Origin of the sequence: Pontibacillus chungwhensis BH030062 (genome assembly GCF_000770675.1) — a bacterium.
GTDB classification, from domain to species: domain Bacteria; phylum Bacillota; class Bacilli; order Bacillales; family BH030062; genus Pontibacillus; species Pontibacillus chungwhensis.
In genome coordinates this window covers 173,015-230,685 of record NZ_AVBG01000001.1, presented here as the reverse complement: position 1 = coordinate 230,685, position 57,671 = coordinate 173,015, and the positions used below count along the sequence as shown (strand labels likewise).

The window sequence follows — 57,671 nt, the reverse complement described above, 5'->3', positions numbered from 1 at the left end:
TTTGAAGATGAGTCTGAACGTTCATTAATTCTTGAAGCTCAGCCACAACAGAATCGTTTTCAGCTAATGCCTTAGCTCTAGAGATAAACTCTTCTGCTATCTGGTCCCGATTGCTATCGTTGCGATTTAATCGATAATATGCAATCAGACTATATAATCGGCTAACAAGTAAAGCATCTATGTGAGTAGTTCCTTGCTCATAATCATTTATGTGTCGTAACGCTTCCGTTTCATTTAGCGGAGGATGAGCGCTTAATGTAGTCCAGGTTTGTATGTTTTCAAGTTGTTCCATATTCATTGTCATGTCATCATCCTTACTATACTTAATCCATTAACATATTGTATCATAAGTAAGGCTTTCACGTTGATGATGATGTTTTGTGTTACTTATAATTGCGTTTTTAACTTGGCACGATGTCCTAAGTAATATATAGATCCACAATACTAAAGACAAAAGAGTGCTCACTAAAGTGAACACCCTTTCCCTTGGTTTACTTTTCTTTATTGTGTTTTGCTTCATCTTTTATTTCGTTTCGGAACGACGCTATTGATTCTTCTCGGCGTTTGTTTTTATCCATAATTTTTTGCTTTTCTTCTTCTGAAGAAAACTGCATCGTTTCATGAGCAGCCTCTAGGTTGTGGATCGTATTCTGCACCATTTCCTGCAACTTTTCCACATTATCACTACGGTCATCAGGATTCGCATATCGTTGGTTATCTTTACCCATATTGCTTCCCCCTCTATTTTTTTCCTTTAGTTTGAATAACTTTAGGTTTATGTGCATTTTGCATTTGCATTTGTTTACCTTTATTGCTTCCTGCTTCTCGAGGTTGAGTCCCTGGATGGCTAGGAACAAAGTGTTTAGAATCCTTTTTTGGATTTCCCATAATGTAGCCACTTCCTTTCTCTTGGTTACATCGTTTAGTGTACGCTCTCTAATAAAATCTATACAAAAACAGATAGCCATAAAGACTATCTGTTTAGAGTATCATTCATTCGCTTTTCGATTCTCTCTTCAATCTGATTCATTAAGTTCTCATCTTCGATAATTTTCCGTCTGTTTTCCTGTATTAGCTCTTCAAAAGTCGGTTTTTTCTTACGTGGCACGATCCCTTCACTCCTTTAGCTTGTTAACTTCAGGATCGGCTGAATAGTCAGAAAATATACCTGTATCACTCTAATTTATTTTTCATTTTCTTCATGAAATCGTAATCCATCGCTCCAATATATGCTTTACTCTGAATTTTTCCATTCGTTCCTATAAAGTAGGTGGTTGGAAAGCCAGGAATACGGTATTGATCTGCAGCATTTCGTTCTCGGTCTAAATAAATGGGAAACGTAAACTCTTCATTGTGAACATAAGAGGTAACATCTTTAACACTTTTCTCGGTTGAAGTGACATTAACAGCCATAATTTCTACCTCTTCACCATATTCTTCATAAAACCTTTGCATCTCAGGCATTTCTACACGACAAGGTGGACACCATGTTGCCCAGAAATTTAAGAATACTTTTTTATCTTTTAAGTCAGAAAGTTTTACTTCTTTTCCCTCGAAAGTGGTTACTGTAAAATTCGGGGCATACTCTCCTATTTTTAATCCTTCAGGACCATTTGGAGGTTGCATGGCTGTCCCGTTCTTGTTATCCAACGTGACAGCTTCTCCTCCTGTCTCATCCTCTTGCAATACATTTACAATAGCGAATCCAAACAACATAAGTATTACAACTGCGCCAAATATTCGTTTTATCATATGGCTTCACGTCCTTTTTTTATCGCATAATCTACATAATATAATCCTATAATCATCACAAACGAAAACCAAACAGCTAAATCTCCTAAATGTATAGTCGTAAAGAATACTCTGTAAACTACCCAACCCAAAAGCGTTAATTGGGTATAGTAAACGATGGTTCTATAATGATACAAATTCTTCACAAAAAAGTAAGATAATGAAAGAGCTACGAAATATCCATACAACCACAAAGGGGTATTATAAACTGTGAATCCTAACGTAAAAGCTATTTGCGTAATTCCTAGCCATAGTAATTGAGCTGACATCCATAAATTGATGGAATAGATGAATGAAAAGCCTGCTTTATGTATAGATTTTGTATAAAAGATAAATGAAATAACGATCCCTAAAACAAGTCCAAGACTTCCACCATTTAAGTAAAGCATTCTCTCTGGTGATTGAACAGCCTTAATGGGATGATTAAGCACATAGCTGAACTTCCAAATAATCGCTATTAGTAATAGTGATTGAATCCACTCCAAAGCAAAGAAACGTCCATGAGAATTCTTATGATATATGTTTATTATTATAATCCAAAGAAATGCAACAAGAGCCCCTAAACCCCATATTAAGTATGTACTTTGAATAAAGATTGGACCGATTGTTAGTGAAGGAAAACCCATACTTCAACTCCTATTAAAACATATTAATTTATATACTATATTGGATTCAAATTTGTGTAAAGCTTATACCCCTGACCCTAATAAAATGTAAAATCATTCCTTAAGGTGCATGGATAATATGCAGATGGACAAACTAAATAATACCAATCTTCACGTGTCCCTTTATAAAAATCATTAATAAAAAGCAGCTGCTAGTACAGCAGCTGCTTTTGAAAAAGTTTTATTTAGATGCCATTTTGTCTCGCAGAACTTTTTGAAGAATACCACCGTTACGATAGTAATCAATTTCTACAGGACTATCAAAACGAGCTATAACATTAAACTCAGTTTTATTGCCTTTCTCATCTGTTGCAACAACCTTCACTTCATCATGTGGTTGAACAGACTCGTCAATTTCTACATTAAACGTTTCCTGACCTGTTAAACCTAGTGAATCAGCACTGTCACCTGCTTTAAACTGTAGCGGAAGCACGCCCATCATAACAAGGTTTGAACGGTGAATACGCTCAAAGCTTTCAGCAATAACAGTTTTAATTCCTAATAAGTTTGTACCTTTAGCAGCCCAGTCACGAGAACTTCCCATACCATAATCTTTACCGGCTACCACGATTAGTGGTGTACCATCTTGTTGGTACTTCATAGCAGCATCGTAAATTGGCATTACATCACCAGTAGGCCAGTATGTTGTATAGCCGCCTTCAGTTCCTGGAGCTAATTGGTTACGGATGCGAATATTAGCGAACGTACCACGCATCATAACTTCATGATTCCCTCGACGAGAACCATAAGAGTTAAAGTTTCGTGGAGAGACGCCTTTGTCCTGAAGATATTGACCTGCTGGCATATCTTTAGCAATCGCACCTGCTGGAGAAATGTGGTCGGTTGTAACTGAATCGCCGAACTTACCAACCATTCGTAAATTATTAAGGCTCTTCACAGATTCAAGATCTTTTGAAAGCCCTTCGAAGAATGGAGGGTTTTGAATATAGGTAGAATTCTCGTCCCAATCATACAAAGGCTCATCTGTTGTATCAATTTGATTCCATTTTTCGTTTGAATCAAAGACATTTTCGTATTCTTTACGGAAGATTTCAGGATTAACATTTTTATCAATCTCTGCTTTGATCTCATCAATAGATGGCCAGATATCATCAAAGTAAACTGGCTTTCCATCCTTATCTGTACCTACCGGATCATTCTTAAGGTCAACATCAACTGTACCCGCTAGTGCATAGGCTACAACAAGTGGAGGTGAAGCTAAATAGTTTGCTTTTACCAGTGGATGAATACGCCCTTCAAAGTTACGGTTACCAGAAAGAACAGAAGATACAGTTAAATCATTTTGAGCAATAGCTTCCTCAATTTCTTCTGCAAGTGGTCCTGAGTTACCGATACACGTTGTACAGCCATAACCCACAAGGTTAAATCCAAGATGCTGCAGGTACTCCATTAGACCAGAGTCTTCTAAATATCTTGTTACAACTTTAGACCCTGGAGCAAGAGAGGTCTTAACGTATTCAGGTACTTCTAAACCTTTCTCAACAGCTTTCTTAGCTACAAGTCCAGCACCTAACATAACGTGTGGGTTTGAAGTATTTGTACAAGACGTAATAGCTGCAATTGCTACAGAGCCGGTTTTCATAGTAGAAGATTTACCATTTGGATGTTCGATGGTCACTTCTTTTTCTTTTTCCTTTTCTGTTAGACCGAAGCCTTGATTGCCTTCAGGCGCTGTTAATGCATGATTAAATGATTTCTTCATTTCAGATAAAGGAATTAAATCTTGTGGACGCTTAGGCCCAGATAAGTTTGGCTCAAGTTCAGATAAATCAATCTCAACAAGTTCCGTAAATTCTGGATCAGCGAATTCTGGAGAGTAGAACAAGTCATTTTCTTTGCAATATTGTTCTACAATCTTGATCTGTTCTTCACTTCGTCCAGTTAAGCGTAAGTATTCAAGAGATTCTTCATCTACTGGGAAGAAGCCACAAGTTGCACCATATTCAGGTGCCATATTAGAGATCGTTGCACGATCAGCGAGTGGCATATCTTTTAAGCCAGGGCCGAAGAATTCAACAAATTTTCCTACCACATTTTTCTCACGAAGTTTTTGGGTAACTTTTAGTGCTAAGTCAGTTGCGGTGGTCCCTTGAGGGAAACCGCCTTTTAATTTCACTCCAATTACTTCTGGAGCAGGGAAATAGGATGGCTGACCAAGCATTCCTGCTTCAGCTTCAATACCACCAACACCCCAACCTAATACACCTAAACCATTAATCATCGTAGTATGTGAGTCAGTACCCACTAATGTGTCAGGATATGTTTCAAATTCACCATTTTCATTTTCTAAAGCATGTACCACATTCGCGATGTACTCAAGGTTCACCTGGTGAACAATTCCTGTTGCTGGTGGAACTGCTTCATAGTTATCAAAGGCCTTTTTAGCCCAATTTAAAAATTCATAGCGCTCTTTGTTACGCTCAAATTCTAGTTCCATATTAACTTGAAGAGCATCCTGAGTACCATATTTATCAACTTGTACCGAGTGGTCAATAACTAGGTCTACAGGTACCTCGGGGTTAATTTTATCCGGACTACCTCCCATATCAACCATTGCCTTACGTAATGAAGCAAGGTCTACTACAGCAGGTACACCAGTAAAGTCCTGAAGGATAACACGAGACGGTTTAAAAGGAACGTCTACGCTTTCAGAATCTTTTTCTCCCCACTTTGCTAATTTTTCTACATGTTCTTTTTGAATCACTTCTCCATCATATTGGCGTAGTACAGATTCAAGTAAAACGCGAATGGAATATGGAAGACGAGAAATCTTTCCGTATCCAGCTTCCTCTAGCGCTTTTAGTTGGTAATAGTTGTACGTTTTTCCATTAAGTTCAAATTGCTTGCGCGAATTGTAAGCATCATTTACTGCCATATTCTTTTTACCCCCTCAATGATAATGAAACCTATGAAACGAATAGTACGTCTCATTGATCCCCCATTGTTTGACTTCCAATTAAGAATTGAAAGAAAAATTCTGCAACTTTCATTTTAAATGAAAACGATTTATAAGTAAAATATTTCGTCGAATTTTTCCTCATAATAAGAATGGAGGTGAACGAGATGAGCCAAAAACGTAAAGCTAACCACGTAAGACCAGGCATGAATGACGCTTCTGCACAAGGACAAGGAGCTGGATACAACGAAGAAACACCACAGCATCCACTAAGCGCTGAAGAACGTCAAAATAACAAAAAACGTAAAAAAAATCAGTAAGGAACTAAAGCATAAGTGCCCGCTTAGCAACGTATAGACTAGACTGAGCCGCAGTGAGATCAAGGAATCACAATGAGCCATAGGCGAATTGATGATGACTGATCGACCGGAGGTGAGGGAAGTCTACTAGTTGCTGGGCACTGGAGCTGGATGGAACTAAAGCATAAGTGCCCGTTTAGCAACGTATAGACTGGACTGAGCCGTAGTAAGATCAAGGAATCACAATGAGCCATAGGCGAATTGATGATGACTGATCGACCGGAGGTGAGGGAAGTCCATACAATGCTTTGGCCTTTCCAATCATTGCTTATACCATTAAAAAAGTGTCCTCACCCGTAAGGGAAGGACACTTTCTTATTGTTCTAATTCGGACATAATTTGAGTCAATTGATTTTGATATTGTTTAAGCTGCTCATACTGGTGTTCACTGGCTACTTCGAGTGCTTTGTCAATTTGTTGATACGCTTCATTCACTTCTTGAGTTAAGTGAGCTAATTCTTTACCATAATCAGCTTGGTCTACAGATTGAAGACGTGTTTCGTTTGCATCAATTGCTTGTTCATAACCTTGTTGAGCTGCTTGAAAAGCTTGTTGTTTATTTTTGTGATAAGGCATATTTCCACTCCTTTTGGTGATTTCCTAGTTAGTGTATGTACATTTACTCTTTCCATACCTTCACTTGTATAAAAGTGAATGAAACGTCGAAATCTAATCTTGAAAGGAGAGATGATTATGTCTGGTAAGCCAAAAGGTCCCAAGCAACAAGATCGTGTTTCATTACCTAAAGGTCCTAAACAACCATACGGGGAACCAACAAGTGGTTCTCATAAAGTGAAAAATCGAAATCACACGCGTCAAAAGAACCACTCATCTCATGATATGTAGTATAAATAAAGGACCAAACCTATATGGTTTTGGTCCTTCTTTATTTACTCTTTTCACTTTGTAATTGATTACAGGCTTGATCTAACAAAGAAACATAATAAGCGATTTCTTCTGATAATTGATAAGTTGACAAACTTTCTTTCATCCATAAAAAGCAATCTTGTAATAGCCTTGTTTCTACGCCTCTGCTAGATAAAACAGAATCCACCCAATCAACATAATCTAAAAAGATAATATCCATCTTTATTGGCCATGTAGCCTCTAAGTGTTCTAAATGATAGTAAGTGTCTTGTTTAATATGTGCTAATTTTGTTTCATCATAATATACAAATAGTTCAGGGTAATGAATTAAATACTTTTCATAAACACTCTCAACTACTTCATCTTTGATATCTTTTTCAATCACAAATGTTCCTCCTTTATTCTTTGGCATAGTAAACAAGCATCAGCGAAGAAGCGCTTATAAATAGTGTTTAACAGTGTTGCTATTGAAGAGGTAAAGATATCCGGAATATGCTACCCCTTGGTTCATTGTCTAAAATATTTAGGCTCCCCTTGTGTTTTTCTAAGATTTGATTCGTAATCATTAAGCCAAGCCCTGTACCATTTTTCTTAGTAGTAAAGAACGGTTCTTTAATCTTGTCAATTAAATGAACAGGAATTCCGGGACCTTCATCAATTATGTCCGTACAAGCTGTATCATTCCTCTTATAAACATTAATAGTAACTGTTCCACCGCTCTCACTCATTACTTCAATGGCATTTTTAATAATGTTAATGAATACTTGTTTAATTTGGGATCGGTCACAGTATACCCTAATTGGCTCTTCTTGCTTTATAATGAGGTTGACATTATGTAAATGAGCCTGTGTTTCCATCAACTTACAAACATCTTTCATTAAAGAAAGAACAGACTCTTCTTTAGGGTCGTTTGTCATCGGCTTAGAAATAAATAATAATTCTGATGTAATATTTTCAATTTTGTCGATTTCTTCTCCCATGATTGAATAGTATTCATCTTTCCCCTCAATACCTGCTTGCAACAATTGCAGAAACCCTTTCAACGAGGTTAGAGGGTTTCGGATTTCATGTGCAATTCCAGCTGCTAATTGGCCTGCTACTGACATCTTCTCTGAACGAATCATCATTTCCTCAGCTTCTTTACGATCTGAAATATCTCTTAATACAGCGATAAAAACATGAGAATACGTATTAGGATCGTAAACGATTGAAGAGACAACCTCGACCCACACATAGGTTCCTGAACGATGTTTAACCTGCACTTCAGAGGTCACCAATTCACCAATTTCAATGCTTTTATGTAATTTGAGTATCCGATGTTTATCTTGAGGTGAAACATAATCCAAGCTGTTTGTGCCTAACAGTGCATCTTTTGAATAGCCAATTAACCTCTTTGAGGAAGCGGTAACATATTGAATAATCCCTTGCTGGTCACATACACTTATGAGGTCAAACCCATAAGAATCAATCCACCTTTGGAATACAGGTGGAAGATCAGCTAATGATGTATATGAGACCAACATAGAATCGGTATATTGATGTTCTATGGACGTTTGTTTTGATTTATCCTTCATCCGACCTGCCCTCCTCTTCCTTACAACACATAATAACATTTTATCCCACCAAATTAACAACGTTCAAGAAAACTACTTAAAAAACTTCAAAAAATTAGAAGTTGTTTGTCTAAAAACAACATTTTAACTCCTTGCCATTCTATTCTCTTAAACCATAAACTATTCCTTTCGAATGTATTAAATGATGGTATAAAGTGGTTATGTATATTGAATCCTATCATCACCTGGTCTATACTAGAGGTAAGTTTATTACAACGGAAAAGGTGATTGGATGAACTCTACCTTCGCTTTATTAATCCTCGGCTGGACCGTCATAATGGTAATTTTATTAGCCATCGGTGGGTTCTTTATGTTTCGTAAGTTCTTAAAGCGCTTACCAAAAGAGGACGGGAAATCCATTATTGATTGGGAAGAACATTATATTGACCAAACCCTACATATGTGGGGAGATGAACAAAAACAATTTTTAGAAGAGCTTGTAATGCCTGTTCCTGAGTTATTTCGAGATGTAGCTAAACAGAAGATTGCAGCTCGCATTGCTGAAGTTGCCCTTCAAAAAAAAGCTAATGCAATTACACAAGAGATTATTATTGAAGGGTATATATTGGCGACGCCTAAAAGAGATCATAAATTCTTGAAGAAAACGTTACATGAAAAGAATATCGATGTTCAACCTTATCAACCACTCTTTGACCAATAAGATAAGACCCTATAAAAAAACCTGCAACATCTTGTTGCAGGTTTTTTTAATTCGTAGCATTCCATTTTCCACTGACCTGAGCATCTAGCTTCTTTTGTAATCGAATATATTTTACTAACATCGCGATCCGCCAAGTTAAAATCATACCAAATGCTAATAAGAAAAACATCCCACTTGTCTCTCCTAAAGAGACGCTTTGTCCAATTATTAACTTCAAAATGATTCGCAGAACAAGCAATCCAAATAAAATAAAAACGAAGGCTTTTGAAGGCTTTAAATAAATATCATTATCTCTGACTTCAAATGTTGATGTTTTAATTAGAAATAAAGAAAAGACTACACCTACTGAGAACGCCTCTAACACTTGTATCCATTCAACCCTAAATGGTTCAAAAACAAACATTAAAGCACCTGTGCTCATGAAAAATGGTGGTAATATTATTTTCTTTACAGATGCAGGCTTCTTGGAAGCTCGCATTCGAACGAATATCATCGTAGTTGCCATTATGGCTGCCCCCAAGGTACTAGCTATTGCCCAAAACATGAAATCAACCCTCTTCGACTGTCTTAATCATATGTATTTTGAATATCACGCTCTTTTATAAAACTCGCTTAATGGCGTCTAGAACTCTTGTTTCATCAAAGGGCTTCACGATGAAATCTTTTGCCCCTCTTTCAATTGCCTCGACAACCATTTTTTGCTGTCCCATAGCAGAGCACATAATAATTTTAGCAGATGGATGAGATGATAAGATTGATTCGACTGCCTCGAGTCCGTTTACCTCTGGCATTGTAATGTCCATAGTTACTAAATCAGGCTGGAGCTCGTGAAACATTTCAATGGCTTCATGCCCATCTTCAGCTTCACCTACAACCTTGTGATTCCCTTTTTCTAAAATTGTTCCTAGTGTCATTCTCATAAACTTAGCATCATCGACAACTAATATGTTAGCCAAAGATGTATCCCCCCTTGCACGATAAACCCCTTATTGATCGTTAGCAATAGATAGTATAATGGTAAGTGTTATACCTACGACCGTTAGATAAACTCCCAGATCAAATAACATTGCTGTAGCAAGCTCCATCTCACCGAATATTGGAACATGGTGTAAATGAGCAAATGTTTGACTTAAGAAAGGCTCACCGAATAAAAAGGATCCTGCACCCGTTAAAACTGCAATGAGTAGTCCTACCGGGATCATAAAACGAAAGTTGACAGGTATAATCTTTTTAACTTGGTCATAGCCATACGTCATATACATTAATACGAATGCCGCAGCTGTCATCAGGCCGCCAATGAAACCTCCACCAGGAGCATTATGCCCTGCTAAAAATAGGTAAATTGAAAATGCTAACAAAATAAAAGCAATCAGTATTGTTGTTGTTCGTAGTATTAGATCGTTTGTACGCATTTAGTTTTCTCCTTTTCCAAGCATAGTTCTATAATAATATAAATGTGCCCTGAATGCCATCATCGATTAGAAACCACTAAAACCAAATAAACCAGCTAGGTACGATGTTAGCTTAGTCATCAAATCAAAGAACAAAAAGATACCCATAAAAATCATGATATATCCCCCAACTTTGACAATTCGAGCACTGTGGCGTTTGATCCAGTTTATTCGACCAATAAAAAATGACAAAATTAAGAAAGGTACCGAAAATCCTAATGAATACGTAATTAAATAGATCATTCCGCTTTCAGGATTCTGCGCTGCAAGTGTTAAAACCGCTGCTAAAATTGGTCCAGTACAAGGAGTCCACCCCATAGAAAAAGCCATGCCTATTAGGAAAGAGCCAGCATACCCTCCTGGGCGGTTCTTAAATGTAATTTTACGGTCTTTCATCAAAAATTCAAAATTAAATACTCCGATAATAACAAAACCAAAAAAGATAATTAAGATTGCCCCTAATTGTCTAATCAGATCCTGATACTGATAAAAAAATTCGCCAATAAAAGAGGTGGAATACCCTAAAAGAATAAAGATACTTGAAAAACCAAGCAAAAACAAAACTGTATGTAGCACGCTGCGACGATTAAGCATAGCATTCTCTGATTTCAGTTCATTTACACTCATTCCCGTAATATAAGAGAGGAAAGCTGGATATAAGGGCAATACACAAGGAGATATAAATGACAAAAATCCCGCCCCAAAAGTTAAAAACAAATTAAGATCCATCGTAAAGCTCCTTTATTTTAAGATTAACGCTAAATAACTCCCACTACTACATTGTAAACAATAAACTTTTGAAACTCTATGATTCATCTGTTTTTTTAAATTGACAAAAATGTGATTAAAAATTGAACAAATTGTGAATATAATGTATATTAAAAATACTAAAAGGAACCCTTTTAAAAAGAGGAGGACTACTATATGGTGCGGATCACGGCTTCCCTGATTGCAAGTATCATTCTTCTAATTGTTCAGTCTACCATCATTGTAGCTGTAAAACCTTATGATTATATCGTATACCATGACCTGTCCTTGTTAGCGGGTGTCCTTACTATTAATTTCGTTTGGTCATTTGCTATACTGACTCAGTTAAAGAATTGGATCACTTCTCATTACAATGAAAGAGATTCAAAGTTACACAACCATTAATCCATAATTAAAATCCTTCTCTTACTTGTAAGAGAAGGATTTTTTGTGCGTTTTGAAGTTTATTTTTGTTGTTGGTTATTCATAGCACGCATCATTTGATTAATTTTCTTCTGCGATGGCTTCTGGCCCATCTGCATCATCAATGTACGTAACATTTGTTCATTAATCGGTGGGTTTTTCTTTAAATAGTTCATCATGTACTTTCTGGCAATAAAGAAACCAAGCGCTACGCCAGCAAGTAGCGTTACAACGGCAATTACAATTACCCAAACAATACCTAAGGACATCGTACAAATTTCCTCCTTCATGTTGTCTCTCAAATATTATAGTAAATTGAGGAGGATAATACAATAGTAGGCTAGAGAATCGCTTCCTTTTTAATAGGAGCAATCCATCCATATTGCCTCATATCTTCATCCATAATAAAAAACGAATGGTTAAAAGTGCGAAGTGTTTCAAAGATCATTGTTTCTGCTTGGTGCAGGCTCTCAGCTGTAATACGTACTTCTCGATTACCCATTTGGGTTAAACGAATATTTTGACCTTTACATTGAATCACAAACGACATTTTATTTTGATAATAAGTCATTTCTACAGGTTTACGATTTTTTTCTGTGACGTAATGGACTAACATATCTAGCGGAATTGGCTTTGTGACATACTGAAATTGTGTAGTAGACAATGTATGATCAGGGTTGTATTTCCATTCTTTCAAAAAGTCAAATAAGACATTGGTTTTATGAAAATAGTGGCTTGAAAATTCGTCCTTAATCCAAAATAAAGCATATTCACGCATAGCATGTCCCCCTTATTAGTGACATTCTACCCGATTTGGAAGAAATTATGTGTCTAATTTCGTCACAGATGTACCGAAAGTTTTGTCGAATTTAATAGGTGATAGATGAATCGCTCCCTTTAGTTACGATTCATAGTCAAAAACAATGCTGAATTCGAATCCCAACATAAACAGAGAGATAATAAAAAGCCTGTAAAAGATTACTTTTACAGGCTTTAAAGATGGCTTTATTTTAGAAGGTTTTCAACACGGTTTACTACATTTTCAACTGTAAAACCATACTCCTCCATTACTTGGTCACCAGGAGCTGAAGCACCGAATGTTTCAATACCCAACACATCTCCTTCAAGACCTACGTAACGCTCCCAACCGAGAGGAGAAGCCATTTCAATAGCCAGGCGTGCTTTCACACTGCTTGGTAACACTTCCTCTTTATAGGCTTTATCCTGAACGTTAAAGCGATCCCATGATGGCATGCTAACTACACTTGCTTCAATACCTTTTTCTCGAAGGCTTTCTTGAGCACGTACCGCTAGCTGAACTTCAGAGCCAGTTGCTAGAAGTAGGCAATCTGGTTCTTCTTTATTAGCTGGGCTCACTACATAAGCACCTTTCTTAACGCCTTCATAACTTGAGCCTTCAAGTGTCGGTAACCCTTGACGAGTTAAAACAAGAGCAGAAGGTGTTGATGTAGATTCAAGAGCAAGGCGCCATGCTGCTTCTGTTTCTACGCCATCAGCCGGTCGTACAACAGATAAACCAGGCATTGCACGTAATGATGGCAATTGTTCAATTGGTTCGTGTGTTGGACCATCTTCTCCAACCGCAATTGAGTCGTGTGTAAATACATAAGTGACAGGCACACCCATTAATGCAGAAAGGCGAACAGCCGGGCGTAAATAGTCACTAAAGACAAAGAATGTACCACCATACACTTTTAATCCACCGTGAAGAGCCATACCATTCATAGCTGAAGCCATAGCAAATTCACGTACACCAAACCAAATATTACGACCTGCATAATTGTTACGAGAGAAGTCCTCTTCTCCATTTACGCTTGTCTTATTAGACCCTGCAAGATCCGCACTGCCTCCGAAGAAGTTTGGAATCTGTTTAGATAAAGCATTAATCATTTCACCAGAAGCAGCTCTTGTTGCAAGTTTGTCTTCACCTGGAGTGTATTGAGGAAGCTCTTTATCCCAATCAGAAGGAAGTTCGCCGTTGATAGCACGAGTAAATTCTTCTGCTAGTTCCGGATATGCTTCTTTGTACTGTTTTACTAAGTCATTCCATTTCGCTTCTGCTTCTCTACCACGAGTTTGAACTTTCGTTTCAAAGTCCTGATACACATCTTGTGGAACGTCAAATGGTTCGTGGCCCCACTTGTAATGTTCCTTAGTCAGATTCGCTTCTTCTTCCCCTAGTGGAGCACCGTGGGAAGCAGATTTGCCCGATTTATTCGGAGAGCCATAACCAATTACAGTCTTCACTTCAATTAGAGTTGGTTGATCTGTATTAGCTTTAGCTTCTTCAATAGATTGGCGAAGAGTCGAAGTGTCATTACCGTCTTCAACGCGAATCACTTGCCAGCCATAAGCTTTGAAACGATCTTCTACAGACTCTGAGAATGAACGATGTAAGTCACCATCTAATGAGATATCGTTGGAGTCATAAAGTACAACAAGCTTTCCTAATCCTAAGTGACCTGCTAATGAAGCAGCTTCCTGAGAAACCCCTTCCATTAAATCCCCATCACCACAAATAGAATACGTATAGTGATCAACTACGTTGAAGTTATCTTTATTGTATTTTGCACTAAGGTGAGACTCAGCCATAGCCATTCCTACAGCCATTGCAACCCCTTGACCTAGTGGTCCTGTTGTTGCTTCAACACCGTCTGTATGGCCATACTCTGGGTGACCTGGTGTTTTTGATCCCCATTGACGGAAGTTTTTAAGGTCATCAATCGTTACGTTATATCCTGATAGATGAAGTAAGCTATATAGAAGCATAGAACCATGACCTGCTGATAATACAAAGCGGTCACGATTGAACCAGCTAGAGTTTTTTGGGTTATGCTGCATGAATTCAGTCCAAAGTGTATAAGCCATTGGAGCGGCGCCCATTGGCATACCTGGGTGACCTGAATTTGCTTTTTCTACCGCATCAATCGAAAGTGTGCGGATCGTATTAATAGATTGTTGTTCTGTTTGATGTGTCATGAATTTGCTCCTTTCAATTTCGCATTGCGCGAACTATGTACAGTCTAAATACTATAATGAAATCGTTTAAGTGACAAGCATTCCAAGGAAAAGAGTCGAAAATTCTTTTTCTTGACTAATTTAAATTGTGACTATAAAGCCTTTCTTATGCATAGAACGGTATTATGGGTTCAGAATTGTCCTCATCAGTTTCCTACTTCAAGTCTTCAAAATTACTGCCCCTCTTCTTAAATAAACCTATTACATAAAAACAATCGTTAAACTTTATAAAGGGAAATAAAAAAACACACGAAGAATATTCGTGTGTTTGGGTTAATGCTTTTTATTTCGTTCTTGTTCTTCTTTTAATTTCTCTGGTGTTACGTCGTTTCCTTCAGGGTCTACAACTTTCATACCCTTTAGCTGGCTCTTGAAAGAATTACGAAAGTTTTTTAGATATTCCTGGCGTAGTTTTTGTTGTTCTTTTTGTTCAGTCATAGATAGACCTTGTTGTTTTGATTTATGAGATAACTCGTTAATTCGATTTAATTTATCTTGAGAAATCATTTACATGCTCCTTTACTTGTTAAACTCCAAGTAAAAAAGGCAAGGGTCCAAATTAGGATGCTTGCCTTTCTACTCCCTATATCGTAACGCGTTTAGACGTTGTTTTCAAGTGAAACGAATTCTTTGTACCTTCTGTGAACGGTTGCTTTTGATACATCAAATCCCATTCCTCTCAGAGTCGCTGCTATTTCATCAAACGTCAAATTGTTTTGACGCAATCGAACAACCTCTTCAATTGGGAATTCCTTTCTTTCTCGTCCATGTGCTAAATGCTGGTTAGAGAGATTTTGAACTGGATTATAACCGTTTTCTACAGCTCGCTTCATACCACGCTTGATCTTGATATTATGTATTTTCCTTTGATACTCTTCTACAATTCCCACAATCTGCAACACCATTGAATCTGATTCTGATAAAGTAAGCTCTCCTTGATGAGAAACAGAATAAACAGGTACTCCAAGTTTTGTGAGTTGATGAAACAAGGCGATTTTCGTATTTCCCCGACCAAGCCTTGTTTCATCTTGAATGAGTAATAAATCCGCTTCGTTATTAGAAAGTAATTCTAATACTTCTAAGATCCCATCCCTTTCAATTTCATATCCACTTGCTTGTTCTTCTATAATTCTATGAACTTCAAATTGATGTTCAGTCGCTAGTTCTTCTAGTTCATTTCGTTGACGTTTTAATGATGAAACTTGTGCTTCTTTTTCTGTGCTGACGCGACAATAGATGATAGCTTTCATAGGATCTCCTTTTTTCTCTATCATATAAGGATATGCCTCATTAAGTAAAGATTAACTTGAAAGCAATCCAATATACATAAAGGCTAAACTGCCTGCAAATAGTAAGAAATACACCACATCTAGTTTTGATAGATTTTGAAACATATTGATCGCCTCCAGAAAAATAAGAACTTTCGTTCGTGTCTAACCTACATTATATACGAACATTCGTTCTTGTCAACACTTTTTGCGAACGAATGTTTGTATAACCTTTCCTACCATGGTATAATGACGGTAATAAATGATATGTACGAGGTGTAGAAAATATGACGAAACTATCAAAAAGGCAGGAAGCAATTTTAGATTTCATAAAAAACCGTGTACTCGAAAAAGGGTACCCACCTTCCGTAAGAGAAATCGGAGAGGCTGTAGGGCTTGCCTCTAGTTCAACGGTACACGGGCATTTATCAAGATTAGAGAAAAAAGGATACATTCGTAGAGACCCTACTAAACCTAGAGCAATTGAAGTGCTAGAATTAGAGGAGGAGTCAATTACAACCATACCTAAAGGAGAAGCAACTTACGCTCCTGTCATTGGTAAAGTAACAGCGGGTATGCCTATTACAGCTATTGAGAATATCGAAGAGTATGTACCTCTTCCAGATACACTTGCAGCTCAAGATGACGATATATTTGTTCTCGTTGTTCAAGGAGAAAGTATGATTGAGGCCGGGATTTTAGACGGTGATATGGTCATTGTTCGTCGCCAGCAAACCGCTCAAAACGGAGATATTGTAGTCGCTATGACTGAAGATGACGAGGCAACTGTTAAGCGTTTCTTCAAAGAATCAACTCATATTCGACTCCAGCCAGAAAATGCAACGATGGATCCGATCATTGTGCAAAACGTAAGTATACTTGGTAAAGTAGTAGGATTGTATCGCCATATCCATTAATTATTAAGTGAGACTGTTCTCTCCAACCTCATTTTAAAATCATAATTACAAAAAGCATCGAATGTATAATTCGATGCTTTTTTATGATAAAACATTTTTGTTTGCAAAAATTTAACATACGACTTCTAGTAAACATACCTTCCTGAGTACGATCACGCATTCATATAATATACACAAAAACCCTCAACACCAATGGTATCGAGGGTCTTCAATCTTAGTAAGTTGATAAATACTGTTCGCGCTCCCATGGGTGAACCTGTGTACGGAACATATCCCATTCGATTTCTTTCGCTTCAACGAAGTGTTCAAATAGATGTTCTCCCAGGGCTTTAACCATTGTTTCGTCTTTTTTAAGTAGCTCTAGTGCATCAGAAAGTGTTGCCGGCAAATCTTGAACACCGTGTTTGATGCGCTCTTCTTTATCCATCACGTAAATGTTGCGATCTACTGGCGTTGGAGCTTTCAATCCGTTTTCAACACCATCAAGTCCAGCAGCTAACAGAACAGCCATAGCTAAATACGGGTTAGCAGAAGGATCTACGCTTCGTACCTCAATGCGCGTACTAAGCCCACGAGAAGCCGGTATACGAATTAGTGGGCTACGGTTCTGTCCGGACCATGCTACATAACATGGAGCTTCATACCCGGGTACTAAACGCTTATAAGAGTTGACCGTTGGGTTCGTAACCGCTGTAAAATTCGTTGCATGCTTCACAATACCAGCGATAAACTGATAAGCTGTCTCACTTAATTGCTGATCGCCTTTTTCATCAAAGAAGGAATTACCACCATCTTTAAACAAGGACATATTACAGTGCATTCCTGAACCGTTAACACCGAAAAGCGGCTTAGGCATAAACGTCGCGTGTAAACCATGTTTACGGGCAATCGTTTTTACTACCAATTTGAAGGTTTGAATATCATCACAGTGTTTTAGAGCATCTGCATATTTGAAATCAATCTCGTGTTGGCCAGGAGCTACCTCGTGATGGGATGCTTCAATTTCGAAACCCATCTCTTCTAATTCGAGGACGATGTCACGACGACAATTCTCTCCAAGGTCTGTTGGAGCTAAATCAAAGTAACCACCTCGGTCATTTAGCTCCATTGTAGGTTCGCCCTTTTCATCTAACTTAAATAAGAAAAACTCAGGTTCTGTTCCTAGGTTAAACGCTGAGAAGCCAAGGTCTTCCATTTTCTTTAGGTTACGTTTTAAGTTATAACGTGGACAACCTTCAAATGGAGTACCATCGGGATTGTATATATCACATATAAAGCGAGCTACCTTCCCTTTTTCAGATGTCCATGGAAAAACTACAAAAGTATCAAGATCAGGATACAAAAGCATGTCTGATTCTTCAATACGAACGAATCCTTCAATGGAAGACCCATCAAACATCATTTGGTTATCAAGTGCTTTGTCAAGCTGACTGAATGGAATTTCTACGTTTTTAATCGTTCCTAGTAAGTCCGTGAATTGTAATCGAATGAACTTAACATTCTCTTCTTGAATCTTCTCAAGGATCTGATCTTTCGTCAATTTAGCTGCCATAAGCGACTTTCTCCTCCCAGTATACATAAGTTTATATTAATGGAAGAATCGTGATAATTCTCCCTGACGCAACGAGGATTTGCCGAACCTGTTTGCTTGAAAAAGTTCGTTTTTTAGCATCTTTCGCAACTCTTTCTCAGATAACTCTTCTCGTACTTCCTGAATCTCTTCCTCAGAGTAATCATTTTGTTGCTGTTGAGGTTGCATGGATAATACTTGCTTAATGCCCGCAAGGTTAACCCCTTTTTCAATTAGAGATTTAATTTCTAGTAAACGATCTACATCATTGAACGAAAATAAACGTCGATTTCCATCAGAGCGAACAGGATGAATCAAATCATGTTCTTCATAGTACCGAATCTGTCTTGCAGAAAGGTCTGTAAGCGATTTTACAATCCCTATAGGGAATAGAGGCATCGATCTTCGTAGTTCATCATTCATGATTTAGCCCTCCTTATCGTAACGTTTATGTATCTTCATTGTATGTAATGATTCATATTCTGTCAATACATGTTAGCTTTTTTTACATATAAACAAAAGCTTTTATGGCGCTAATGAAAGCCCATACAAGCCATGTTTGTACTCTATGGATTAAAAAAGCATAACTCCTCAACTAAAAGGAGCTATGCTTTAAAGTTAGGAAACTTCTAAAAGTCGCTGAACCGCCATCTTAATTGCAATTTTAACGTGTGCATAAGTCAAACCACCTTGAACAAAAGCTGTGTACGGTTCACGAATCGGTCCATCTGCTGTTAGCTCAAGGCTTGCCCCTTGAACAAACGTCCCCGCTGCCATAATGACATCATGCTCATATCCTGGCATATAACTAGGATATGGGGTCACGTGAGAGTTAATTGGAGAGGCTTTTTGGATCTCCTGACAAAACGCAACCATTTGTTCTGCTGTATTAAAAGTAACTGACTGTATTAGGTCTGTGCGCTTAGCCATATAGTGTGGTGTCGTTTTAAACCCAAGTTTCTCTAAGAATCGCGATGTAAAGACAGCCCCTTTCATCGCCTCACCTACGACGTGAGGTGCCAGAAACAGTCCCTGATACATTTCCTGGAGACTGTGGAGGGTAGCCCCTGTTTCTTTACCTAAACCAGGTGCAGTTAAACGGTTAGCACACTTCTCAACTAGGTCAGAATTGCCGACAATATAACCACCAGTTCTTGCTAATCCACCACCAGGGTTTTTAATAAGAGATCCTGCTATAAGATCAGCTCCCGCGTGAATCGGTTCTTGCTCTTCGGCAAATTCTCCGTAGCAGTTGTCCACAAAAATAATTATTTCTGAATTAATCCCTTTTACGAATTCAATCATTTCTTTGATTTCAGCTATTGTAAAGGAAGGACGATCTGCATATCCCTTTGAACGCTGAATTCCAACCACTTTTGTTTGAGGAGTTATTGATCTTTGGACTTCTTGAAAATCAACCGTACCATCCTTTAGAAGATCGATATGATTATAGCCAATATGAAAGTCTTTCAGTGACCCATTGCCTGAGCCTCTCACTCCGACGATTTCTTCTAATGTATCATAGGGCGCTCCGGTTATATAAAGGAGTTCATCATTTGGTCTTAACAACCCAAATAACGAAATGGTTATGGCGTGTGTACCTGAAACAATTTGAGGGCGTACAAGAGCATCTTCTCCACCGAAAACGTCTGCGTAAACCTGCTCCAATTTATCTCGTCCCATATCATCATATCCATACCCAGTAGTTGGGTTGAAATGGGAGTCACTTACCTGTTGGTCTCTAAATGCTGATAAAACTCTTTCTTGATTGTGCTCGACAAGTCTATTGATTGAATGGTGTATGTCCTTACTATCATGTTCTGCTTCTGATGCTAATTGTTCTAGTTCATGTTTCTTCATGTTCTAATCTTATTCCCCTCTATGGTTGTTCTTTAGTTGATGGTAAAGTGGATGCTCTCTGTCTATCCAGCCTTTCAAAAGGTACTTTTCATCCTCTTCAAGAAAGTCACGTTCTTTAACGATCGAGTTTGACTCAACGCGATGAATAAAGTCACTCTCCGAAGCGTGAAGATAGATTTGGAACGGTTCCCACTCTTCAATAATGACTTCCTCGATTTTATCTAAAAGTCGCTTTAAGTCTATTGGATCATGTGCACTAATTGTTACTGCAGGCATTGTTGCAGGAAAGAAATTCGCATCCAAAAGATCACGTTTGTTGTATACCGTTAACATTGGTAAATGATCAGCTCCTAAATCTGTTAAAAGCTGATGAACGGTTTTCTCATGTTGAATATGATCCGGATGAGAAGCATCGACCATATGCAAAATAAAATCTGCTTCTGTTACTTCTTCTAACGTTGAACGAAAAGCTGCAATTAACGTTGTTGGCAAATCTTGAATAAACCCAACTGTATCAGATAATAGTGATCTGAATCCTGAAGGCAGCTGGATTTGACGTGTAAGGGGATCAAGAGTTGCAAATAACTGATTCTCTTCAAAGGAATCACTGTTGGTCAGACGATTGAAAAGAGTAGACTTTCCAGCATTCGTGTATCCGACGACCGCTATCTGAAAAGCTCGATTTTCTTTACGGCGCTTTCGGTATTGATTACGTTGGCTTACTACTTGTGACAACCGCATTTTAATATCATCTATACGGCGCCTTATGTGTCGACGATCTGTTTCAAGCTTTGTCTCACCAGGACCACGCGTCCCAATACCACCACCAAGCCTAGACATGTTTTTCCCCTGTCCATAAATCCGAGGTAACATATATTGGAGTTGAGCAAGTTCAACTTGCAGCTTACCTTCTTTGGTATTTGCTCTTTTTGCAAAAATATCAAGTATTAGCTGAGTTCGATCAATAATGCCTACATCCAGATAGTCTGCTAACTTACTCATTTGACCTGGTGATAACTCATCATTGAAGATAACAAGTCCTATGTCATTCGTCTCTATATACTCTTTTATTTCTTGTAGTTTCCCTTCTCCAATATAAAGGGCTGGGTGTATTTTGTTTCGCTTTTGTATGTATATTTTATGTACTTGACCATGAGCGGTTTCCGTTAAAGATTGTAATTCTTCAATAGAAGATTGGAAGCGCTCTTCGTCTGTATTCGGTAATTGGCAGGCCACTATGACTGCTTGTTCCATGACAACATCCCTCAACTTTCTAATCGTGCTCCTATCATAACACAGACCTTTTTTTAAAGCGAAATGAGGACATTTATTTTGGTTTACAAAAAGGAGCTCCTCTATATTGAGGAGCACCATTAAGTTTTCGCTTGAAAAATTAAATCTTGACCTGTTATTTGCATAAGCTCTGCTGCTGAGAATCGATTTTGCTTCATAATTCGCATCGCTTGCTTACGTATAGATTGTTCAATGACATTTCGAATATAACGCCCATTCGAGAAGCCGCTTCCTCGTTGTTGTTGCATTCGAATCAAGTGATCTTTAAGCTTCCATTCTGCATCTTTTGAGAATTCGTATTCTCGTTCAGCAGCCATTTGCTTAGCAATCGTCATGAGCTCATCAATAGAATAATCTTTAAAATCTAATATAATCGGAAACCTTGACTGCAATCCTGGGTTTAAGCGTAAAAACCGATCCATTTCATCAGGGTAACCCGCTAGTATCAGAATAAAATCATTATGATGGTCTTCCATATGCTTCACTAACGTATCAATGGCTTCTTTTCCGAAATCTTTCTCTCCCCCGCGAGCTAATGAATAAGCTTCATCTATAAATAAAACTCCACCCATAGCTCTCTTCACAAGATCCCTCGTCTTTTGAGCCGTATGTCCAATGTATTCTCCAACAAGATCGGCACGTTCGGCTTCAATAAAATGACCTTTAGTGAGAACATTCATCTCATGGAAAAGTTCCGATATTTTTCGTGCCACTGTTGTTTTTCCTGTACCTGGATTTCCTTTAAATAACATATGAAGTACTTGTTTAGAAGGCTTAAGTCCTGCTTCCTCCCGCTTTTGATTCACATAAATACTCGCATAAATTTCTTTAACGGTGGATTTTAAATGGTCGAGCCCGATAAACTCTTCAAATTGTGTATCTATACGCTGGAAAGGATTTGTTGCATAAGAAGTTGCCGCAATTTCTCTATGTTCGACTGCTTGATGTTCCCTATCATGAAACATAATGTTGATTTGACCATTCTTTTTATAGGTCACTTGCGTATCCAATAGGATCACCCCTTATTCACTTGTCAGTATACGCAATCATAAGGAGGGGTGTGACAAATGCCTATATATTTTAACTCCTATATTATGAACAAGATTCATCATATCAGGCATTGTGTAAGGACTTAACATACCATTTCATATAAAAGACACATGAAAAAAGAAAAAACGGACCCCTTCCAGAGTCCGCTTTCAGCTTATTCTTTATCTAGCGTGATGGTCTTAGATGGAGCAAATGTAGAGATCGCATGCTTAAAGATTAATTGTTGCTTTCCGTCTGTTTCTAACATTACGGTAAAATTATCGAAAGCTTTAACGACTCCGCGAAGTTGGAAACCGTTAAGCAAAAATACTGTTACTTGAACATGTTCCTTACGTAGAGTATTTAAAAATTGATCTTGGATATTCACTGTTTGAGCCATGAATCTTCCTCCTCTTTTCTATCTGTGCTTACTATATTTCTATATTTGATTCAGCTTTCCTGCTAAATCGCTTAAAATTTCTTCAAACTTTTCTGTCGCTGTATCTAATGATATTTCATACCAATTTACGTCCATCTTATTTCTGAAATATGTAAGTTGGCGTTTTGCATAACGGCGTGAGTTTTGCTTTAAAGCTTCTACCGATTGTTGCAGGGGTTGTTGATCGTATAAATAGGGCAGGAACTCCTTATAGCCAATTGCTTTCATACTTTGAGCATCTTCATACCCTTGTTCAACGAGACGATTCACCTCAGAGAGCAATCCTTCTTCAACCATATCATCTACGCGCTTGTTAATCCGTTCATAAAGCGTTTCCCTGTCCATGTTCAGGCCAATTAATATAGGATTGTATGGAGAGGTAGGCTGTTGAGTTGCTTGGTATTCACTCATAGTCATTCCGGTTAATTCATAGACCTCAAGAGCTCGTATTACTCTTCTTATATTATTCGGGTGAATCTTAGAGGCCTGCTCAGGGTCAATTTCCTTTAGACGATTAAAGTGAGGTTCAACCCCTTCTTGTTCTATCTTTTTCTCAAGATTATATCTGAACTGATCATCTCTAGCTGTATCGGAAAATTGAAAATTGTACAATACCGATTGAATGTAAAGCCCAGTCCCACCAACGATAATGGGAAGCTTCCCTCTATCCGAAATTTCCTCTATGTATCGGGATACTTTATCTTGAAATTCTGCCACAGAGAAATCATCTCCAGGGTCTTTAATATCAATCATATAATGAGGGATTCCGTTCATTTCTTCATGAGTTACTTTTGCAGTTCCAATATCCATCCCCTTATAGATTTGCATAGAATCCCCGCTAATGATCTCCCCATTAAAGCGCTTAGCGACCTGAATGCTCAATGAAGTTTTCCCTACTGCTGTTGGCCCGACAATCGCTACAACTGGTTGTTTCATTTTGATGCCTCACTTTTTAAACGAACAATTGTTCTTTCAAGTTTTTTGCTATCGTTATTATACATGTTCCACACTAGAAAAGAAAGCAATGTATGTATCTATCTACGTAGACAATGAAGTTTTCATTAGTAAGAAAATCTAATAACCTCCATTATCAACTTAGATTATCCAAATAAAAAAAGCGAACGATCCTTAGAAGGATACAGTCCGCTTTTATGTGGTCCTTACATCACACGTTTAAACATTTTTTCCATTTCATACTCAGAGAAATGGACGATAATTGGCCGACCGTGAGGGCATGTAAACGGATCTGTTGATTCCCGTAAGTCATCAAGCAGACGTTTCATATCCTCATGGTTCAGATAATGATTTGCTTTAATGGATCGTTTACAGCTCATTAAAATGGCCGCTTCCTCACGTAGAGAAGTAATGTTAACCTTATTTTCATTCAATACTTGATCTATCATCTCTTCAATGACTTCTTGTTCATGACCTTTTGGGAACCATTGTGGGTGAGATCGAACAATAAAGGTTTGCTCTCCGAATGGTTCAAGAAACAAACCTACATGCTGCAACTTTTCCATGTGCTCTTGGATCAAAATGGCTTCAGGCTTTGTGAAATCAAAAGTCATTGGCATGAGTAATTCCTGAACTTCATTAGTCGTCTGACCCAATTTATCACGGAAAAACTCATATTTAATTCGCTCTTGCGCTGCGTGCTGGTCAATAATATAAAGACCCTTTTCATTTTGTGCAAGAATATAGGTTCCGTGTAACTGACCAATTGGATAAAGAATGGGCACGCGATGCGTTGGCTCTACCACAACTTCTTTTTCCTGTGGCTCTTTTGCTATTGGTTCAGACTCTACTAGATCTGTTTCTAGATCAGGTGATGTTGCCTTTTTAACCATTTCGGCATAATCAGGAGCGTCACTTTCTTTCATCCACTCTGGTTCTTCTCGTATAGGATCAGGGTCAGATTTCACTGGATCCTCATGTGATTCTGACACAAAGGGAGCAGGCCGTTCTTCAAAAGAAAAGCTTCCTTGAACCGAAGAATCTTTTTCTTTCGCACGCTTTGGCTTTTGTTCAACTTCTGGTATAAGAGTCTCTTTTCTGAAAACACTCGTTACAGCTTCCTGCACGGCGTCGAAAAGCTCTTTTTCTTTACTGAAACGCACTTCTAATTTAGCTGGATGAACGTTTACGTCCACCAAATAAGGATCCATTTCAATTTGTAGAACTACAAGGGGATACCGCCCTATTGGGAGGAGAGTGTGATACCCTTGCAAAACAGCTTTGTTGACAGCTGGGTTCCTTATATACCGGCCATTTACGATTGTAGACATGTAGTTCCTTGAAGCTCTCGTAATCTCAGGCTTAGCTATATAGCCAGTAATGGTAAAGTCCAACGTTTTTGCTTCAATGGGAATCATTTTTTTAGCTGTAGACATCCCATAAATTTGAGAGATCACTTGAAGAATATCTCCTCTTCCGGTTGTTTGAAACAACCGCTTCCCGTTATGATAACATTCGAAGCGGACTTCTGGATGGGACAGAGCCATACGGTTCATAACATCTGTAATGTGTCCAAGTTCCGTGTGAATGGTTTTCATATACTTTAGTCTTGCTGGTGTATTAAAGAAGAGCTCATCAACCGTAATTTCTGTACCTTGTCTGGCATCGCTTTTGTCTTTACCTTTTAAAGCTCCGCCCTCTAAATAAAGTTTTGTTCCAGCTTCTTTACCTGTTGATGTTTTAACAGTTAAACGACTGACAGCTGCAATACTAGCTAAGGCTTCTCCTCGGAAACCAAGTGTTTTCACGCGAAAAAGCTCATTCTCGTGTGTAATTTTACTAGTAGCATGACGTAAAAAAGCTCGTTCACTATCTTCCTCGCTCATGCCTTTGCCATTATCCATAATCTTAATTTTGGAGAGACCGGCTTCCTCTAATTCCACTTTCACCCAAGTACTTCCTGCATCAATACTATTCTCAACTAGTTCTTTAACTACCGATGAGGGACGTTCTACTACTTCACCTGCTGCAATTTTATTCGCTAAAGCATCAGGCATTTGATGAATAGTCGCCACTTGACCTCCCCCTTTCTTATTTCTTCAATTGCTTTTGTAACGTGTACAGATGATTCATCGCTTCAATGGGATTTAATTCTAATAGATCGAGTTCTGATAATTGCTTTAACACTTGATCTTGAGCAGAACTTATCTCAGGCTGCTGCTTTGTTTCTTTAACCGAAACTGGCTCTTCTTTAAATAAAGATAACTGCTCATCTACTTCGCTTGCCACACTCTGTTTAAGTGATGCTTTATGCCCTTCACTAGAAGAACCTTCTAACTGAGTGAGAATTTCGTTAGCACGATTGATTAACCCTTCAGGCAACTCCGCAAGTTGAGCTACGTGAATGCCGTAACTCTGATCAGCCGCTCCGTCTTGAATTTGGTGAAGGAATACCACACGTCCTTCGTATTCTTCCGCACGGACATGAACATTTTTTAAATGGTTAAGTTGTTCGTCAAGGGCTGTCAGCTCGTGGTAGTGCGTTGAAAACATGGTTTTAGCATGAATATGGTTATGAATGTGCTCAACAATCGCTTGAGCTAGAGCCATTCCATCATATGTGCTTGTCCCTCTTCCAATTTCATCGAGTAAAATCAAGCTCTTATCGGTTGCACGCGTTAAAGCGTGTTTAGCTTCTAGCATTTCGACCATGAATGTACTTTGACCAGAAACAAGATCGTCTGCTGCACCGATTCTTGTAAAGATTTGATCAAAGATTGGAAGTCTAGCAGCTTCGCAAGGGACAAAGCAACCAATTTGCGCCATAATTGCTGTTAACGCTAATTGGCGCATATACGTGCTCTTACCACTCATGTTTGGACCGGTTATAAGTAAGAGATCTGTCTCTTCAGGCATATCTACATCGTTTGGAACAAACGTGTCATTTTGCATAACTTTCTCAACTACCGGGTGACGACCTTTTTCAATGGATACTTCTCTCTCATCAACAATAGAAGGTCTAGTGTACTGGTACTCTTCACTCACTGTCGCAAATCCCTGCAACACATCTATGGCACTGATTTGCTCTGCAAGAATTTGCAATGGGCGGATAAAGTTTTTCACCTGATCACGGACTTCTATAAACAAATCATATTCAAGCTCAACGCTTTTCTCTTGAGCTTCAAGAATAAGGGTTTCTTTCTCCTTTAATTCCGGTGTAATATACCTCTCTGCATTGGCAAGCGTCTGCTTTCGCTCGTATCGACCTTCAGGTAAAAGGTGAATATTTGCTTTAGTTACTTCAAGGTAATAACCAAATACACGGTTATATCCGATTTTCAGTTTGCTAATACCGGTTTCCTGTCTTTCTTTCTGTTCGAGTTGGGCGATCCATTGCTTCCCGTTTCTGGCCGCATCTCTATATTCGTCCAACTGGCCATTGTAGCCGTCTTTAATAAGCCCGCCTTCTTTCACTGTAATAGGTGGTGCATCCATGATAGCTTTCTCTAAAAGATCATGAACATTATCTAAGGGTTGGAGTTGTTCAGAAAGTGCTTTTAATTCAGGTTTATCGAATGAAGCAAGTAATGACTTTATTTCCGGTACACGTCCAATTGATTGCTTTAGCTGAACAAGATCACGCGCATTTACATTCCCATAAGCAACCCTACCAGCTAAACGCTCTAAATCATAAACGGACTTTAATGATTCCCTAAGCGTTTCTCTTTCGAAGAATTGCTCCATAAAGCCTTCTACCTGGTTGTAGCGTTCTTCAATGCTTTCTTTACGAAGTAATGGACGCTCGACCCATTTCTTAAGTGTACGTGCTCCCATGGATGTGACTGTTTTATCGAGCACCCACAGAAGACTCCCTTTCTTCCCTTGCTTACGGATCGTTTCCATAAGTTCGAGGTTACGCTTTGAGTACATATCAAGTGTCATATATTCTTTAAGCTGGATTTGATACACAGGTTTTAGATGATCGAGCGATCGCTTCTGGGTGTCTTGGATATAGTTAAATAATTGCCCGAATCCAATAATCAGACGCTCATCTTGCAAGTTTTCCACAAGAGATTGAAAGCTTTTAGGGATGGTGTTCTCTTCTTGTTTTGAGATCGTTACTCCAAGACGATCTTGCAAAGCTTTTTGATGGTCTTCATCAAATTTTGGTGGAACGATAATTTCTTTTACAGGTCGATTAAACAATTCACTTAGCACACCGTCAAATCCATCTTCTAATAAAGCAATACTGTTTTCCCCAGTCGTTAAATCGTTATAAGCTACTACATACGTCTCTTGATTAAATGGCGTAATAGAAGCCAAGTAATTATTCTCATCTTCAGAGAGCATTGCACCCTCCATAACGGTACCAGGGGTTACAAGTTGAACAACCTCTCGTTTCACTACCCCTTTTGCTGTTTTTGGGTCTTCCACTTGTTCACATATAGCTACTTTATATCCTTTTTCTATTAATGTTTTTATATAGTTTGCAGAAGAGTGATAAGGAACCCCACACATTGGGATGTTTCCTCCATCACGACTTGTTAATGTAATTTCTAATTCCTGAGCGGCTTTCGTTGCGTCTTCATTAAATAACTCATAAAAATCGCCTAAACGGAAAAATAAAAAGGCATCTTGATATTGTGCCTTAATTTGCATATATTGCTGCATCATTGGTGTTTGCTTTGCCATAAAGAATCCTCCACGAACGAATTTCAATTACAACACATTATAGCATATCAAGAAGCATTCTAACGACCGAATCATACTGGAAACCGAATACGATTCCACTGTAAAGGACAGAAGAGTGCCTGGCACCCTTCTGTCCTTTACAACAAAAAAGACCTGACACTTGCCAGGTCTTCTTCGAGCGTTATTCTTCTTCGTCTTGTGCGAGGAAATCTGGATTAACGTGTGAGAAATCATCACTTGAGACATCATATCCCCAGTCATCTTCATCACATACACAGCCATCTGGGTCAACTTTAACACAGATCTTTGTCTCACCTATGACTTCCACAATGAATTCCCGCTCAACATCAACGATAATCTTATGTCCTTGGTGCGCAATGCGTGCTTCTAAACAATTTGGTTGTTGCACGACACGAGCTATGACTTCAAAGTCACAGTCAAGACAGTTTTCATCCTTAATGGATAAAGGCACCTTATCACAGTAATGTACTTTCTCTGTAACGACTTCTGTCTTTGTATTATCGCTGTACGAATACCATACATTGATTTCGTAACTACCAGAAACCTCAACGTAATCGCCCTTTTTCTTTGCATTATAAATGTGGTTGATTACCCAGCATCCTAGAATGCTTGTTGGGCGATGAGATGGTGTTACAGTATTTGTGTCCTGGATAAACTTTCTACCCTTTCCACATACCGCTTTTGTAATAATCTCACGATACTCCTGATCAAATAACGACATGAGAGCCCAACCTCCTCCTTCTTTGTTCACTTACATACTATGCGAGACATTAGCCCGAAGTGCACAGATCATAAAGATAAATCAATAATCATGGCAGGTTGAAACTTTAGTTCCTACTTCATTCTATGCAAGAGCCTAGAAAAATGTACGAAAAGTTTTAGAAGCAATAAAAAAGAGCACTCTCTTATTCGAGAGTACTCTTTCATCTCATTCATTAATGATCACAAGAACCGCCTGATTGAGCGGCAGAACCTGTTGTTCCTTCTAACAAATCTCCACCTGTGTCACGAATAATTTGATTTGTTACTTCATTAGCGATCGTGTTCGTCACACTTTGCAAGAAGTCATTAACGGACGATTGCGTTTGTTTGAATTCTTCCACAACCGGAATAGCGTCTAATTCGGCTTGAAGACGATCAATTTCTTTCTCTACTTTCTTCTGAGCTTCTGTTTTCTCATAGTATTGAAAATTCACAGCTTGCTTTTGAAGAGATTTAATACGACTGATATATTCCTGAACCTTTTTATTTTCATTTAATTTCGCTTCCACTTGCTTAAAACGCTCAATTTCTGGCGTCTCTACGATTTGATGCGCAAGGCTTTGAGCTTGTTGAATGACTTCACTACGAGTATATGTTGACATTTATTTCACCTCTACTGCTTCGACCATTTCTCCATCCAACGACCATGTTTTGGCTTTTGTCACTCGAACAGGGACAATTTGACCAATAATGGATTTTGGACCACGGAAATTCACGAGCTTATTTTTATCTGTATGACCAGCTAGTACATCTGGGTTATTCTTACTTTCCCCTTCTACTAGCACATGGACAATTTCATTTTCGTACTTTTTCATTGCTTGAGCGGATTGATGATTAATAACAGCATTTAATCGCTGTAAGCGCTCTTTTTTCACTTCCATAGGAACGTTATCCTGCATCTTCGCTGCTGGAGTTCCTTCTCTTGGAGAGTAAATGAACGTATAAGCACCTTCAAATCCAACTTCTTCAACGAGACTTAACGTTTCCTGAAACTGCTCTTCAGTTTCGTTAGGAAATCCGACAATAATGTCAGTCGTCATCGTTGCGTTTGGCATTGCTGCTCGAATCTTATCTACGAGTTCAAGATAGCGTTCGCGGGTATATTTACGCGCCATAATCTTAAGAACTTCTGAACTTCCAGATTGAACAGGTAAATGAATATGATCGAGTAAGTTTCCACCTTGAGCTAATACTTCAATCAATCGGTCGTCAAAATCACGAGGATGAGAAGTTGTAAAGCGTACTCGCGGAATATCAATCTTATGGATTTCATTCATTAAGTCACCAAGACCGTATGTCATATCTTCGAAATCTTTCCCGTAAGCATTTACATTTTGACCGAGTAAAGTGACTTCTTTATACCCTTGAGCGGCCAATTGACGTACTTCCTGAATAATATCCTCAGGGCGACGACTTCGTTCTTTGCCTCGTGTGTATGGAACAATACAGTATGTGCAGAACTTATCACAACCATACATAATGTTCACCCACGCTTTTATATTTCCTTTACGTTGTCTTGGAAGATTTTCTACAATGTCTCCTTCTTTCGACCACACTTCAACGACCATTTCTTTACCAAATAGCGCTTCTTTCACTAAGTATGGAAGACGGTGGATGTTATGTGTACCAAATATTAAGTCTATGAATTGGTGTTTTTGTAAAATTCGATTCACGACGGACTCTTCCTGGGACATGCACCCACATACACCCAAAAGCAAGTCTGGTTTCTCACGTTTCAAGGATTTTAAGTGGCCAATCTCACCAAACACTTTATTCTCAGCGTTCTCTCGGATTGCACATGTGTTAAGTAAAATGATATCCGCTTCTTTTTGGTCACTTGTAGATTCATAGCCCATATCTGTTAAAATACCAGCCATAACTTCTGTATCGTGTTCATTCATTTGACATCCGTATGTTCGAATAAGGAATTTCTTACCGTTTCCTAATCCTTTTAAATCTTCAGGAATGTCAAAATCATAATGAACACTTACATCTTCTTTCCCGCGTTTCTTGGCGCTTTTTAAAGAAGGGGGTTGATAAGTCGTTTCAAAATATTTAGCAAAGTCTTCTGTTGTCTTTTCTTTTAAAGGTTTATCCTGAGTAGGCTTGTCTCGTTCAGGTTGTTGAATGGAACTCATTTCTTTTCGTTGCTGTTCATTCATTCAGAGAACTCCTTTCACACTGTCTCTAATTGTAATATTATATCAGTCTCTGACCTTAAAATAAAAGAAAATTTCGTGAACATATGTAGGAAAGAATAAGAAAAAGGCCTATTCCTCTACAGGAACGGCCTTTTCACAAAGAATAGGTTGTTAAAGCTTACAAAATGCCAAGCGTTTTTCCAGCTCGTTCAAATGCATTTAGTGCTTCCTGCAGTTCTTCTTTTGAATGTTCAGCGGTTACAATTGTACGGATCCTTCCTTTTCCTTTAGGCACAGTTGGGAACACAATTCCTTGAGCAAAAACACCCTCATTAAACAATTCATCTGAGAATTTATGCGTTAACGCGTCATCACCTATCATAACAGGAGTAACAGGGGTTTCACTAATCCCTGTATCAAACCCAAGTTCTTTCAAACCATCTTTGAAGAATTTCGTATTATCCCAAAGTTTTTGTATTAACTCTGGTTCCTCAAGTAAAACATCAATAGCTGCATCGCACGCTGCTGTTACAGCTGGAGGATGAGATGTACTGAATAAAAATGGTCTCCCTTTATGGATTAAATATTCTTTTAATGTTTGAGAAGTAGCCACATACCCCCCAAGGACACCAATAGCCTTGCTTAATGTTCCTACCTGGATATGTACTCTACCGTCTAGTCCAAAATGGTTAACAGTACCTCTTCCATTCTCACCAAGCACACCACTAGCATGAGCATCATCTACCATGATAAGTGCATCATACTTCTCAGCAAGCTCTACAATTTCTATTAAAGGAGCAATATTTCCATCCATAGAGAATACTCCATCTGTCACAACAAGTCGTGTACGGTATTCACTTGATTCTTTCAATTTAGCTTCAAGTGACTCCATATCTACATGCTTGTAGATCTTTCTTGCAGCTTTTGTTAAGCGAATCCCATCGATAATAGAAGCATGGTTCAGTTCATCTGAAATGACAACATCCTGGTCATTTAACATAGAAGATAATACACCTTGGTTTGTTGTAAAACCAGATTGAAACACAAGAGCAGCTTCCGTGTGTTTAAACTTCGCTAATTTACGTTCGTACTCTTCATGCATAGAAAGTGTTCCAGCGATTGTACGAACTGACCCAGTTCCAACACCATACTCTTTAACCGCTTCTTCAGCTGCTTGCTTAAGCCTAGGGTGTGAGGTTAACCCAAGATAGTTGTTAGAAGACAGTTGGATAACATTTTTGCCTTTAATCGTTACACGAGAGCCTTGTGCAGATTCGAGCGGAATCAGCTCTCTGAATGTCCCTTGGTCTTTCATTTCCTCTAGTTCTGTTTGTAAATGTTCAAAACCTTTCATACCGTAAAAACCTCCTAAATTATTATGGGATTATGGATGCAAAACAACTTTGCCGCATTTACCCTCATTCATTAACTCAAACCCCTTATGGAAATCTTCAAGAGGTAAGTGGTGAGTAAGAATGGGAGTCACATCAACTTGATTAGATTGCAGGAGCCTGGAAACCTGTTGCCATGTTTCAAACATTTTCCTCCCCGTAATACCTTGCACTTGAATCCCTTTAAATACCACATCATTTGTAATATCAATGTGAACAGGTTGTACAGGCAGACTTAAAATCGAGACCCTTCCACCGTTTGTTATCATTTTAAATCCCTGATCCATAGCAACTGGATGCCCACTCATTTCACACACAACATCTACACCGTGCCCATTAGTAAGGTCTTTTGCACGTTTAACAGGGTCCTCATTTCCGGAATGGATGGTTATGCTTGCTCCCATTTTTTCGGCTAGCTCTAAGCGATATGGATTTACATCAAATGCTAATACCAGTGAGGCCCCTGCAGCTTTAGCTACGCCAACAGCCATAAGACCAATTGGACCACATCCAATGATTGCTACTGTTTTCCCAGCAACATCTCCATTTAAAACAGTATGTACAGCATTCCCCATAGGCTCTTGAATAGAAGCTATATCTACTGGCATATCGGCAGGGTTTTTCCACATGTTCTCTTCAGGTAAGGCAACATATTCTGCAAAACACCCTTGAGTATCGACTCCAATAATCTTAGTGTTTTCACAAATGTGGAATTGACCTGTTAAACATTGTGGGCATTGGTGACATACGATATGCGTTTCTGCACTAACATAATCTCCAACTTGTACCTTCGTTACTTTTTCTCCAACCTCGACAACTTCTCCTGCAAATTCGTGTCCAAATACATATGGTGGATTCACACGACTCTTCGACCATTCATCCCAATTATAAATATGGACATCTGTCCCACAAATAGACGTTGCTTTCACTCTTATCAGAACATCTAAATCTCCAACTGCCGGGATCTCTACTTCTGCTAATTCAGCTCCCGGGCCCCTTTCACTTTTCTTTATTGCTTTCATTTTTCCATTCATGATGAACAACATCTCCTTATTAAAACTCCCTTTAATACTATTAATATCATAAATAACGCTATTAATCTAGTATCAATTCCTCTGTTGTCCTCCTGATATGAACAAATGCGCACCATTAGAAAACGTTTTCAAAATTTATGAGTTAAACCCTCCCTTACTTCCTTGGAAACGTTCGTATGAAATTTTCATAACAGACCTTTCTTACTGTATCCTGCGGAAAGTTATTAACAACGATTTGAGAAAGGAAAGATTCATAATCTGTATGATCCTCAAGACCTGTAACCACTTTATCTGTACCATCAAAGTCAGATCCAAAACCAAGGGAGCACTCACCACCAAGGTTAATAATATGTTTCATATGACGAAGTACATCTTTCCTATATGCCACTAGAGTTAAGTTTAGAAATTCCGTAACATATGTTACACCAATAAAGGCACCCCTCTCTATTAAAGCTCGTAATTGAGCATCGTCTAGGTTCCTGGGGTGTGAAGCAATAGAATATGCATTAGAATGGCTCGCCATAGGGAAGTCAGCAATTTGCATGGTATCCCAAAACCCCTTATAAGAAACATGAGATAGATCTGTCCATATCTGTTCTTTATTTAAATAGCGAATTACATCTCTCCCAAAGTCTGTTAAACCCGCCCCTCTTGACTCACCTATCCCATCTGCAACCGCATTCCCCTGATTCCATGTTAAACCAACTGCCCTCACTCCTAACTGAACAAGTGTCTTAAGACGACTCAATTGATCTCCTATTGGATGACAGCCTTCAAGCGTTAAGACAGCACCTCTTTCATTGGAGCCTAGAGAAAGAAGGTCATCTTGACTTTTAATCCAGACAATCTTTTCATAAGGATCAACTATACGTTCTTTAAATAATTGAACCATCTCTAGAGCTACATCAAATTGGCTAGCATGAGGAACTGTTTCAGGAACGAAAATAGCAAAGCATTGCACCTTAACCGGCGAACTCATCCATTTCTCATAATTCACTTGTAAATCAGAACTATTAAAGAAAGAGCGCTCAGGGTTTTCCCATAACTTCCATAACACATCGCAATGAGCATCAATAATCATGGTGAACCTCCTTGTTGTCCTACTATCAATCAATCTCGTAAAAGATCCATTATATCTGTAAAGTAAACGATAAAAAAAGGACCCCTTAAGAGGATTCTAACTCAATCACTAGATTGATCTAGATTCATACCTAAGTGAGCCCTATCTATATAACTAGTAGGAAAAATTGTTTCAAGCATATAAAAGGGGTGTCCCAAAAAAGAATAGGGGACACCCTGTTTATTCAGTTACCTTGGCTCAACAATGAGTTTAATAGCCGTACGTTCTTCCTCATCAATCATGATATCCGTAAAGGCAGGGATACAAATCAAATCAACACCACTCGGAGCAACGAATCCTCGAGCGATTGCTACCGCTTTCACGGCCTGGTTTAGGGCACCAGCGCCGATAGCCTGAATTTCTGCTGAGCCGCGTTCTCTTAGCACGTTCGCAAGTGCACCTGCTACAGAATTAGGGTTAGATTTTGCTGAAACTTTTAATATTTCCACTACTAGTTCCTCCTTCGTAACCTAAGATTCTTCCATTTCTACTATATTCATGGAGTTGAAAAGTTATTCCCTCCTATTATGAACGAATTTTTCTAAAAATTCAAATAATCAGCTAAAAAATGGATGATCATCGTTAATTAGGATTCGCTCAACTTTACGTGCTTTGCCGGAGGAGGCATCCACATCAACAAGGAATGCACTTAGTTGTGTTCTTCCCGTTTTTGGAACTTCAAAACGTACTGGTAAATTTGTAAGAAATTTCTTAATGACCGCTTCCTTGTCTGTCCCTAAAATCTCATCATAAGGACCTGTCATTCCTACGTCGGTTATATAAGCTGTTCCATCCGATAGAATACGGTCATCTGCAGTCTGAACGTGAGTATGCGTCCCGACAACAGCACTTACTCGACCGTTTAAATACCAAGCTAGGGCTTGCTTCTCAGAAGTTGCTTCAGCATGAAAATCTACAAATATAAGATTTGTTCGTTTCTTTGCCTCTTTAACTAATTCATCCGCTTTTTTAAAGGGATCATCTAATGGTGGCATAAAGGTTCTGCCTTGCAAGTTAATAATAGCTAACTCTACGCCATTATCTTTCACATACATAATACCATCCCCAGGCGTTCCTTCAGGGAAATTGGCTGGGCGTATCATTTTATCAGCATCATCAATGAAATCAAAAATTTCTTTTTTATCCCAAGCGTGATTCCCTAATGTAACAGCTTGCGCCCCAAGTTCAAGAAATTTTTGATAGATCTTATGATTAATCCCTTTACCAGAAGCTGCGTTTTCACCATTAATAATAGTGAAGTGTGGTTGGTAAGAGTTTTTTAATTTAGGCAAGTAATCTTCTACCATTTGGCGGCCCGGTGAGCCTACTACGTCTCCAACGAATAATATTTTCATGTTTTGTCCCTCTCTTATTTCGTTTCATTCAGTGATACACAGTCATATAGGTAGTTCAAATGACTTTGTGGCTGTTTTTAGTATTATACATAGGTTTAGACATAAAATAAAGCGACCCAAAGGGTCGCTTTATTATTTTGCATATTCTACCGCTCTTGTTTCTCGAACAACGGTTACTTTTATATGACCTGGGTAATCTAACTCACCTTCAATACGATTCCTTATATCTCTAGCAAGTTGAACGGACTTCAAGTCATCGATTTCTTCTGGTTTCACCATAATACGAACTTCTCGTCCTGCTTGAATGGCAAAGGATTTCTCAACGCCATCATAGGACTCAGAAATCTCTTCAAGCTTTTCTAAGCGCTTAATATAATTCTCTAATGTTTCACTTCGTGCTCCTGGTCTCGCCGCAGATAAGGCGTCTGCTGCCGCTACAAGAACAGAAATAACTGAAGTAGGTTCTTCGTCTCCATGGTGTGAAGCAATCGCATTAATGACGGTATCATTTTCTTTATATTTCTTCGCTAATTCAACACCAATTTCAACGTGACTACCTTCTACTTCATGATCAATCGCTTTACCAATATCATGTAACAGTCCTGCACGTCGAGCTAACGTTTCGTCTTCACCTAGCTCCGCAGCTAAAAGTCCAGATAAGTAGGCGACTTCTGTAGAGTGCTTCAATACGTTTTGACCGTAGCTTGTACGATACTTCAAACGACCTAATATCTTAACAAGGTCTGGGTGTAAACCGTGAACGCCCACTTCAAACGTGGTTTGTTCACCAACTTCCCTTATAAATTCATCTACTTCACGACGTGATTTTTCGACCATTTCTTCTATTCGTGCTGGGTGAATTCGTCCATCTTGAACAAGTTTTTCTAGCGCATTACGCGCGATTTCTCTTCTAACCGGATCAAATCCAGAAAGAATTACAGCTTCTGGGGTATCATCAATAATAAGATCAATTCCAGTAAGTGTTTCAAGAGTACGGATATTACGCCCTTCACGACCAATGATACGACCTTTCATCTCATCGTTCGGTAAGTTTACAACGGAAACCGTTGTTTCAGCAACGTGGTCAGCAGCACAACGTTGAAGAGCAAGAGAAAGAATATTCTTCGCTTTCTTGTCTGCTTCTTCTTTGGCGCGGTTTTCTGCCTCTTTAATCATAAGTGCTGATTCGTGAGCAACTTCTTGTTCAACACGTTCTAAAATAACCTGTTTTGCTTGATCTGTTGTGTATCCAGAAATACGTTCAAGCTCAGTTTGTTGCTGCTTTCTCATTTCATCCACTTTGCTTTCCGTTTCTTCAATTTGTTGTTGTTTTTCAGTTAATGAATCTTCTTTCTTTTCTAACGTCAGTTCGCGCTTATCAAGCGTTTCACTTTTTCGATCCAGATTCTCTTCCTTTTGCATCAAACGGCTTTCTTGCTTTTGAAGCTCTGTGCGTCGTTCGCGAATTTCTTTTTCAGCTTCTTGACGAAGTTGATGATTCTCTTCTTTTGCTTCAAGCAGCGCTTCCTTCTTTGCTGCATCCGCATTACGATGACCTTCTTCAACAATTTGTTTCGCCAAATCTTCGGCACTAGAAATTTTCGCTTCCGCAATGGACTTCCGAACCCAATAACCAACAACATAAGCGATGATGACGAAAAGCAAAATGAGGATGATTGTGATTAAGTTATCCATACCATTCACCTCCTCTTGCTTTTTCACTTTTTACCATACATGTTTGTCGGCATGTACATGTTTGTTTCATTTTCATTTTCGTTTTTAAAGATTCAAAACATTTTGTATAAAGTTAAGAAAAATGAAAATTATACATATTAATTCTAAGCTTGACGAGGGTTATTGTCAAGGAAGCGTCCAATTTCTCCCTCTATTTCATTCATTCTCTTACATGTTCAATAACCCACGTAACCATATAACTCTATATCTGCACAGAACTGCTTGCCATTATGTAGGAAAAAATCCTGCAACATTTGCAGGATTTTTAGGTTTACCAATATCTATTAAACATCTAGAGTATCCTGGTTCCCATTTTCTTTGGCACCTTCAGGATCATCATACATGTCATAATGCTGACGAATCTTCGTATTGATCTCATCGTAGCGGTCAGGATTTTCTTTAAGATAACCTTTTGCATTTTCGCGGCCTTGCCCCATTCGTTCGTCATTATAGGAATACCAAGAACCACTCTTCGTTATAATGTCGAGGTCAGTACCAATGTCGATTAGCTCACCTTCTTTAGAGATCCCTTCACCGTACATGATATCAACTTCAGCCTGTCTGAACGGAGGAGCTACCTTATTTTTAACGACTTTTATTTTGGTTTTATTACCAACCATTTCGTTTCCTTGCTTAAGCGTTTCAGCACGACGCACTTCTAAACGAACAGAAGAATAGAATTTTAACGCACGTCCACCAGGAGTTGTTTCAGGATTACCGAACATAACCCCAACTTTTTCACGTATTTGGTTGATAAACATAGCCGTTGTTTTCGATTTATTAATAGCACCGCCAAGTTTACGAAGCGCTTGAGACATAAGTCGAGCTTGCAGACCTACGTGTGAGTCTCCCATTTCCCCTTCAATCTCAGCTTTTGGTACTAAAGCTGCTACAGAGTCAATGACAATAATATCTATTGCACCACTTCGAACAAGGGCTTCTGCGATCTCAAGAGCTTGTTCTCCTGTATCAGGCTGAGACAGTAACAGATTCTCAATATCCACACCTAATGCACGTGCATAAACTGGATCTAGAGCGTGCTCAGCATCAATAAATGCCGCTTGTCCACCTTGACGTTGTGCTTCTGCAATAGCGTGAAGCGCAACCGTTGTTTTACCAGAAGACTCTGGTCCATATACTTCTACGATACGACCACGGGGATATCCACCTACACCTAAAGCCACATCAAGAGCTAAAGAACCACTTGGCACTGTATTCACTTTCATTTCAGCTTGTTCGCCCAATTTCATGATTGAACCTTTACCGAATTGCTTTTCTATTTGACGTAAAGCCATATCTAACGCTTGTTTACGATCGCTCACTTTGTTTCCCCCTTACGAATTAACTACACCTATCATAACGCGTTTTTAATCATTTGCCAACAAAAATGCGAATAAATGTTCCCTGTTTTTAATGAGACGTTCTCCCTTAAAAATGAAATATCCTATTATGAAAACAAAATTTTAAGGGAGAACACATTGTTGATTTTACGATTTTAATAAATTATATAAAAGTTCATAACCTTTTTTAACACTTCGGTGTCTAATCATATCACGATCACCATTAAAGTGAAAACATTTAACGATTGGTTGGTTTTCATCTACATAAATTCCAATATAAACCGTACCTACTTCTTGACCTTCTGAAGGATCAGGACCTGCTACACCTGTGAAACTAATCCCTATATCACTGTTAAGTTTCTCTGATACATTCACAGCCATTGACATAGCACAAGCTTCTGATATCGCTCCGTATTCACCTAGAATGAGCTCTGGTATATCTAATAGACTTTTCTTAGACTCATTAGAATAAGATACGATCCCACCTTTACATATAGAGGAAGCTCCTTCGAATGAAACAAGGGTGTCAGTGAAACGTCCACCGGTTATGCTTTCAGCGGCACTTATTGTAAGTTCTTTTTCTCGCAGTAACTGCATCACCTTAGATTGAATAGTATCTTGATCGGTGCCATAGCAGTACTTTCCAATCCGTTTTTTAATTTCTTGTTCTGCTTCCTCTATAAGCGACACAGCTTTTTCCTCAGAATCAGATCTTGCTGTAAGACGTAGCCCCACTTCCCCCGCACTGGCTAAAGGGGCTATTGTAGGATTAGATTGTCCCTCAATTAAATCTTTCAGGTCATGTTCAAGCTGGGATTCCCCAATTCCAATAAAACGCAACATGCGAGATTGGATAGTTTGATTAATGTTGAAATATTTCTCTATATATTTAAAACCATCATCTTCTAAAATAGCTTTCATTTCTCTTGGTACACCAGGAAGGAACACCCATAATTTCTGGCCTTGTTGAACAACAAATCCAGGAGCCATACCTACACGATTATGAAGCAGATCTCCTCCCTCGATAATTCGTGCTTGACGCTTATTATTCGGCGTCATTTGTTGGTTGTTTCGAGCGTAGTATGCTTCAATTGAAGCTAATGCCTCATCGTCTTGTATAATGTCTTTTCCCATGACGTTGGCCGCTGCCTCACGAGTCAGATCATCGTCAGTAGGTCCTAATCCTCCCGTGATGATAATAAGGTCAGAACGTTCTGCTGATTCTTTAAACTGAGCTTCGAGTCTGCTTAAATTATCACCTACAACCGTATGATAAAATACGCCAACACCTCTGTTTGCTAATTCTTGTGAAATCCATTGCGCATTTGAATTCACAATTTGCCCTAGAAGCAATTCTGTTCCGACTGCGACAATTTCACCTTTAACAAGTTGTGTCATATTATTTAGATCCTTTCATTACATGCCAGTTTTTCATAAAGTACTCAACACCTGACACCACTGTTATAACCATAGCCAAATACAAAGCTATGGTTCCAAATGGAAAGCCAATATAAGAAAACGGGAAATTATGAAGGAGTAGAGCTGAAGCTGCAATAATTTGAATCCACGTTTTCAACTTACCCATTTGCCCTGCTGCAAGTACAATACCTTCTCCAGCTGCAACTAAACGTAATCCTGTGACTGCGAATTCACGACTTATAATTAAAATAACAATCCATGCTGCAGCTAAGTCTAATTCAACTAATGATATCAGAGCAGCTGACACAAGTAATTTATCTGCTAACGGATCAAGAAATTTCCCCAAGTTGGTTACGAGGTCATATTTTCGAGCATAATAGCCATCGACCCAATCCGTGACAGAAGCTACGATAAATAGTATGGCTGCTATCAGATGAGAAACTGGCAGCTCATTTTCACCTATGTTCAGTGTACCCCAGTTAAAAGGAACCGATAATAGGACCATAAAAATAGGAATCATTAAAATTCTTGAGATAGTAATTTTATTCGGGATATTCATGTTCAATAGACCTCCAATAGTCTCTCTTAATCAAATTTAAAATACAAGAAGGGAGCCCCATCGTCAAGATGACTCCCTTCTGGTGTTATTCTGCTGAAGCTTTTATGATACGAATTTTTTGAACATCTTGTTCATCTGGAGAGATCGGATATTCAAGAGACTCTCCGTTTATTTCAAGGGTAACTCCAGGCGTTCTTCCGATGTTAATGGTCACTTCTTTTTGGCCCTTAAGATCAACTTCTTGACCATCTTTAACTGCGTTCTCCATAAAAATAAGATTTCCAGAAGCATCTTTAATATCTACGTAACTCGTAGAGCCATTTACAGTAGAGAACGTTATTTTTAGCTCTTCGGCATTTTGAAGTTCATAAACAGAAATAGGGGTTACACCATTTGGAGTTGATTCCCCTTTTTCTTTTAGCTCGAGTTGTTTTTTAGGCTCTTCTTTCGTTTCATCTTCTTTTTGTTCCTCTTTTTGGGTAGAATCATTGGACTCATCCTCTTTTGACTCACTATTGGATGAATCATTACTCTCTTCTTCCTCATCGGATTCAGATTGGTCAGAGCTCGCCTTACTAGCATCTCCTTCTGGAGAATTGTCATTACCTTCAGAGCGTTCATACGTATCTACAGGTTCGTCTGTTTGCTGGGTGGGGTTGTCATTGTCATTGCTTGAACCCATTGTTTTCTGGTAGAACACTAAGGCAACAACAAGAATACCTACAATTAATAAAATAATGGTAAGCTTTGGCAAGAATGACATAAACGCAGAATTCCTACCTGAGGGAGATTCATCCTTTTGTCGTTGCAGCCTTGTATATTGTATATATTCTTCTTCACTAGAAGAAGGAAGTTCACTTTTGTGTTCTTCCATGAGGGATTCAGGGTCCAAGCCTACTGCTTCTGCATATTGACGAATGAAAGCTCTTGTGTAGAACTTGCCAGGCATAATGCTGAAATTCCCTTTTTCAATAGCTTGTAAATAACGAGTTTGGATCTTTGTTTCTTGTTGCACATCATCGAGAGTCATGTTTTGGGACTCTCTTGCTTCCTTTAATCTAGCACCTATTTCCATTGCATAACACCTTCCATCTTAAAAATCAAACATGGAAAAGCCGTCTTTTTGATCTAAGTCTGGCTTGTCGACTGTTTCATATGTAATTTCTTCATTCTCGTCATTCCTCAGCTCAAGAATATAATCAAAATCGTCCAGTTTGTATTCGGTTTCTCGTACTAACATATCAGGATGTTCTACTACTTTTGTAGCTGGTAAACGCATGATTTCGCGCACTAATTGCCAGTGCCTTTCATTGGCACGACGCGTAGAAACAATCCCATCAAGGATATAGACGTTATCAGATGAATATTCATCTTCAATTAATTGGCTTCGAATGGTTTGCTTCAACAAAGTACTTGACACAAACAACCATTTCTTGTTTGCTGAAACGCTAGCTGCTACAATCGACTCTGTCTTCCCAACTCTTGGCATACCACGTATCCCGATAAGTTTATGTTCATCTTTCTTAAAAAGCTCTGCCATAAAATCTACTAATAACCCAAGGTCTTCTCGAACAAAACGAAACGTCTTCTTATCATCAATATCACTATGTATATACCTTCCATGCCTCACCGCTAAGCGGTCACGCAATTTTGGGCGACGAAACTTCGTGATACTAATCGTGTCCATCGTTTCAAGAATGGATCTTAAACGATTAATTTGCTCATCATTCTTACAGAGCAGAAGCATGCCACGCCTGGAATCCTCAACACCATTAATGGTAATAATATTAATTGAAAGCATCCCCAACAAAGAGGAGATATCTCCTAGTAAACCTGGTCTATTTACTTGGATTTCATATTCCAAGTACCATTCCTTCTTTTCCATATCACAACTCCTTCCCATCCTAATCCCTCTTCTATAAGATCAGGTCTAATTACCCGATAGATCCATAAACTTTTCCAATTCAAGTTTTTTGAATACTATTACTATCATAAATGATTTTCAAATATTAGAAAAGGATATAATGTCTTGATTTAAGAAACGTTTTATTATACACACCTATTCTTATACGTACCCAAACACTCTACTCTTGAATCATTTCGCCTATTCTTTTTTCCAGAAGGCTATATTCAAGTTTAATGTTGTTATTTCTTATAACAATAAAAAATAAGAGGGGGACATCCCCCTCTTATTACTTCGTACCGTTATTGTGGACCAACTTAACCATCATGTTTGCAATGGCATGTTGTTCTTCTTTAGAAGCAACACTCCATAGATCACGAAGAACCGCTTCTTGATCATTTTTGGCATCCACTTGGTTCGCTAAGTAATCGCCTACTTCGTAAGCCAACTCTGATACGGCACGGTCATCTAAACCATCGCCTTCAGCTTGATGAAGACGATCACCTAAAAAGTCTTTCCAAGAATCCCAGTTATCTAATACAGACATGGTTATTCCTCCTTCATATGACTCGAACTTACACCCTTATCATTTGTGTAGAAGGAAAGAATTATTCATCCGCTTAACGAAAATCAACCACTCCAAGCGCCATTTACATTTAGCATTTGGCCATGTACATAAGAAGAACCATCTCCAACTAAAAACTCAACAGCATCAGCAACATCTCGCGGTTCCCCTAGCCTTCCTAATGGAATCTCCTCTTTAATTTGAGAGAGATCTTCGCTTGAAAAATGTGCATTCATATCCGTTTGAATAAAGCCGGGTCTTATACCGTTCACATGTACACCTGAGGGGCCAACTTCTTTTGCCAGAGCTTTTACGAAGCTATCCTGAGCACCTTTAACAGAAGAGTACACCACCTCACAGCTTGCACCTACTTCCCCCCAGATAGAAGAGATCATGACAATGTGACCTTTTCTTTGTTTAATCATATGAGGAAGGAGGCGTTGGGAAATAAGCCACGGGGATTTAATATGAATCAATAACAAATCCTCCATCTCCTTAGATGTTACATCTTGGAAGAGTTTGACCAAGCTTGTCCCACTAGCAAATACTAATGTATCCACTGGACACACGATGCTCTTGATCATTTCATCTATACTAGGCTCATTACGAAGATCACACTGTACGGTTTGTAGTACAGTCCCATCAGGAAGTGAATGACATAATTGTTCAATCGCATGTTGATTTGTTTGGTAATGTAAAATAAGGCTGTAGCCAGATCGAGCAAGCTTTTTAGCAATAGCTTGCCCGATCCCTCCACTAGCCCCTAATATAAAACATGTTTTCATACTCGAATCCCTTACGCTTCAGAAGGACGAACTTCACAAACAGCAATGCGGTCTTCTGAAATCCAATTCTGTATATGATTCATTACATCTTGTTTCGTTAATTTCTCAATTTCAGGAAGGACCTGGAACAAATCAATTCCTAAATGACGGTACTGAACGAAAGTAGTGGCAATAAACTCAAGAGAGTTCATTGACCGTAAGAACTGCCCAATTCGCTTCTTCTTCATGCGCTCAAATTCTTCATCAGTCAATTCGCGTTCTTTCAATTCATGAAGCATTTCTTTAACCCTCTTTTGAAACTGCTCTGGTTCTCTGGTGTTCCCACCTAAAATGGTGAAACCAAACGTCTTATGAAGATGGGTTTCAAATGAGAAGCTATCATCCACAAGATCTTCTTTATAAAGCTTTTCAAAGTATTCTCCACTTTTAGAGAAGAAGTGATCTAAAACCATACTCTTAATCATATCCGTTTGCAGGAATGTATCTTTCGTTAAGCTTGAAGTATCCTCTTTCACACCCACTAAGCATTTTGATACAGAAACCGGCATTTCAATTACTTTATGCTTATTAGCAACCTCTTGCGGCTCACTTGGATAGGAGCGCTTAATATCTTCTGGAGGCGCGAACGATTTTGAACTCTGGTTTTCTTCGATCTGCTTCATCATTGCTTCAGGATCAAAGTTACCTGCTAAGAAAAACGTCATATTTGATGGATGGTAGAACGTTTCATAGCACGTATATAAATCCTCTTTCGTAATGTTCTGAATTGAATCAACAGTACCTGCTATATCAATTTTAACAGGGTGTTCTTCAAAAAGACTCTTAATGGTACCAAAGAAAGATCTCCAATCTGGCTGATCATCATACATACGAATCTCTTGAGCAATTATGCCTTTCTCCTTTTCAACAGACTCATCTGAAAAATAAGGATTCTGAACAAAATCTAAAAGAGTTTGAACATTTTCTGAGATCTGACTTGTTGCTGAAAACAAGTAAGCAGTACTTGTAAAAGATGTGAACGCGTTCGGTGAAGCACCTTGCTTTGAAAAGTCTTGGAACACATCGCGGTCTTCTTTTTCAAAAAGTTTGTGTTCCAAAAAGTGAGCAATACCTTCTGGGACCGTCACTTGCTCATCTTTTCCAAGTGGTGTAAAAGTCTGATCTATAGAGCCATATTCAGTTGTAAAAACAGCAAATGTCTTAGCCATTTCTCGTTTAGGCAGTAAGTAAACCTCTAAGCCGTTTTCAAGCTTTTTAGAATATAGGGTTTCTTGTATTTGATCATAGTTAGTTGTCTTCATTATTCATTTCCCCCTTCTTCTTTCGTTAAGAAGTAGACGGTATCTAGCGCTACTTTCTTTGCTACCTGTACAACATCTTCGTGAGTAACACGCTCAACGTTTTCAATGATCTCATTCGGTGTTACCGTCGAGCCAGAAAGCACCTGATGATACATTAATTCGATTAAGCCATGTTGGTTATCCATCGTTTCTCTTAGTTGGTTAACAACGAGTTGTTTTGTTTCTTCAACATCTTCTTCAGAAAACTCCCCTGCTTTCATGGCGTCCATTTGCTTTTCAATAATATCTTTGGCTTGTTCATGATCGTTAGGATCAATTCCTGAAAAGACTAGTAAAAGACCTTTATGACTTTCAAATCGAGAAGCAGCGTAATAAGCCAAACTATGCTTCTCACGAACATTCATAAACAATTTCGAAGACGGAAAACCGCCAAAAATACCATTAAAGACTTGTAAAGCATAATAATCTTTGTCGCCATAACGAATGGATGTTCGATAGCCAAGATGAAGCTTCCCTTGTTGAATGTTTTGACGTTCAACAATCTCCTTAACTTCCGAAGGTGCATCTTGTTGAGTGGTTCCATTTTTTGAACGTTTCGGGTTAGCCTCTCTCTTAATCGTTTCTTGAACGAGTTGCTGAACCTCATTAGCGTCTATGTTCCCTTGTACGTACACATCCATATCATCATTTGATAACATTTCTTTATAATATTCATATAAATTCTCTGCAGTAATACCATCAAGGTCTTCTTCATAACCATGAACATGGAATCGATAAGGCTCTTCTTTACACATTTCATCAATAAGGCGAGTGTTTGCGTAACTCATTTTATCATCTTTCAAAGACTTAATCTTTTGAGTTAGAGTTTGCTTCTCACGATCAACGATTGTATTATCAAGTGCTTCACCTTCTACCTTAGGATGGAAGATGATTTCATTTATAAGAGCTAACCCTTGCTTTAATAAAGATTCATCACCTGAGAGCATTTCATCATTTGGAATCTCCATCCTGAAAGTCATTACGTGATCTTCCCCTTTTTTAGAAGAATCAACGCTTAGTACAGCACCGTAAAGACTATCTAAAGCTGTGCGAAAGGCACGAGCAGAAGGATAGTTGCTAGTGGCTTGTTGTAACACATAAGGTAAAAGAGCCCTCTTTGTGATAACCTCTCGATTTAGAGGTGACTTTAGTTTTACAGCAATGGTATTCGTTTTATATTTTTTCGTCGGGATCATATGTAAATGATATCCCTCTTGTTTGAACATATGTTCTTCAATGGTTGACATCATAATTCCTCCTTCGTGAGTCACACTATTTATGGTTAGCTTATCTTAATGTATGAAAAACTATCCAATAGTTTAAGTATTCTTTGATTGTAACGTGTTTTCTTTTAGAATGCGAATAAAGAGAAGTATTACACAAAAGACACTACCCTCTCCCTAATAATCTAAAGGAGAAGGTAGCGCCCTATTACTTTACAATTGATTTAGATTGAGACTGTACACTTACATCCTTCTGCCGATCCAATAAGCTGACAGTCACAAATACGAGAGCGGATAATGGTAACGCGTAAAATAAAGGATCAATATGCGTCCACGGGAACGCAAGTAAAGCATCTTTCCCAAATAAAGCTTGTGATAAACCAAGAACTCCCGACTCTTTTACATGTAGAAATAAAAACCCTAGTATACTAACTGAGAACCCTGTAATGATGCTGAAAATCGCTCCATTTTTAGATGCCCTTTCCCAAAATAGTGCTCCCACTAATGTAGGAAGGAACCCAGCTGCACATATTCCAAACCAAAATGCAGTTGCTCTAGCGATAACCCCCCCTGGCAAGACATAAGCGAGGCCAATAGCAGCTAACATGCCCACAATTACCCCTAAGCGAGTCATCCCTTGGCCATTCTTTCCCCATTTCACTCCAATGGACTTCATAATATCTTCCCCAAATGCTGAGGCTTGTAAATGCACAAGAGAGCTAATCGTTGAAATGGTCGCTGACAGCAAAGTGAGCGTAAACAAGTAAATGAACCATTCAGGCATTAGACTATTTATAAATTTAGGTATAACTAAATCAGAGTTTCCTTCCGCTGCAGTAATCGATAATTGGCCTGCCGTTTCCATAAAGTATACATTGCTTAAGGGACCAATTATAAATGCTGCACCAGTCATAAAGAAAATAAAAATCCCACCGATTAACACAGAACGGTATAAAGCTTTGTCATCTTTAACCGTCATACAGCGCATCATAAGCTGTGGCTGAGCTAGAACACCAATTCCAACACCCATAATAATTGTGCTTACAAGCGTCCACCACAAAGGACTTCCAGTTAAGGGCATACTCGTCCAACCTTGATGTCCACCTGATGCGAGCGATTCAGGAACCATATCTTTTAGTGCAGTTAACGCTCTATGCCCATCAACCACACCTCCAACGGCCTGGTAGGTCACCACCAGAAACACCACCATACCAATAAGCATAATCACTGCACCAAAGGCATCCGTATACATAACAGCCTTAATGCCCCCACTTATTACATATAAAGCTATAATAGCAGCTAAAATGAAGAGGGAGAGGTTAAAGTTTAAAGACAAAGATTCTTGCAAAAATCGACCTCCACCAATTAACACAATACTTGTATAAGCTGGCATAAAAATAAAAATCATCGCACCTGCAAAGATTGTAATAAATTTAGATCCATAACGCTTCCCTAATAATGAAGGAAATGTGGATGCATCTAATTCAATAGATAATCTTCTAATTCGAGTACCAAAAACGGCGAATGCCACAAAAATTCCTAGTACAATATTTAAAAATGCTAACCAGAGAAGTCCCATACCAAAAATGGACCCAACTCCCCCAAAACCAACTAACGCAGAGGTACTAATAAATGTTGCCCCATATGATAGCGCCATAACAACTGGGTTAATATTTCTTCCACCAAGTAAGTAATCAGATTCTGTTACTGTCTTTTTATATCCATAATAAGCTAATCCTGACATAATCCCAACATAGACTATACAAAGTGGGATTAAGATAGACATCGTCATCAGCTGTCCCCCCCTTTATTCCACATGATTGCTCCGTAAACGACACACCCAATTGTCGAAAGTACGGTTAAAATCCAGATTACAGCAATAGAAACACTCTCCATACCAAGCATAGATATCTCCCCTCCCCAATAAGAAAACGCTTACAAAGTAATCTTTAAACCGTTTAATTTTTCTGAATTTTCACATATTAACATACCATGTTCTTTCATTCTTTAAAAATACTTTTAACATCGATCACCTATATGAAAAATGTATAGCAATTATAGTTCAGTCTACATAAGGCTCCTTCTGCTAAATCATAAAAGCCCCCAATGATGGTCATCATTGGGGGCTAAATAGCGCATATTTATTTTCAAAACGATCAGAAATTATCGACTACCTTTTATATAAGGTGTGCCGATTGCTTTAGGAGCTTCAGCTCGTCCAATAAAACCAGCCAGCGCTAGTATCGTCAGTACATAAGGCGCAATTAACAGGAACACAGGTGGAATGCTTTCTAAAAAAGGAATCCCAGCCGCTACATCACTAAGACTCTGTGCGAAACCGAAGAAAAAGGCCGCACCCATAGCTCCTAGTGGATGCCATTTACCAAAGATCATAGCCGCAAGCGCCATAAACCCTTGGCCACTTATCGTAGCACCCGAAAAGTTACCTGTAATGGTTAAAGCAAAGACACCCCCACCAAGACCTGCAAGTACACCTGATAAGATGACACCTATATAACGCGTTCGATACACATTGATACCGTTTGTGTCAGCCGCCATCGGGTGTTCACCAACAGAACGAAGACGAAGTCCAAATGGTGTTTTAAAAATGACAAACCATACTACGAAGGCTAAAATTACCGCAATATAAGATGTAACATGGTGCGTAAAGAACATCTCCCCAATAATTGGGATATCACTTAATAGTGGAATGTCGTTAGAATAGATTGGTCGAGAAACTTGTCCTGTTTGACCAGCTCTATATAATTCCTGAACTAAAAACAGCGAAACGCCCAACGCAAGAAAGTTGATAGCTACACCACTTACTACTTGGTCTGCGCGAAAAGAAACGGACGCTACAGCATGGATGATTGCAAATAGACCAGAAATAATTGCAGCTAGCAGAAGAGAAGCATAAGGTGTAAAACCTCCAAGCGTATCTGCCATCATTAAATTTGTAACGATCGCTGTAAACGCCCCCATAACCATTAGACCTTCAAGACCAATGTTTACAACACCTGCACGTTCACTGAATACCCCGCCAAGAGCTGTTAAAATGAGAGGGGCAGCATAGAAAATCGTTACTGGAATAATTGCTAGTAAAATATCAATGATATTCATTTATTTCCCCTCCCTTTTAACGCGCGTTAAAGCCCAGCGAATAATATAACCTGATGCAACAAAGAAAATAATTAAAGCAACTATAATATCTACTAACTCTTTAGGAATGTTCGCCACAAGCGGCATACTTCCCGCTCCATTTTTAAGAGTTCCAAATAAGAAAGCTCCAAACACAGAACCAAGTGCAGTATTACCACCAAGTAACGCTACAGCGATCCCATCAAAACCAATGTTTGTAAAACTAGATTGTACAAACATGTTTCCATATGTACCGAGACCCTGCATCGCACCTGCTATTCCCGCAAAAGAACCAGAAATTAAGAATGAGTAAACAATATTACGGTTAACGTTCATACCTGCGTAATTGGAAGCATTTTGGTTAAAGCCTACAGACCGAAGCTCATATCCTTTTGTAGTTTTCTCTAATATAAACCACATGACAAACGCAAGTGCCAGAGCAACGACCGCTCCCCAGTGAAGGCGAGAGCCTGTCCATTCATAAAACAATTGAGAAGACAATGAAGCTGAATCCGCTACAGGTTCAGTACTATCTAGACGATCTGTTAATACATTTCGAATTAGAGCGTTGCATGTGTGAAGGGCAATGTAATTCATCATAATGGAAACAATGACTTCATGAACACCGAACTTAGCTTTAAGGAAGCCTGGAACGAAACCCCATAATGCACCTGCTACACCTGCAGATAAAATGGCAAGTGGCAGGTGAATAATCATTGGTGCTTCAAAAGAAATTCCTACCCACACAGAGGCTAACCACCCTACAAATACTTGCCCTTCTACACCGATATTAAATAGACCCGTTCTAAAAGCAAAAGCAACGGCAATACCTGACAAAATAAGGGGGGCTACTTTAACAATCGTCTCACCCGTGAAGTAGGAATTCCCAAATGCTCCTTCATATAATGCACCGTATCCTTCAATAGGATTGTACCCAAAGCTCAGCATTATAATGGCTCCAGCTAATAACCCTAGAATGACAGAGATGATTGGTATTAATACATTAATGAATCTTTGATTTGTGAGCATTAGCTTTCACCTGCTTTCTTTTCAACTTGGCTTCCGGCCATTAACAACCCTAACTCTTGTTCGGTCGTATCCTCTGGTTTTACGTTAGCTACAATTTGACCGTCAAACATAATAGCAATTCGGTCACTTACATTTAAGATTTCTTCAAGTTCAAACGATAAGAGTAATACAGCTTTACCTTTATCACGTTCTTCTATTAACTTCTTATGAATGAATTCAATAGCACCAACATCCAAACCACGAGTTGGTTGTGCTGCAATTAAAAGATCAGGTGACCGATCTACTTCACGACCTATAATGGCTTTCTGCTGATTACCACCAGACAAAGCACGAGCTGGGGTATGTTCACTCGGAGTACGAACATCATATTCCTCTATCAGTTTATTTGCCTGCTTATAAATCTCTTTATAATTTAAAATTCCCATGGAGGAGTATGGCTTTTGATAGTAGTTTTGCAAGACCATATTTTCTCCAATTGGAAAATCAAGAACAAGTCCAAATTTATGCCTGTCTTGAGGGATGTGAGCCACCCCTGATTCTGTCACTTTTCGTGGTGTGAAATGAGTAATAGTTTCTTTGTTTAATAGGATTGAGCCAGATTCTACTTTTCTAAGTCCAGCTATTGCTTCAATAAGCTCACTCTGACCATTTCCATCAACACCAGCTATCCCAACTATTTCACCCGCTTTAACATCAAGGTGCAATCCTTTAACCATTTCTGCTCCTCTTGCATCTTTGACGCGAAGATCAGAAATCTTAAGAATTTCTTCTTTTGGATGTGCAGGCGTCTTCTCTGTGCGGAAGCTGACTTCACGCCCCACCATTAGTGACGCGAGTTCTGTTGTAGAGGTTTCTTTAACATCTACTGTACCAATGCCTTGCCCCTTTCGAATAACAGTACAACGATCACACACTTCCATAATCTCTTTTAGCTTGTGTGTAATTAATATAATGGACTTCCCTTCTTTAATGAGGGTTCTCATAATATCAATTAACTCATGAATTTCCTGTGGTGTAAGTACAGCTGTAGGTTCATCAAGAATGAGGATATCAGCTCCTCGGTAGAGTGTTTTTAAAATCTCAACCCTTTGTTGCATTCCTACAGATATATCTTTAATCTTCGCCGTTGGATCAACCTTAAGTCCGTAACGTTCTGAAATCTCTTGCACCTCAGCTTCTGCCTTCTTTATATCGACTGTGCCTGATTTCTTAGGTTCAGACCCTAAAATAATATTTTCTGTTACGCTAAACGTATCAACGAGCATAAAGTGCTGGTGCACCATTCCAATACCTAAGTCGTTTGCAATATTAGGATTGGTAATCTTAACCGGCTTCCCATTAACCCGTATTTCACCTTTCTCAGGCTGGTATAATCCAAACAACACATTCATTAATGTAGATTTACCAGCTCCATTTTCCCCCAGTAAAGCATGAATTTCGCCTTTTTCCACTTGTAAATTAATGTTATCGTTGGCTACTATCCCAGGAAATTCTTTACGAATATTTAACATTTCAATAACATAGTCCACTTTATTCACTCCCCCACTTCCATTAGAAAACACGATATCCTAATAAATGAATACCGGGTACTTATCTCCCTTTTATAAGAAAATCAAAAGAAAGGATAAAATCAGCAAATGAAAAGGGCCGGCTGCCAGAGATCCTTTTCATTTGATGATTTTTCTTACCAAGAAGGCACAAAAGAGGCTGCCTTACGAAGAAAGATCAGCCTCTTCCGTCCTGACTATTTCCTACAAGTTTTCTAAGTAAGTTGCAAGCTCGTCACGATCTTGCGGAACTTCTACTTCGCCACTTGTAATCTTTTCTTTCCATTCTTGTACAGCTTGTTTAATTTCATCCGTGTAAGCTTCTTCATTTGTTTCAGCAACGCTTACTGCGTCATCACTTAGACCGTATGCAATCTGCTCTCCACCTGGAAACTCACCGTTCATTGCTTGTTCAGCAACATCCGCTACAGCAATGTCAACACGCTTAATCATTGAAGTGAATGTTACGTTGTTGTCACCAACCTGTCCTTCTTCATACTGGTCACGGTCTACACCAATTACCCATACTTCTTCGGATGGATCATTTTGCTTAATATTTTTCGCTTGGTTGAATACACCAACACCTGTACCACCAGAAGCATGGTAGATAATATCAATTCCGCTGTTATACATGTTACTAGCGATTGATTTACCCTTTGCTGGTAGATCAAATCCACCTGCATACTGTACTTCTACTTCGATATCTGGATTTACAGATTTCGCACCTGCTATGAAACCTGCTTCAAATTTATTGATTAGGAAGCCATCTGTCCCACCAACAAATCCGATTTTATCTGTTGTAGTTTTCTGAGCTGCAGCAACACCTACAAGGAAGGAGCCTTGGTGTTCTTTAAAGGTGATACTAGCAACGTTCGGCTGCTCTACAACATCATCCACAATTGAGAAATGAGTATCTGGATTTTGCTTTGCTACATTTTCAATGTCATCATGTAGTTTGTAACCAATACCATAAATTAAGTTATATCCTTGTTGAACAAGGCGATTTAAGTTTGGGGCATAGTCTGTTGCTTCATTAGACTGTAAGTATGTGTATCCATTTCCTTCTTCATATCCATTGTCTTCACCAAACTTCTTAAGACCTTCCCATGCCGATTGGTTAAACGATTTGTCGTCTACCCCACCAACATCTGTAACCATGGCTACAGAGAAATCACCGTTACCACCTGATGCCTCTTCTGAGGAACCATCATCAGAACTTGTATCTGTTTCTTCTGTGTCTTCATTGTCAGAACCACTATCAGAATCTGTAGAAGCATCATCCGATGATCCACACGCTGCTAAAATCATGCCGAGCGCTAATAGTAACGCTAATAGTAAAATACGACTTTGTTTCAAATTCATTACCCCCTACGAATTTAAAAAGATTAATAGATTACACACACTCCATACGACCTGCTTCCGCTTAGGCCCACCACCTCCTTAAAATCTCACCTGAATGTAAGCCCTTACACTCTTTTTCGTAATACATGGAATCCAAACGTATCTGGTCTGAAGTAGTTACTCGAATACAGAACTGGCTCGTCATCTGTGGTATAATGCATCTGCTTTAATAAAAGAAGGGGTTGGTCAGGGTCACAATTTAATATTGTCGAAATACGTTCCTGGTACCCGACTGGTTCAATAAAAGTGACCGCATAACTTACTACTTTTTCACTGTATTCCTCTAATAACTGAAACATTGAATCTTCTTTGTGTACGTGCTCTAAAGGGATTAATCCTTTTGGGATTTTATCCACACAATAGACTACGGGTTCCCCATCCGCTGTTCTGACTCTTTCGACTTTTGCTAATTTTTCGACATCGAATGGATAAAATTTTTTAACGTCCTCTTCAGTAGCTTCCAGAATCTCGGTAGACAAATATTGACTACCAGGTTTCATGCCACCTCTCTCAATCATTTCCGTGACACTAAACAGTTCTTCAATACCTGATGAAAAGATTGGCTTAGCATTCACAAAAGTTCCTACACCGTGACGTCTTGTTACAATATTCTCTTCTTCTAATATTCTTAAAGCCTCACGTAATGTAGCTCTCGAAACACCTAGTAACTTGGACAACTGAAACTCAGAAGGAAGCTTCTCCCTCTCTTTATAAGTTCCGTTCTCGATATCTTTCTTAATTTGATCAATGACTTGTAAATATAAATGGCGTGTATCTGTTCTTATACTCATGTGTAGTTCACTCCAAGCGTTTTCTCTTTTAAGAGATCTGACATCTGACGTTTGACTCATCATATTCGAGATTAATATAACACTTTTATGAGTATAAATAAATAGAATTCTACTATTTTTATCAAAATATCCTCTTTTCTGACATTATTTCGTTCACGTCTATTCGCCCCATTTACTGGCATACAAGAACGTAAGCGATTTCTCAATTTTGTATGACATAAAAAAAAGAAAGACACATCGGTGTCTTTCTTTATGAAGATATTTCCTCTGATGATTGTGACGCAAGGACTTCTCTGGGTTTACTCCCCTCATAAGGTCCTACAATTTTGCGATCTTCCATAGCATCAATCAATCTTGCTGCACGAGTATAACCTATTCGGAATCTTCGTTGTAACATTGATACGCTGGCACTCTGCATTTCTAAAACTAAGGATACAGCGTCATCATATAAATCGTCGTCAACCTCTTGTTTTACTTCACTTTCTTCTTCAGGGATCATCTCTTCTTCATATTGAGCTTTCTGTTGTTCTACACAGTGTTCTACGATCCGTTCTACTTCCTCATCTGATAAAAACGCTCCTTGAACCCGGGTAGGTTTTGAAGAACCTACAGGGATGAATAACATATCCCCTCTCCCAAGCAGTTTCTCAGCTCCACCTGAGTCTAAGATCGTCCGTGAATCAGTTTGTGAAGATACACTAAATGCAATCCTAGAAGGGATGTTGGCTTTGATGACACCTGTTATAACATCAACAGAAGGACGCTGTGTAGCAATAATAAGGTGAATACCTGCAGCACGCGCCATCTGGGCAAGACGCGTAATAGCATCTTCCACCTCATTTGATGCAACCATCATTAAGTCTGCAAGCTCATCAACTAGAACAACAATATAAGGAAGTTGAGGCTGGGAGTCCTCACTTTCAGCATTATGCTTCCGTATATGTTCATTGTACCCTTCAATATTTCTCGTTGCTGTATCTGAAAACAACTCATATCTTCTTTCCATCTCAGAAACTACTTTTTTCAGTGCACGGGATGCTTTCTTAGGATCTGTAACAACGGGAGCCAGAAGATGTGGAATACCGTTGTAAACATTGAGCTCCACTTTCTTTGGATCAATCATCATCATTTTTACTTCATGAGGCTTGGCTCTCATTAAAATACTTGTAATAATGCCATTAATACACACACTCTTACCACTTCCTGTAGCACCTGCTACTAATAAGTGAGGCATCTTGTTTAACTCAGACACAATGGCATCACCTGATATATCTCTTCCAAGTCCAAATAATAGTTTTGAATCTGATTGACTCTGATGAGGCTCTATAACCTCTCTCAAGCTAACCATAGCGACTTCTTGATTTGGTACTTCAATCCCTACCGCTGACTTACCAGGAATCGGGGCTTCTATACGAATATCTTTAGCCGCTAAAGCAAGTGCGAGGTCATCATGTAAGTTTACAATCTTACTTACTTTAACACCCACATCAGGGTATACTTCGTACTTCGTTACGGATGGGCCGACATGGACCTTGGTTACTTTTGCTTTCACACCAAAGCTATGGAACGTTTGTTCAAGTTTCTTAACTGTCGCTTGTATCTTAGACCGTTCTTGCTGCTGTGTATTTTGAGTCGGTTCGGCTAACAAGTCCAAAGATGGTAACTGATAATCGACGTTTTCCATTTCTGTGAGAGGTAGAGTTTCTGCTAACCCATCCTCTTCTGGCTGAACCTCTTGGGCGCTCTGAGCTGTTGATTTCTTTTCAGAAGGCTTTTCTTGTTTATATGCATTGTCCGTAAAATCTTGAATAATAGGTGAGGAGAGTGTCTCCTCTGATTCTGACTCAGGTGCTGGTTGTTTGTCTTGTCTACTTCCATTTCCGTACTCAATCGGTGCTTCTTCCTGATCTTTCTGTTCATCTTTATCTTTTTGACGTTTTTCTTTATATTGTTCCCTTTGTTCTTTCACTGACGACCACTGATGGCCCATAAACTCTTTCCCTTTACCAAGTAGGCTTCTTAATAGGTCTCCTAGAGAAATTTCAGTTAAGAATAATATTCCTACAATCATGGCAAAGACTGAAACAATCTTGGCTCCTGTTGGTGCGAATAAATAGTAGGTGAAAGCAAACAAACTCCCACCAATTAAACCGCCTCCTAATTGGGATGAGGAAATAGTTCCCTGGGTATAGGCTTGGTAGTGGTTCCACGTTACCTTTAAAATAGAGGGCTCTACGTTATCTTTCATCACTGCTTCAAATGTTTGAACGTGCGTTAAAAGGAGTATGGCTGCAAACAAAATATAAAAGCCTATAAATCGTTTATGTATAAATACAGGCCATTTCCGTTGCACCATTAAGTAAATTCCCACTACAAATAGAAAAATAGAAACAATAAAGTACCATATTCCAAAGAAGAATTGAAATAAGTGTTCTAAACTGTTCGGAATCGCTCCACCGGAAATTGCGCTAGCACCACTGCCGAAAACTGATAAGAATATAAATAACAGACCTATGAG

General features: G+C 38.8%; 59 protein-coding genes (2 of these 59 running past the window's edge). 5 read left to right on the top strand and 54 right to left on the bottom strand.

Going from position 1 to position 57,671, the window contains the following annotated elements; translation table 11 throughout:
- The 7 genes from N780_RS01135 to acnA all read right to left on the bottom strand — a co-directional run.
- Positions 1 to 304, bottom strand: the 5' end (the start) of a protein-coding gene (locus N780_RS01135; protein WP_036778959.1) for an AAA family ATPase. The gene continues 1,997 nt to the left of window position 1, outside the view; the window shows 304 of its 2,301 coding nt (coding positions 1-304); it begins with the start codon at positions 302 to 304; the stop codon falls past the left edge of the window.
- Between the two features lie 187 nt (positions 305 to 491).
- The gene (tlp, locus tag N780_RS01130; RefSeq protein ID WP_036778953.1) at positions 492 to 728 is read right to left on the bottom strand and encodes a small acid-soluble spore protein Tlp; all 237 of its coding nucleotides are present in this window, start codon (positions 726 to 728) and stop codon (positions 492 to 494) included.
- Between the two features lie 13 nt (positions 729 to 741).
- A complete protein-coding gene (locus tag N780_RS01125) occupies positions 742 to 888 on the bottom strand; it encodes an acid-soluble spore protein N (protein ID WP_036778950.1) in 147 nt (48 codons plus the stop codon).
- A gap of 85 nt (positions 889 to 973) precedes the next feature.
- Positions 974 to 1,108 carry an FbpB family small basic protein gene (locus N780_RS19370; RefSeq protein WP_156969035.1) on the bottom strand — a complete coding sequence of 45 codons (135 nt, stop codon included), beginning with the start codon at positions 1,106 to 1,108 and terminating at the stop codon, positions 974 to 976.
- A 65-nt stretch (positions 1,109 to 1,173) separates the two neighbouring features.
- Positions 1,174 to 1,752, bottom strand: coding sequence for a TlpA family protein disulfide reductase (locus N780_RS01120; protein WP_036778949.1), 579 nt, complete (start codon positions 1,750 to 1,752; stop codon positions 1,174 to 1,176).
- Positions 1,749 to 2,417, bottom strand: a complete 669-nt coding sequence (locus N780_RS01115; RefSeq protein ID WP_036778948.1) for a hypothetical protein — start codon at positions 2,415 to 2,417, stop codon at positions 1,749 to 1,751. The genes N780_RS01120 and N780_RS01115 overlap by 4 nt, the downstream gene beginning before the upstream one ends.
- Before the next feature lie 220 nt (positions 2,418 to 2,637).
- Positions 2,638 to 5,352 (bottom strand): aconitate hydratase AcnA, encoded by a 2,715-nt coding sequence (gene acnA, locus N780_RS01110; protein WP_036778947.1) that lies wholly within the window; start codon positions 5,350 to 5,352, stop codon positions 2,638 to 2,640.
- Positions 5,353 to 5,540: 188 nt separating this feature from the next.
- On the opposite strand from acnA, the gene sspO reads away from it, so the two are divergent.
- Positions 5,541 to 5,693, top strand: coding sequence for a small acid-soluble spore protein SspO (gene sspO / locus N780_RS01105; RefSeq protein WP_036778946.1), 153 nt, complete (start codon positions 5,541 to 5,543; stop codon positions 5,691 to 5,693).
- Positions 5,694 to 6,047: 354 nt separating this feature from the next.
- Here sspO and N780_RS01100 read toward each other — a convergent pair whose 3' ends face one another.
- Positions 6,048 to 6,308 carry a hypothetical protein gene (locus N780_RS01100; protein WP_036778944.1) on the bottom strand — a complete coding sequence of 87 codons (261 nt, stop codon included), beginning with the start codon at positions 6,306 to 6,308 and terminating at the stop codon, positions 6,048 to 6,050.
- Between the two features lie 117 nt (positions 6,309 to 6,425).
- Between N780_RS01100 and N780_RS01095 the strand changes: the two genes are divergently transcribed.
- Positions 6,426 to 6,578: a small acid-soluble spore protein P gene (locus N780_RS01095; protein WP_036778942.1), complete on the top strand. Its 153-nt coding sequence runs from the start codon at positions 6,426 to 6,428 to the stop codon at positions 6,576 to 6,578.
- A gap of 40 nt (positions 6,579 to 6,618) precedes the next feature.
- Here N780_RS01095 and N780_RS01090 read toward each other — a convergent pair whose 3' ends face one another.
- The gene (locus tag N780_RS01090; RefSeq protein WP_036778939.1) at positions 6,619 to 6,984 is read right to left on the bottom strand and encodes a hypothetical protein; all 366 of its coding nucleotides are present in this window, start codon (positions 6,982 to 6,984) and stop codon (positions 6,619 to 6,621) included.
- A gap of 79 nt (positions 6,985 to 7,063) precedes the next feature.
- On the bottom strand, positions 7,064 to 8,173 hold the full coding sequence (locus N780_RS01085) for an ATP-binding protein (RefSeq protein ID WP_036778937.1): 1,110 nt from the start codon (positions 8,171 to 8,173) through the stop codon (positions 7,064 to 7,066).
- 271 nt (positions 8,174 to 8,444) lie between these two features.
- On the opposite strand from N780_RS01085, the gene N780_RS01080 reads away from it, so the two are divergent.
- Positions 8,445 to 8,873 carry a DUF2621 domain-containing protein gene (locus N780_RS01080; RefSeq protein ID WP_036778934.1) on the top strand — a complete coding sequence of 143 codons (429 nt, stop codon included), beginning with the start codon at positions 8,445 to 8,447 and terminating at the stop codon, positions 8,871 to 8,873.
- Between the two features lie 46 nt (positions 8,874 to 8,919).
- On the opposite strand, the gene N780_RS01075 is transcribed toward N780_RS01080, so the two are convergent.
- The 4 genes from N780_RS01075 to N780_RS01060 form a co-directional block, all read right to left on the bottom strand.
- Positions 8,920 to 9,417, bottom strand: a complete 498-nt coding sequence (locus tag N780_RS01075; RefSeq protein WP_036778932.1) for a CcdC family protein — start codon at positions 9,415 to 9,417, stop codon at positions 8,920 to 8,922.
- A gap of 55 nt (positions 9,418 to 9,472) precedes the next feature.
- Complete coding sequence (locus N780_RS01070; RefSeq protein ID WP_036778929.1) at positions 9,473 to 9,829, bottom strand: response regulator; 357 nt, start codon at positions 9,827 to 9,829, stop codon at positions 9,473 to 9,475.
- Positions 9,830 to 9,859: 30 nt separating this feature from the next.
- Positions 9,860 to 10,285, bottom strand: a complete 426-nt coding sequence (locus N780_RS01065; protein ID WP_036778927.1) for a Na(+)/H(+) antiporter subunit B — start codon at positions 10,283 to 10,285, stop codon at positions 9,860 to 9,862.
- Between the two features lie 66 nt (positions 10,286 to 10,351).
- The gene (locus N780_RS01060) at positions 10,352 to 11,053 is read right to left on the bottom strand and encodes a cytochrome c biogenesis CcdA family protein (protein WP_036778925.1); all 702 of its coding nucleotides are present in this window, start codon (positions 11,051 to 11,053) and stop codon (positions 10,352 to 10,354) included.
- 195 nt (positions 11,054 to 11,248) lie between these two features.
- Here N780_RS01060 and N780_RS01055 point away from each other — a divergent pair, with 195 nt between their 5' ends.
- Positions 11,249 to 11,476, top strand: a complete 228-nt coding sequence (locus N780_RS01055) for a hypothetical protein (RefSeq protein WP_036778923.1) — start codon at positions 11,249 to 11,251, stop codon at positions 11,474 to 11,476.
- 59 nt (positions 11,477 to 11,535) lie between these two features.
- Here the strand turns inward: N780_RS01055 and N780_RS01050 are convergent, their stop codons facing one another.
- From N780_RS01050 to N780_RS01030, 5 genes are all read right to left on the bottom strand, one after another.
- A complete protein-coding gene (locus N780_RS01050) occupies positions 11,536 to 11,763 on the bottom strand; it encodes a YneF family protein (RefSeq protein WP_036778920.1) in 228 nt (75 codons plus the stop codon).
- Between the two features lie 71 nt (positions 11,764 to 11,834).
- Positions 11,835 to 12,272, bottom strand: a complete 438-nt coding sequence (gene sirA / locus N780_RS01045) for a sporulation inhibitor of replication protein SirA (RefSeq protein ID WP_036778917.1) — start codon at positions 12,270 to 12,272, stop codon at positions 11,835 to 11,837.
- Positions 12,273 to 12,499: 227 nt separating this feature from the next.
- Entirely contained in the window at positions 12,500 to 14,494 is a 1,995-nt protein-coding gene (tkt, locus tag N780_RS01040; protein ID WP_036778914.1) for a transketolase, read from the bottom strand.
- Between the two features lie 312 nt (positions 14,495 to 14,806).
- Entirely contained in the window at positions 14,807 to 15,040 is a 234-nt protein-coding gene (locus tag N780_RS01035; protein WP_036778912.1) for a DUF896 domain-containing protein, read from the bottom strand.
- A gap of 92 nt (positions 15,041 to 15,132) precedes the next feature.
- Positions 15,133 to 15,783 (bottom strand): YneB family resolvase-like protein, encoded by a 651-nt coding sequence (locus tag N780_RS01030; protein WP_198135814.1) that lies wholly within the window; start codon positions 15,781 to 15,783, stop codon positions 15,133 to 15,135.
- A gap of 305 nt (positions 15,784 to 16,088) precedes the next feature.
- On the opposite strand from N780_RS01030, the gene lexA reads away from it, so the two are divergent.
- Positions 16,089 to 16,718 carry a transcriptional repressor LexA gene (lexA, locus tag N780_RS01025; protein WP_036778907.1) on the top strand — a complete coding sequence of 210 codons (630 nt, stop codon included), beginning with the start codon at positions 16,089 to 16,091 and terminating at the stop codon, positions 16,716 to 16,718.
- Positions 16,719 to 16,932: 214 nt separating this feature from the next.
- On the opposite strand, the gene glnA is transcribed toward lexA, so the two are convergent.
- The 35 genes from glnA to N780_RS00855 all read right to left on the bottom strand — a co-directional run.
- Positions 16,933 to 18,270, bottom strand: coding sequence for a type I glutamate--ammonia ligase (gene glnA, locus N780_RS01020; protein ID WP_036778904.1), 1,338 nt, complete (start codon positions 18,268 to 18,270; stop codon positions 16,933 to 16,935).
- 36 nt (positions 18,271 to 18,306) lie between these two features.
- Complete coding sequence (locus N780_RS01015; protein WP_036778902.1) at positions 18,307 to 18,711, bottom strand: MerR family transcriptional regulator; 405 nt, start codon at positions 18,709 to 18,711, stop codon at positions 18,307 to 18,309.
- A gap of 195 nt (positions 18,712 to 18,906) precedes the next feature.
- Positions 18,907 to 20,148 (bottom strand): methionine gamma-lyase family protein, encoded by a 1,242-nt coding sequence (locus tag N780_RS01010; protein ID WP_036778899.1) that lies wholly within the window; start codon positions 20,146 to 20,148, stop codon positions 18,907 to 18,909.
- Positions 20,149 to 20,157: 9 nt separating this feature from the next.
- Complete coding sequence (gene hflX / locus N780_RS01005; protein ID WP_036778896.1) at positions 20,158 to 21,402, bottom strand: GTPase HflX; 1,245 nt, start codon at positions 21,400 to 21,402, stop codon at positions 20,158 to 20,160.
- Between the two features lie 119 nt (positions 21,403 to 21,521).
- Positions 21,522 to 22,451: a stage V sporulation protein K gene (gene spoVK / locus N780_RS01000; protein ID WP_036778894.1), complete on the bottom strand. Its 930-nt coding sequence runs from the start codon at positions 22,449 to 22,451 to the stop codon at positions 21,522 to 21,524.
- Between the two features lie 194 nt (positions 22,452 to 22,645).
- On the bottom strand, positions 22,646 to 22,870 hold the full coding sequence (gene hfq / locus N780_RS00995; RefSeq protein WP_036778891.1) for an RNA chaperone Hfq: 225 nt from the start codon (positions 22,868 to 22,870) through the stop codon (positions 22,646 to 22,648).
- A gap of 39 nt (positions 22,871 to 22,909) precedes the next feature.
- The gene (gene miaA / locus N780_RS00990) at positions 22,910 to 23,845 is read right to left on the bottom strand and encodes a tRNA (adenosine(37)-N6)-dimethylallyltransferase MiaA (protein ID WP_036778888.1); all 936 of its coding nucleotides are present in this window, start codon (positions 23,843 to 23,845) and stop codon (positions 22,910 to 22,912) included.
- 224 nt (positions 23,846 to 24,069) lie between these two features.
- Positions 24,070 to 25,920 (bottom strand): DNA mismatch repair endonuclease MutL, encoded by a 1,851-nt coding sequence (mutL, locus tag N780_RS00985; RefSeq protein WP_036779797.1) that lies wholly within the window; start codon positions 25,918 to 25,920, stop codon positions 24,070 to 24,072.
- 34 nt (positions 25,921 to 25,954) lie between these two features.
- A complete protein-coding gene (gene mutS, locus N780_RS00980) occupies positions 25,955 to 28,555 on the bottom strand; it encodes a DNA mismatch repair protein MutS (protein WP_036778886.1) in 2,601 nt (866 codons plus the stop codon).
- 181 nt (positions 28,556 to 28,736) lie between these two features.
- The gene (gene cotE, locus N780_RS00975) at positions 28,737 to 29,297 is read right to left on the bottom strand and encodes an outer spore coat protein CotE (protein ID WP_036778884.1); all 561 of its coding nucleotides are present in this window, start codon (positions 29,295 to 29,297) and stop codon (positions 28,737 to 28,739) included.
- Positions 29,298 to 29,511: 214 nt separating this feature from the next.
- Positions 29,512 to 29,940 (bottom strand): YlbF/YmcA family competence regulator, encoded by a 429-nt coding sequence (locus tag N780_RS00970; RefSeq protein ID WP_036778881.1) that lies wholly within the window; start codon positions 29,938 to 29,940, stop codon positions 29,512 to 29,514.
- A complete protein-coding gene (miaB, locus tag N780_RS00965) occupies positions 29,941 to 31,500 on the bottom strand; it encodes a tRNA (N6-isopentenyl adenosine(37)-C2)-methylthiotransferase MiaB (RefSeq protein ID WP_036778878.1) in 1,560 nt (519 codons plus the stop codon). It lies immediately after the preceding gene.
- A 157-nt stretch (positions 31,501 to 31,657) separates the two neighbouring features.
- Entirely contained in the window at positions 31,658 to 32,833 is a 1,176-nt protein-coding gene (locus N780_RS00960; protein ID WP_036778876.1) for a glycine C-acetyltransferase, read from the bottom strand.
- A gap of 30 nt (positions 32,834 to 32,863) precedes the next feature.
- Positions 32,864 to 33,904, bottom strand: a complete 1,041-nt coding sequence (gene tdh / locus N780_RS00955) for an L-threonine 3-dehydrogenase (protein ID WP_052114827.1) — start codon at positions 33,902 to 33,904, stop codon at positions 32,864 to 32,866.
- A 154-nt stretch (positions 33,905 to 34,058) separates the two neighbouring features.
- The gene (locus N780_RS00950; protein WP_036778871.1) at positions 34,059 to 34,985 is read right to left on the bottom strand and encodes a dipeptidase; all 927 of its coding nucleotides are present in this window, start codon (positions 34,983 to 34,985) and stop codon (positions 34,059 to 34,061) included.
- Between the two features lie 227 nt (positions 34,986 to 35,212).
- A complete protein-coding gene (gene spoVS, locus N780_RS00945) occupies positions 35,213 to 35,473 on the bottom strand; it encodes a stage V sporulation protein SpoVS (protein ID WP_036778868.1) in 261 nt (86 codons plus the stop codon).
- A gap of 108 nt (positions 35,474 to 35,581) precedes the next feature.
- The gene (gene ymdB, locus N780_RS00940) at positions 35,582 to 36,379 is read right to left on the bottom strand and encodes a 2',3'-cyclic-nucleotide 2'-phosphodiesterase (protein WP_036778865.1); all 798 of its coding nucleotides are present in this window, start codon (positions 36,377 to 36,379) and stop codon (positions 35,582 to 35,584) included.
- A gap of 132 nt (positions 36,380 to 36,511) precedes the next feature.
- On the bottom strand, positions 36,512 to 38,074 hold the full coding sequence (rny, locus tag N780_RS00935) for a ribonuclease Y (RefSeq protein WP_036778863.1): 1,563 nt from the start codon (positions 38,072 to 38,074) through the stop codon (positions 36,512 to 36,514).
- A 323-nt stretch (positions 38,075 to 38,397) separates the two neighbouring features.
- A complete protein-coding gene (recA, locus tag N780_RS00930) occupies positions 38,398 to 39,435 on the bottom strand; it encodes a recombinase RecA (RefSeq protein WP_036778861.1) in 1,038 nt (345 codons plus the stop codon).
- A 165-nt stretch (positions 39,436 to 39,600) separates the two neighbouring features.
- On the bottom strand, positions 39,601 to 40,851 hold the full coding sequence (locus N780_RS00925) for a competence/damage-inducible protein A (protein WP_036778859.1): 1,251 nt from the start codon (positions 40,849 to 40,851) through the stop codon (positions 39,601 to 39,603).
- A 1-nt stretch (position 40,852) separates the two neighbouring features.
- Positions 40,853 to 41,431 carry a CDP-diacylglycerol--glycerol-3-phosphate 3-phosphatidyltransferase gene (pgsA, locus tag N780_RS00920; RefSeq protein WP_036778856.1) on the bottom strand — a complete coding sequence of 193 codons (579 nt, stop codon included), beginning with the start codon at positions 41,429 to 41,431 and terminating at the stop codon, positions 40,853 to 40,855.
- 85 nt (positions 41,432 to 41,516) lie between these two features.
- Complete coding sequence (locus N780_RS00915) at positions 41,517 to 42,506, bottom strand: helix-turn-helix domain-containing protein (RefSeq protein ID WP_036778852.1); 990 nt, start codon at positions 42,504 to 42,506, stop codon at positions 41,517 to 41,519.
- Between the two features lie 18 nt (positions 42,507 to 42,524).
- On the bottom strand, positions 42,525 to 43,316 hold the full coding sequence (locus N780_RS00910; protein ID WP_036778849.1) for a DUF3388 domain-containing protein: 792 nt from the start codon (positions 43,314 to 43,316) through the stop codon (positions 42,525 to 42,527).
- Between the two features lie 307 nt (positions 43,317 to 43,623).
- Complete coding sequence (locus N780_RS00905; protein WP_036778847.1) at positions 43,624 to 43,881, bottom strand: DUF3243 domain-containing protein; 258 nt, start codon at positions 43,879 to 43,881, stop codon at positions 43,624 to 43,626.
- Positions 43,882 to 43,964: 83 nt separating this feature from the next.
- Positions 43,965 to 44,684 carry an elongation factor P 5-aminopentanone reductase gene (ymfI, locus tag N780_RS00900; RefSeq protein ID WP_036778844.1) on the bottom strand — a complete coding sequence of 240 codons (720 nt, stop codon included), beginning with the start codon at positions 44,682 to 44,684 and terminating at the stop codon, positions 43,965 to 43,967.
- An 11-nt stretch (positions 44,685 to 44,695) separates the two neighbouring features.
- Positions 44,696 to 45,985 (bottom strand): EF-P 5-aminopentanol modification-associated protein YfmH, encoded by a 1,290-nt coding sequence (gene yfmH, locus N780_RS00895; protein ID WP_036778841.1) that lies wholly within the window; start codon positions 45,983 to 45,985, stop codon positions 44,696 to 44,698.
- Entirely contained in the window at positions 45,985 to 47,271 is a 1,287-nt protein-coding gene (yfmF, locus tag N780_RS00890; protein WP_036778839.1) for an EF-P 5-aminopentanol modification-associated protein YfmF, read from the bottom strand. The genes yfmH and yfmF overlap by 1 nt, the downstream gene beginning before the upstream one ends.
- Positions 47,272 to 47,455: 184 nt before the next feature.
- The gene (locus tag N780_RS00885; RefSeq protein WP_036778837.1) at positions 47,456 to 49,039 is read right to left on the bottom strand and encodes a sodium:solute symporter family protein; all 1,584 of its coding nucleotides are present in this window, start codon (positions 49,037 to 49,039) and stop codon (positions 47,456 to 47,458) included.
- Positions 49,039 to 49,143, bottom strand: a complete 105-nt coding sequence (locus tag N780_RS20340) for a symporter small accessory protein (protein ID WP_369094771.1) — start codon at positions 49,141 to 49,143, stop codon at positions 49,039 to 49,041. The genes N780_RS00885 and N780_RS20340 overlap by 1 nt, the downstream gene beginning before the upstream one ends.
- A gap of 267 nt (positions 49,144 to 49,410) precedes the next feature.
- A complete protein-coding gene (locus tag N780_RS00880) occupies positions 49,411 to 50,367 on the bottom strand; it encodes an ABC transporter permease (protein WP_198135813.1) in 957 nt (318 codons plus the stop codon).
- Positions 50,368 to 51,414 (bottom strand): ABC transporter permease, encoded by a 1,047-nt coding sequence (locus N780_RS00875; protein WP_036778836.1) that lies wholly within the window; start codon positions 51,412 to 51,414, stop codon positions 50,368 to 50,370. It lies immediately after the preceding gene.
- The gene (locus N780_RS00870; protein WP_036778835.1) at positions 51,414 to 52,943 is read right to left on the bottom strand and encodes an ABC transporter ATP-binding protein; all 1,530 of its coding nucleotides are present in this window, start codon (positions 52,941 to 52,943) and stop codon (positions 51,414 to 51,416) included. Before N780_RS00870 ends, N780_RS00875 begins: the two co-directional genes overlap by 1 nt.
- Positions 52,944 to 53,165: 222 nt before the next feature.
- The gene (locus N780_RS00865) at positions 53,166 to 54,323 is read right to left on the bottom strand and encodes a BMP family lipoprotein (protein ID WP_198135812.1); all 1,158 of its coding nucleotides are present in this window, start codon (positions 54,321 to 54,323) and stop codon (positions 53,166 to 53,168) included.
- A gap of 104 nt (positions 54,324 to 54,427) precedes the next feature.
- Complete coding sequence (locus N780_RS00860) at positions 54,428 to 55,153, bottom strand: GntR family transcriptional regulator (protein WP_036778831.1); 726 nt, start codon at positions 55,151 to 55,153, stop codon at positions 54,428 to 54,430.
- A 250-nt stretch (positions 55,154 to 55,403) separates the two neighbouring features.
- Positions 55,404 to 57,671: the 3' portion of a DNA translocase FtsK gene (locus N780_RS00855; RefSeq protein ID WP_036778829.1), read on the bottom strand. The gene runs 66 nt beyond the window's last position; the window shows 2,268 of its 2,334 coding nt (coding positions 67-2,334); its start codon lies off the right edge, out of view; it ends in the stop codon at positions 55,404 to 55,406.

Excerpts from the sequence above, each read along its gene's own strand:
- rny (WP_036778863.1), bottom strand. The coding sequence starts at position 38,074 with ATGGATAACTTAATCACAATCATCCTCATTTTGCTTTTCGTCATCATC.
- N780_RS01125 (WP_036778950.1), bottom strand. The coding sequence starts at position 888 with ATGGGAAATCCAAAAAAGGATTCTAAACACTTTGTTCCTAGCCATCCA.
- N780_RS00880 (WP_198135813.1), bottom strand. The coding sequence starts at position 50,367 with ATGAATATCATTGATATTTTACTAGCAATTATTCCAGTAACGATTTTC.
- N780_RS00875 (WP_036778836.1), bottom strand. The coding sequence starts at position 51,414 with ATGCTCACAAATCAAAGATTCATTAATGTATTAATACCAATCATCTCT.
- N780_RS00860 (WP_036778831.1), bottom strand. The coding sequence starts at position 55,153 with ATGAGTATAAGAACAGATACACGCCATTTATATTTACAAGTCATTGAT.
- N780_RS01115 (WP_036778948.1), bottom strand. The coding sequence starts at position 2,417 with ATGGGTTTTCCTTCACTAACAATCGGTCCAATCTTTATTCAAAGTACA.
- N780_RS01085 (WP_036778937.1), bottom strand. The coding sequence starts at position 8,173 with ATGAAGGATAAATCAAAACAAACGTCCATAGAACATCAATATACCGAT.
- sirA (WP_036778917.1), bottom strand. The coding sequence starts at position 12,272 with ATGCGTGAATATGCTTTATTTTGGATTAAGGACGAATTTTCAAGCCAC.
- tdh (WP_052114827.1), bottom strand. The coding sequence starts at position 33,904 with ATGAATGGAAAAATGAAAGCAATAAAGAAAAGTGAAAGGGGCCCGGGA.
- N780_RS01055 (WP_036778923.1), top strand. The coding sequence starts at position 11,249 with ATGGTGCGGATCACGGCTTCCCTGATTGCAAGTATCATTCTTCTAATT.
- cotE (WP_036778884.1), bottom strand. The coding sequence starts at position 29,297 with ATGTCGTTATTTGATCAGGAGTATCGTGAGATTATTACAAAAGCGGTA.
- miaB (WP_036778878.1), bottom strand. The coding sequence starts at position 31,500 with ATGAATGAACAGCAACGAAAAGAAATGAGTTCCATTCAACAACCTGAA.
- N780_RS01100 (WP_036778944.1), bottom strand. The coding sequence starts at position 6,308 with ATGCCTTATCACAAAAATAAACAACAAGCTTTTCAAGCAGCTCAACAA.
- N780_RS01120 (WP_036778949.1), bottom strand. The coding sequence starts at position 1,752 with ATGATAAAACGAATATTTGGCGCAGTTGTAATACTTATGTTGTTTGGA.
- N780_RS00950 (WP_036778871.1), bottom strand. The coding sequence starts at position 34,985 with ATGATTATTGATGCTCATTGCGATGTGTTATGGAAGTTATGGGAAAAC.
- N780_RS00910 (WP_036778849.1), bottom strand. The coding sequence starts at position 43,316 with ATGGAAAAGAAGGAATGGTACTTGGAATATGAAATCCAAGTAAATAGA.
- mutL (WP_036779797.1), bottom strand. The coding sequence starts at position 25,920 with ATGCCTGATGCTTTAGCGAATAAAATTGCAGCAGGTGAAGTAGTAGAA.
- lexA (WP_036778907.1), top strand. The coding sequence starts at position 16,089 with ATGACGAAACTATCAAAAAGGCAGGAAGCAATTTTAGATTTCATAAAA.
- ymdB (WP_036778865.1), bottom strand. The coding sequence starts at position 36,379 with ATGAAAATATTATTCGTTGGAGACGTAGTAGGCTCACCGGGCCGCCAA.
- N780_RS01080 (WP_036778934.1), top strand. The coding sequence starts at position 8,445 with ATGAACTCTACCTTCGCTTTATTAATCCTCGGCTGGACCGTCATAATG.
- tkt (WP_036778914.1), bottom strand. The coding sequence starts at position 14,494 with ATGACACATCAAACAGAACAACAATCTATTAATACGATCCGCACACTT.
- N780_RS01010 (WP_036778899.1), bottom strand. The coding sequence starts at position 20,148 with ATGAAGAAACATGAACTAGAACAATTAGCATCAGAAGCAGAACATGAT.
- glnA (WP_036778904.1), bottom strand. The coding sequence starts at position 18,270 with ATGGCAGCTAAATTGACGAAAGATCAGATCCTTGAGAAGATTCAAGAA.
- N780_RS01065 (WP_036778927.1), bottom strand. The coding sequence starts at position 10,285 with ATGCGTACAAACGATCTAATACTACGAACAACAACAATACTGATTGCT.
- N780_RS00970 (WP_036778881.1), bottom strand. The coding sequence starts at position 29,940 with ATGTCAACATATACTCGTAGTGAAGTCATTCAACAAGCTCAAAGCCTT.
- N780_RS01075 (WP_036778932.1), bottom strand. The coding sequence starts at position 9,417 with ATGTTTTGGGCAATAGCTAGTACCTTGGGGGCAGCCATAATGGCAACT.
- hflX (WP_036778896.1), bottom strand. The coding sequence starts at position 21,402 with ATGGAACAAGCAGTCATAGTGGCCTGCCAATTACCGAATACAGACGAA.
- N780_RS00925 (WP_036778859.1), bottom strand. The coding sequence starts at position 40,851 with ATGACACAACTTGTTAAAGGTGAAATTGTCGCAGTCGGAACAGAATTG.
- N780_RS01030 (WP_198135814.1), bottom strand. The coding sequence starts at position 15,783 with ATGAAAGCTATCATCTATTGTCGCGTCAGCACAGAAAAAGAAGCACAA.
- N780_RS01050 (WP_036778920.1), bottom strand. The coding sequence starts at position 11,763 with ATGTCCTTAGGTATTGTTTGGGTAATTGTAATTGCCGTTGTAACGCTA.
- N780_RS00915 (WP_036778852.1), bottom strand. The coding sequence starts at position 42,506 with ATGGAAATAGGTGCTAGATTAAAGGAAGCAAGAGAGTCCCAAAACATG.
- miaA (WP_036778888.1), bottom strand. The coding sequence starts at position 23,845 with ATGAAACAACCAGTTGTAGCGATTGTCGGGCCAACAGCAGTAGGGAAA.
- pgsA (WP_036778856.1), bottom strand. The coding sequence starts at position 41,431 with ATGAATATCCCGAATAAAATTACTATCTCAAGAATTTTAATGATTCCT.
- N780_RS01015 (WP_036778902.1), bottom strand. The coding sequence starts at position 18,711 with ATGAATGATGAACTACGAAGATCGATGCCTCTATTCCCTATAGGGATT.
- ymfI (WP_036778844.1), bottom strand. The coding sequence starts at position 44,684 with ATGAAAACATGTTTTATATTAGGGGCTAGTGGAGGGATCGGGCAAGCT.
- N780_RS00905 (WP_036778847.1), bottom strand. The coding sequence starts at position 43,881 with ATGTCTGTATTAGATAACTGGGATTCTTGGAAAGACTTTTTAGGTGAT.
- tlp (WP_036778953.1), bottom strand. The coding sequence starts at position 728 with ATGGGTAAAGATAACCAACGATATGCGAATCCTGATGACCGTAGTGAT.
- N780_RS00865 (WP_198135812.1), bottom strand. The coding sequence starts at position 54,323 with ATGAATTTGAAACAAAGTCGTATTTTACTATTAGCGTTACTATTAGCG.
- yfmH (WP_036778841.1), bottom strand. The coding sequence starts at position 45,985 with ATGAAGACAACTAACTATGATCAAATACAAGAAACCCTATATTCTAAA.
- N780_RS20340 (WP_369094771.1), bottom strand. The coding sequence starts at position 49,143 with ATGGAGAGTGTTTCTATTGCTGTAATCTGGATTTTAACCGTACTTTCG.
- N780_RS01060 (WP_036778925.1), bottom strand. The coding sequence starts at position 11,053 with ATGGATCTTAATTTGTTTTTAACTTTTGGGGCGGGATTTTTGTCATTT.
- N780_RS01095 (WP_036778942.1), top strand. The coding sequence starts at position 6,426 with ATGTCTGGTAAGCCAAAAGGTCCCAAGCAACAAGATCGTGTTTCATTA.
- N780_RS01035 (WP_036778912.1), bottom strand. The coding sequence starts at position 15,040 with ATGATTTCTCAAGATAAATTAAATCGAATTAACGAGTTATCTCATAAA.
- acnA (WP_036778947.1), bottom strand. The coding sequence starts at position 5,352 with ATGGCAGTAAATGATGCTTACAATTCGCGCAAGCAATTTGAACTTAAT.
- N780_RS00885 (WP_036778837.1), bottom strand. The coding sequence starts at position 49,039 with ATGACGATGTCTATCTTAATCCCACTTTGTATAGTCTATGTTGGGATT.
- N780_RS00960 (WP_036778876.1), bottom strand. The coding sequence starts at position 32,833 with ATGAAAGGTTTTGAACATTTACAAACAGAACTAGAGGAAATGAAAGAC.
- mutS (WP_036778886.1), bottom strand. The coding sequence starts at position 28,555 with ATGGCAAAGCAAACACCAATGATGCAGCAATATATGCAAATTAAGGCA.
- sspO (WP_036778946.1), top strand. The coding sequence starts at position 5,541 with ATGAGCCAAAAACGTAAAGCTAACCACGTAAGACCAGGCATGAATGAC.
- hfq (WP_036778891.1), bottom strand. The coding sequence starts at position 22,870 with ATGGCTCAAACAGTGAATATCCAAGATCAATTTTTAAATACTCTACGT.
- yfmF (WP_036778839.1), bottom strand. The coding sequence starts at position 47,271 with ATGTCAACCATTGAAGAACATATGTTCAAACAAGAGGGATATCATTTA.